The organism is Streptomyces sp. G45, assembly GCF_049542095.1.
Classification (GTDB): Bacteria; Actinomycetota; Actinomycetes; order Streptomycetales; family Streptomycetaceae; genus Streptomyces.
Genome location: NZ_JBMUZU010000001.1, coordinates 8983554 through 9041224, shown reverse-complemented (window position 1 = coordinate 9041224; position 57671 = coordinate 8983554). Strand labels below are relative to the sequence as shown.

Annotated in this window: 41 protein-coding genes and 3 pseudogenes (1 of these 44 only partly in view); 29 read left to right on the top strand and 15 right to left on the bottom strand. The window is 72.5% G+C overall.

Annotated elements, in window-relative coordinates; genetic code table 11:
* Positions 1-603, bottom strand: the 5' portion of a protein-coding gene (locus ACOBQU_RS38400) for an alpha/beta fold hydrolase (RefSeq protein ID WP_423634012.1). Its footprint begins 450 nt before the window's first position; 603 of the gene's 1053 nt are visible here — the first part of the coding sequence; it begins with the start codon at positions 601-603; the stop codon falls past the left edge of the window.
* Positions 604-857: 254 nt separating this feature from the next.
* Between ACOBQU_RS38400 and ACOBQU_RS38395 the strand changes: the two genes are divergently transcribed.
* Positions 858-1217 (top strand): hypothetical protein, encoded by a 360-nt coding sequence (locus ACOBQU_RS38395; RefSeq protein ID WP_423634010.1) that lies wholly within the window; start codon positions 858-860, stop codon positions 1215-1217.
* Positions 1218-1333: 116 nt separating this feature from the next.
* Here the strand turns inward: ACOBQU_RS38395 and ACOBQU_RS38390 are convergent, their stop codons facing one another.
* Positions 1334-2776 (bottom strand): aldehyde dehydrogenase, encoded by a 1443-nt coding sequence (locus ACOBQU_RS38390; protein WP_423634008.1) that lies wholly within the window; start codon positions 2774-2776, stop codon positions 1334-1336.
* Positions 2777-3066: 290 nt separating this feature from the next.
* Here ACOBQU_RS38390 and ACOBQU_RS38385 point away from each other — a divergent pair, with 290 nt between their 5' ends.
* The 3 genes and pseudogenes from ACOBQU_RS38385 (at position 3067) to ACOBQU_RS38375 (ending at position 7771) form a co-directional block, all read left to right on the top strand.
* Positions 3067-4134, top strand: a complete 1068-nt coding sequence (locus tag ACOBQU_RS38385; RefSeq protein ID WP_423634007.1) for an alpha/beta fold hydrolase — start codon at positions 3067-3069, stop codon at positions 4132-4134.
* Between the two features lie 242 nt (positions 4135-4376).
* Positions 4377-4880, top strand: a complete 504-nt coding sequence (locus tag ACOBQU_RS38380) for a TetR/AcrR family transcriptional regulator (protein WP_423634993.1) — start codon at positions 4377-4379, stop codon at positions 4878-4880.
* 124 nt (positions 4881-5004) lie between these two features.
* Positions 5005-7771: pseudogene (locus ACOBQU_RS38375) on the top strand (ATP-binding protein).
* Positions 7772-7784: 13 nt separating this feature from the next.
* Here the strand turns inward: ACOBQU_RS38375 and ACOBQU_RS38370 are convergent.
* The gene (locus ACOBQU_RS38370) at positions 7785-8588 is read right to left on the bottom strand and encodes an alpha/beta hydrolase (protein WP_423634005.1); all 804 of its coding nucleotides are present in this window, start codon (positions 8586-8588) and stop codon (positions 7785-7787) included.
* A gap of 311 nt (positions 8589-8899) precedes the next feature.
* On the opposite strand from ACOBQU_RS38370, the gene ACOBQU_RS38365 reads away from it, so the two are divergent.
* A complete protein-coding gene (locus ACOBQU_RS38365) occupies positions 8900-9376 on the top strand; it encodes an SsgA family sporulation/cell division regulator (protein ID WP_423634003.1) in 477 nt (158 codons plus the stop codon).
* A 61-nt stretch (positions 9377-9437) separates the two neighbouring features.
* Here the strand turns inward: ACOBQU_RS38365 and ACOBQU_RS38360 are convergent, their stop codons facing one another.
* Positions 9438-9902, bottom strand: coding sequence for a cupin domain-containing protein (locus ACOBQU_RS38360; protein ID WP_423634001.1), 465 nt, complete (start codon positions 9900-9902; stop codon positions 9438-9440).
* Between the two features lie 188 nt (positions 9903-10090).
* Between ACOBQU_RS38360 and ACOBQU_RS38355 the strand changes: the two are divergent.
* Positions 10091-10626 (top strand): annotated as a pseudogene (locus ACOBQU_RS38355) (SsgA family sporulation/cell division regulator).
* On the opposite strand, the gene ACOBQU_RS38350 reads toward ACOBQU_RS38355, so the two are convergent.
* Complete coding sequence (locus tag ACOBQU_RS38350; RefSeq protein ID WP_423633999.1) at positions 10530-12242, bottom strand: tannase/feruloyl esterase family alpha/beta hydrolase; 1713 nt, start codon at positions 12240-12242, stop codon at positions 10530-10532. The pseudogene ACOBQU_RS38355 and the gene ACOBQU_RS38350 overlap by 97 nt on opposite strands.
* 258 nt (positions 12243-12500) lie before the next feature.
* Positions 12501-16691 carry a GDSL-type esterase/lipase family protein gene (locus ACOBQU_RS38345; protein ID WP_423633997.1) on the bottom strand — a complete coding sequence of 1397 codons (4191 nt, stop codon included), beginning with the start codon at positions 16689-16691 and terminating at the stop codon, positions 12501-12503.
* A gap of 499 nt (positions 16692-17190) precedes the next feature.
* Here ACOBQU_RS38345 and ACOBQU_RS38340 point away from each other — a divergent pair, with 499 nt between their 5' ends.
* The 4 genes from ACOBQU_RS38340 to ACOBQU_RS38325 all read left to right on the top strand — a co-directional run bounded on the left by ACOBQU_RS38340 (position 17191) and on the right by ACOBQU_RS38325 (position 21790).
* Positions 17191-18885: an ABC-F family ATP-binding cassette domain-containing protein gene (locus ACOBQU_RS38340; RefSeq protein WP_423633995.1), complete on the top strand. Its 1695-nt coding sequence runs from the start codon at positions 17191-17193 to the stop codon at positions 18883-18885.
* Positions 18886-18970: 85 nt separating this feature from the next.
* Complete coding sequence (locus tag ACOBQU_RS38335) at positions 18971-19531, top strand: CGNR zinc finger domain-containing protein (protein WP_423633993.1); 561 nt, start codon at positions 18971-18973, stop codon at positions 19529-19531.
* Between the two features lie 135 nt (positions 19532-19666).
* Positions 19667-20218, top strand: coding sequence for a hypothetical protein (locus ACOBQU_RS38330; RefSeq protein ID WP_423633991.1), 552 nt, complete (start codon positions 19667-19669; stop codon positions 20216-20218).
* 147 nt (positions 20219-20365) lie between these two features.
* On the top strand, positions 20366-21790 hold the full coding sequence (locus ACOBQU_RS38325) for a DEAD/DEAH box helicase (protein WP_423633989.1): 1425 nt from the start codon (positions 20366-20368) through the stop codon (positions 21788-21790).
* 278 nt (positions 21791-22068) lie between these two features.
* Here the strand turns inward: ACOBQU_RS38325 and ACOBQU_RS38320 are convergent, their stop codons facing one another.
* Positions 22069-22641 (bottom strand): DUF4291 domain-containing protein, encoded by a 573-nt coding sequence (locus ACOBQU_RS38320; protein ID WP_423633987.1) that lies wholly within the window; start codon positions 22639-22641, stop codon positions 22069-22071.
* A gap of 323 nt (positions 22642-22964) precedes the next feature.
* Here ACOBQU_RS38320 and ACOBQU_RS38315 point away from each other — a divergent pair, with 323 nt between their 5' ends.
* Together ACOBQU_RS38315 and ACOBQU_RS38310 are read left to right on the top strand one after the other, a co-directional pair.
* Complete coding sequence (locus tag ACOBQU_RS38315) at positions 22965-23699, top strand: S1 family peptidase (protein WP_423633986.1); 735 nt, start codon at positions 22965-22967, stop codon at positions 23697-23699.
* Between the two features lie 120 nt (positions 23700-23819).
* A complete protein-coding gene (locus ACOBQU_RS38310) occupies positions 23820-24686 on the top strand; it encodes a phosphotransferase enzyme family protein (protein WP_423633984.1) in 867 nt (288 codons plus the stop codon).
* A 13-nt stretch (positions 24687-24699) separates the two neighbouring features.
* Here ACOBQU_RS38310 and ACOBQU_RS38305 read toward each other — a convergent pair whose 3' ends face one another.
* The 4 genes and pseudogenes from ACOBQU_RS38305 to ACOBQU_RS38290 all read right to left on the bottom strand — a co-directional run bounded on the left by ACOBQU_RS38305 (position 24700) and on the right by ACOBQU_RS38290 (position 28638).
* Positions 24700-26004 carry an FAD-dependent oxidoreductase gene (locus tag ACOBQU_RS38305; RefSeq protein ID WP_423633982.1) on the bottom strand — a complete coding sequence of 435 codons (1305 nt, stop codon included), beginning with the start codon at positions 26002-26004 and terminating at the stop codon, positions 24700-24702.
* Positions 26005-26016: 12 nt separating this feature from the next.
* On the bottom strand, positions 26017-26652 hold the full coding sequence (locus ACOBQU_RS38300) for a maleylpyruvate isomerase family mycothiol-dependent enzyme (protein ID WP_423633980.1): 636 nt from the start codon (positions 26650-26652) through the stop codon (positions 26017-26019).
* Positions 26649-27476 carry a fumarylacetoacetate hydrolase family protein gene (locus tag ACOBQU_RS38295; RefSeq protein WP_423633978.1) on the bottom strand — a complete coding sequence of 276 codons (828 nt, stop codon included), beginning with the start codon at positions 27474-27476 and terminating at the stop codon, positions 26649-26651. The genes ACOBQU_RS38300 and ACOBQU_RS38295 overlap by 4 nt, the downstream gene beginning before the upstream one ends.
* 2 nt (positions 27477-27478) lie before the next feature.
* Positions 27479-28638 (bottom strand): annotated as a pseudogene (locus ACOBQU_RS38290) (cupin domain-containing protein).
* 67 nt (positions 28639-28705) lie between these two features.
* Here ACOBQU_RS38290 and ACOBQU_RS38285 point away from each other — a divergent pair.
* Positions 28706-29482, top strand: a complete 777-nt coding sequence (locus ACOBQU_RS38285; protein WP_423633976.1) for an IclR family transcriptional regulator — start codon at positions 28706-28708, stop codon at positions 29480-29482.
* A 71-nt stretch (positions 29483-29553) separates the two neighbouring features.
* Here ACOBQU_RS38285 and ACOBQU_RS38280 read toward each other — a convergent pair whose 3' ends face one another.
* Positions 29554-30156: a TetR/AcrR family transcriptional regulator gene (locus ACOBQU_RS38280; protein WP_423634991.1), complete on the bottom strand. Its 603-nt coding sequence runs from the start codon at positions 30154-30156 to the stop codon at positions 29554-29556.
* Between the two features lie 241 nt (positions 30157-30397).
* On the opposite strand from ACOBQU_RS38280, the gene ACOBQU_RS38275 reads away from it, so the two are divergent.
* The 13 genes from ACOBQU_RS38275 (at position 30398) to ACOBQU_RS38215 (ending at position 49674) form a co-directional block, all read left to right on the top strand.
* Positions 30398-31942 carry an FAD-dependent monooxygenase gene (locus ACOBQU_RS38275; RefSeq protein ID WP_423633974.1) on the top strand — a complete coding sequence of 515 codons (1545 nt, stop codon included), beginning with the start codon at positions 30398-30400 and terminating at the stop codon, positions 31940-31942.
* A 104-nt stretch (positions 31943-32046) separates the two neighbouring features.
* Positions 32047-32607 carry a VOC family protein gene (locus ACOBQU_RS38270; RefSeq protein ID WP_423633972.1) on the top strand — a complete coding sequence of 187 codons (561 nt, stop codon included), beginning with the start codon at positions 32047-32049 and terminating at the stop codon, positions 32605-32607.
* On the top strand, positions 32604-32996 hold the full coding sequence (locus ACOBQU_RS38265) for a VOC family protein (RefSeq protein WP_423634989.1): 393 nt from the start codon (positions 32604-32606) through the stop codon (positions 32994-32996). Before ACOBQU_RS38270 ends, ACOBQU_RS38265 begins: the two co-directional genes overlap by 4 nt.
* The gene (locus ACOBQU_RS38260) at positions 32996-33874 is read left to right on the top strand and encodes an alpha/beta fold hydrolase (protein ID WP_423633971.1); all 879 of its coding nucleotides are present in this window, start codon (positions 32996-32998) and stop codon (positions 33872-33874) included. The genes ACOBQU_RS38265 and ACOBQU_RS38260 overlap by 1 nt, the downstream gene beginning before the upstream one ends.
* Positions 33867-34730: a 2-keto-4-pentenoate hydratase gene (locus ACOBQU_RS38255; protein WP_423633969.1), complete on the top strand. Its 864-nt coding sequence runs from the start codon at positions 33867-33869 to the stop codon at positions 34728-34730. Before ACOBQU_RS38260 ends, ACOBQU_RS38255 begins: the two co-directional genes overlap by 8 nt.
* Positions 34727-35710, top strand: coding sequence for an acetaldehyde dehydrogenase (acetylating) (locus tag ACOBQU_RS38250; protein WP_423633967.1), 984 nt, complete (start codon positions 34727-34729; stop codon positions 35708-35710). The genes ACOBQU_RS38255 and ACOBQU_RS38250 overlap by 4 nt, the downstream gene beginning before the upstream one ends.
* Positions 35707-36747 carry a 4-hydroxy-2-oxovalerate aldolase gene (gene dmpG, locus ACOBQU_RS38245; RefSeq protein WP_423633965.1) on the top strand — a complete coding sequence of 347 codons (1041 nt, stop codon included), beginning with the start codon at positions 35707-35709 and terminating at the stop codon, positions 36745-36747. The genes ACOBQU_RS38250 and dmpG overlap by 4 nt, the downstream gene beginning before the upstream one ends.
* Before the next feature lie 367 nt (positions 36748-37114).
* Positions 37115-39115 carry a hypothetical protein gene (locus tag ACOBQU_RS38240; RefSeq protein ID WP_423633963.1) on the top strand — a complete coding sequence of 667 codons (2001 nt, stop codon included), beginning with the start codon at positions 37115-37117 and terminating at the stop codon, positions 39113-39115.
* Complete coding sequence (locus ACOBQU_RS38235; protein WP_423633961.1) at positions 39112-41262, top strand: hypothetical protein; 2151 nt, start codon at positions 39112-39114, stop codon at positions 41260-41262. The genes ACOBQU_RS38240 and ACOBQU_RS38235 overlap by 4 nt, the downstream gene beginning before the upstream one ends.
* A gap of 10 nt (positions 41263-41272) precedes the next feature.
* Positions 41273-43447 carry a hypothetical protein gene (locus ACOBQU_RS38230; RefSeq protein ID WP_423633959.1) on the top strand — a complete coding sequence of 725 codons (2175 nt, stop codon included), beginning with the start codon at positions 41273-41275 and terminating at the stop codon, positions 43445-43447.
* A gap of 13 nt (positions 43448-43460) precedes the next feature.
* Positions 43461-45704 (top strand): hypothetical protein, encoded by a 2244-nt coding sequence (locus ACOBQU_RS38225; RefSeq protein WP_423633957.1) that lies wholly within the window; start codon positions 43461-43463, stop codon positions 45702-45704.
* A gap of 14 nt (positions 45705-45718) precedes the next feature.
* Entirely contained in the window at positions 45719-48628 is a 2910-nt protein-coding gene (locus tag ACOBQU_RS38220) for a hypothetical protein (protein WP_423633955.1), read from the top strand.
* On the top strand, positions 48625-49674 hold the full coding sequence (locus ACOBQU_RS38215) for a hypothetical protein (RefSeq protein ID WP_423633953.1): 1050 nt from the start codon (positions 48625-48627) through the stop codon (positions 49672-49674). Before ACOBQU_RS38220 ends, ACOBQU_RS38215 begins: the two co-directional genes overlap by 4 nt.
* A gap of 48 nt (positions 49675-49722) precedes the next feature.
* Here ACOBQU_RS38215 and ACOBQU_RS38210 read toward each other — a convergent pair whose 3' ends face one another.
* The 3 genes from ACOBQU_RS38210 to ACOBQU_RS38200 all read right to left on the bottom strand — a co-directional run bounded on the left by ACOBQU_RS38210 (position 49723) and on the right by ACOBQU_RS38200 (position 52864).
* Positions 49723-50433, bottom strand: a complete 711-nt coding sequence (locus tag ACOBQU_RS38210) for a hypothetical protein (RefSeq protein ID WP_423633951.1) — start codon at positions 50431-50433, stop codon at positions 49723-49725.
* A gap of 643 nt (positions 50434-51076) precedes the next feature.
* A complete protein-coding gene (locus tag ACOBQU_RS38205; protein ID WP_423633950.1) occupies positions 51077-51691 on the bottom strand; it encodes a GNAT family N-acetyltransferase in 615 nt (204 codons plus the stop codon).
* A gap of 57 nt (positions 51692-51748) precedes the next feature.
* Positions 51749-52864: a terpene synthase family protein gene (locus ACOBQU_RS38200; RefSeq protein ID WP_423633948.1), complete on the bottom strand. Its 1116-nt coding sequence runs from the start codon at positions 52862-52864 to the stop codon at positions 51749-51751.
* Between the two features lie 423 nt (positions 52865-53287).
* Between ACOBQU_RS38200 and ACOBQU_RS38195 the strand changes: the two genes are divergently transcribed.
* The 3 genes from ACOBQU_RS38195 to ACOBQU_RS38185 all read left to right on the top strand — a co-directional run bounded on the left by ACOBQU_RS38195 (position 53288) and on the right by ACOBQU_RS38185 (position 57570).
* The gene (locus tag ACOBQU_RS38195; protein WP_423633946.1) at positions 53288-55561 is read left to right on the top strand and encodes a beta-ketoacyl synthase N-terminal-like domain-containing protein; all 2274 of its coding nucleotides are present in this window, start codon (positions 53288-53290) and stop codon (positions 55559-55561) included.
* A 268-nt stretch (positions 55562-55829) separates the two neighbouring features.
* On the top strand, positions 55830-56501 hold the full coding sequence (locus ACOBQU_RS38190) for a cytochrome P450 (protein WP_423633944.1): 672 nt from the start codon (positions 55830-55832) through the stop codon (positions 56499-56501).
* Between the two features lie 43 nt (positions 56502-56544).
* Positions 56545-57570 (top strand): terpene synthase family protein, encoded by a 1026-nt coding sequence (locus ACOBQU_RS38185; protein ID WP_423633942.1) that lies wholly within the window; start codon positions 56545-56547, stop codon positions 57568-57570.
* Positions 57571-57671 lie beyond the last annotated feature (101 nt).

The window sequence follows — 57671 nt, the reverse complement described above, 5'->3', positions numbered from 1 at the left end:
GGAGCCCTCCTCCCGTGCGGGAGCCAGTGGTTCCTGGGCGGCGGCGATGTTCTGGATGAGGTAGCCGTTGACGGAGACGAGGCCGGTGCAGCGCTCGGGCCACAGCGCCGCGGCGACGTCCCCGGCCCTCCCGCCCCAGTCGTATCCGGCGAACACGGCCGGGGGGATCCGCAGGGCGTCCATGAAGGCGACCACGTCCGCGCCGAGCGCCGCCTGTTGTCCGGAGCGGAAGGTGCTGTCGCTGAGGAAGCGCGTCTGCCCGTGGCCGCGCAGGTAGGGGAGGTAGCAGCGGTAGCCGCGCTGGGCGAGCGCGGGCGCCACCTCGGCGTAGGAGCCGACGGGGCTGAACGGCCAGCCGTGCAGCAGGATCACCGGCCTGCCCCGGGCCGGTCCGACGTCGTGGTAGGCGATGTCCAGGATGTCGGTACGGGCCCGGCGCACCGGTCCCAGGCCGTGCGCCGCCCGCCCGGTCGGGGCCGCCGCGGGCGCGCCGGTCCCCGCGCTGTCGCCCGAGGCCGCCCACGCCTTGCCGTTCCCGGCAAGACCGGCGGCGCCCGCCGCTGCCGCCGTCATGGCCTGGGCCATCCCTCGCCTGCTGATCATGTCGCATCCTCGCGTTCGATCCGGGGGTACACGAGGTCCCTGCACCCTCACGTGCGTCACCACTCTAACCCGTAACGCATGTGTCGTCAGCCTCTCCCTGGCAACTCGTCGGCATGAGTCACGTATTGCCGCCTTCACCACACACGTGTGTCCAGATTTCACCTCTCCCCTACTTGGTTGAGCGTGCAAGGATTCCTCACCGGCCCGGTCACTCACGCGACGACGGGCTCGTCCCACACACGGAAGGTGTCGGCATGTTCACCCCCAGAGCGATACTCCACAGCACCGCCGTTGCCGCCTGCGCGGCGGTGGCCCTCACCGGCTTCGGTGCCGGGACCGCGAGCGCCACGGACTGGCCGCCGCTGCGGGAAGGCGCGTACCTCTACTCGGGCACCCACGGGACGGGGAAGGCGTCGGCCGTGGACCTCGATGACCTCAGCACGTGTCACACCCTGTCGGCACCGGCCCGCTCCGTGCAGATCGCCTCCGGCTCCGCGTCCCTCGTGCTGTACTCCGGCGCCGACTGCACCGGCATCCACCCCTGGGCCACCGGGTCGCTCCTGGAGTCCGACCTGCCCCGGGCGGCGCTGAGCTACCGCGTGGTCCCGGCGTAGCTCAGGGCTCGGGCACGCGGGCCACCGCCGCGGTCCGGCGAGGCGATCGCCCCTCCCCCGACCGGACCCGGTGGCGGCCCGCGGCCCCGCCTGCCGCCCACCCGCCGGACGACCGGTCATACGGTGATGGTCTTGTACTCGGTGTAGGTGCCGAGGCCCACCGCGCCGAACTCGCGTCCGATGCCGCTGGCCTTGAAGCCGCCGAAGGGGCCGTCGAAGCTGATGGAGGCGCCGTTGACCGTGACGGTGCCGGTGCGGATGCGGCGGGCGACCGCCAGGGCGTGCTCCTCGTCTCGGGACCAGACGCCGCCCGACAGGCCGTACGCGGAGTCGTTGGCGATGCGGACCGCGTCGTCCTCGTCGTCGTAGGCGATGACGACCAGGACCGGGCCGAAAATCTCCTCCTGGGCGACGCGCATGGCGTTGTCGACGTCGGCGAGGACAGTGGGGGTAACGTCGTTCCCCTGCTCCAGGCCCGCGGGCACCTGCGGGCCGCCGGTGACCAGGCGGGCGCCCTCCTCGACGCCGAGCCGGATGTGGTCGCGGACGCGCTGCTGCTGGTCGGGGCGGATCATGGGGCCGATGAACGTGTCGGGGTGGTCCGGGTCGCCGACCCCCAGCGACTCGACCATCTCCTTGAGCGCGGCCACCACCTCCGCGTACCGGCTGCGCGGAGCCAGGATCCTGCGCTGGGCCACGCACGACTGGCCGTTGTTGAGCAGGGAGGCGAACTTGACGCCCGCGACGGCCCGCTGGAGGTCGGCGTCCGGCAGGATGATCGCGGCGGACTTGCCGCCCAGCTCCAGGCTGACCCGCTTGAGGTGCTCGCCAGCGATCGAGGCGATGCGGCGCCCGGCCCGGGTCGAGCCGGTGAAGGCGATCTTGTCGACCTCCGCGTGTGACACCAGGTACTCGCTCGTCTCCCGGTCCGCGGGCAGGACGCTGATCACACCCTCGGGCAGGCCCGTCCGTTCGAGGAGTTCGGCCAGCAGGCCCATGCTCAGCGAGTTCGCCGGGGACACCTTGAGGACCACGGAGTTGCCCGCCGCCAGCGCGGGGAACAGCTTCGTCGTGGCGGAGGAGAACGGCGAGTTCCACGGGATGACGGCCGCGACGACGCCCACCGGCTCGCGGCGCACCACGCTGCGCGCCGGGGCGGCGGCATCGGACGGCGCGAGCGTCTCTTCCCAGCCGAACTCCTCGGCCGCCTTCAGATAGGCGTTCGCCTGCCGGGTCAGCCCCTGCTGTGCGGCGCGGGTGAACCATCCCGCCGAGCCCCTCTCCCGCGAGACCAGGCGTGCGATCTCCTCCGCCCTCTCCTCGCGCAGGACGTTCAACCGCCGTAGCAGGGCGATCCGTTCGGCCGGTGGCGTCAGACGCCAGACGCCCGCCTCGAAGGACTCCCGCGCCGCGGACACCGCCCGGTTGACGTCCGCCGGGTGCGCCTGGGCGGCGCGGCCGATCACCGACCTGTCGTGCGGCGACACGATGTCCAGCAGCTCCGCGTCGCTCGGCTCCACCCAGGAGCCCGCGATGAAGAGCCGATCGTATGTGATCACGTGTTTCCCCTGTCCTTCCGTCTTCCCACCCGGCCACGTGCCGGGCTTCCCCACCCGGCCACGTGCCGGGCGGCCAACCGCCCATGTGACCAAGGCCCTCAACCGGCCGTGACGCCTGGCCATCCGGCCTTCCGGGCCCTGCCATCGGATCCGGCCGCCACACATCATTTCGTACGTCACCGGTTTGACTGGTGACGCCATATATGCGAGTGTCACCGCGTCAACACCACCGCACACGTATGACCACCGAGCACACATGACCGCTGAGCACACATCACGGAGGGCTTCAGATGATCAACAGGCGTACCTTCAGCAAGGCCGTCGGCCTGGGCACCGGTGCGGCGGCCGTCTCCCTGTCCGGCCCGCAGACCCCGGCGTCAGCCGCGACCACCCCGCCCCGACCGAGCGGCGGCCACGGCCCCGCCGTACCCGCCGTCTCGCCCGGCGCCCACACCGGGTTCCCCCAGCTCAAGCACGTCAAGGCCGGTGCGCTGAACGTCGGTTACGCCGAGGCGGGGCCCGCCCACGGCCCGGTGGTGCTGTGCCTGCACGGCTGGCCCTACGACATCCACAGCTTCGTCGACGTCGCTCCCCTGCTCGCCGCTCAGGGCTACCGCGTCATCGTCCCCTACCTGCGCGGGCACGGCAGCACCCGCTTCCTGTCGAGCCGCACGCCCCGCACCGCCGAGCAGTCCGCCGTCGCCCTCGACGTCATCGCCCTGATGGACGCCCTCAAGATCCACCGGGCGGTCCTCGCGGGCTTCGACTGGGGCTCGCGCACCGCCGACATCATCGCCGCGCTGTGGCCCGACCGCGTCAAGGCCCTGGTCTCCACTGGCGGTTACCTCATCACCGACGTCAAGGCGCAGCGGGAGCCCGCCGCCGCGGCCGTGGAGCACACCTGGTGGTACCAGTGGTACTTCGCCACCGAGCGCGGCAGGAAGACCATGGAGGACGTGGAGGACCGCATCGCCCTGTGCCGCTACGTGTGGACCCTCGTCTCCCCCAACTGGCGCTTCGACGACGCCACGTTCGCACGCACCGCGCGGGCCTTCCGCAACCCCGACTACGCCGCCATCGTGCTGTACAACTACCGCTGGCGCATCGGCCTCATCGAAGGCGCCCCCCGCTACGACCGCTACGAGAAGCGGCTCGCCGCCCGGCCCCCCATTCACGTACCGACGATCACCCTCGACCCCGCGCTCGACCCGTTCACCCCGCCCGGAGACGGCTCGGCCTACCGCGATCACTTCACCGGGCCCTACGAACACCGCACCATCGCGGACATCGGACACAACCTGCCGCAGGAGGCACCCACGGCCTTCGCCCAGGCGGTCGTGGACGCCGACCGCCTCTGAGCGCCGGAGACGCACCCGCACGGTGCGGTAGTGCGCCCACTCCATGCGGTGGCGCCCCCGTAGTACCGGTGGTGCGCCCACGTACCGCGCTCAACCAGCCCCTCCACAGGTAAAGTTCACAGGTAAAGTTCACACCAATGTGGCGCTAGACGTCCCAGGCGCCACACTCCACGACTACACTCCACGGGGTGAGAGCAGACGCGGCGCGCAACCTGGAAGCCGTCCTGACCACGGGAGCGCGCATGCTCGCCGCCGACCCCGGCGCCAGCATCGCGAGCATCGCGGCCGAGGCGGGCGTGGACCGGCGTACGGTCTACCGGCGCTTCGCCTCGCGCGACGAGCTCCTGGCCGCCATCCACGACGCCCACCTCACCGCCGTCGAGCAGGCCATCGAGGACGCCCGGCTGCGCGAGGCGCCCGTCGCCGTCGCCTTGCACCGCTTCGTGGAGAACGCCATCACCGTCAACCGCACCTGGCCCGTCGACCCCGCCCGGCTGCTCACCGACGACGCCGTACGGCCTCGCCGGGACGCGGCCATCCGCGCGTTCGACGCCTTTCTGCGCCGGGCCGCCGACGACGGGCTGCTGCGCCGCGACACTCCCGAAGGGTGGGCGAACGTGCTGCTGCCCCAGCTCATGCTCCTGGCGACACAGCACATGCCCGACCGGAGCGCCGGTCAGGCGGCGGACATCGTTGTCGACACCCTGCTCCACGGGCTGGGTACGTCCGGACGCGCGCGGCCTTGACACACGTGGGGCCCGCGACGGTGGTCGCCCCAAGGGGCCTATGGACCAGCGGGTTCAGCGGCTCCAGCGGGTTCGGCGGGTTCGGCGGAGGAACACACCTGTGGGGTACGGAATGAGGGGGACGATGGAGTCGTTCGACGGCACGATGGTCGGCCGTGAGCGCGAGCGGAAGGCGCTGTCCGACTTCGTGACGGCCGCCGGGGGCCGGGCCCTCGTCCTGCGGGGTGACACCGGCGTCGGCAAGAGCGCCCTGCTCGACCACGTCGCCGAACTCGCCGCGGCCGACGGGCAGCAGGTGGTGCGGGCGGCCGGTGTCGAGGCGGAGTCGGCGCTGCCGTTCGCCGGTCTGCACCAGCTCCTGTACCCGCTGCTCCCTTCCGTGGACCGGCTCGACGAGGGGCACCGAGGGGTCTTCGACGTCGTCTTCGGCAGGAGTGGCGGCCCGCCGCCCTCGGTGATGACGCTCGGCATCGCCGTCCTCGACCTGCTCTCCCTCGCGGCGTCGCGGCAGCCGCTGCTGCTGGTGCTCGACGACGGCCAGTGGTTCGACACCTCCAGCACCGAGGTGTGCGGGTTCGTCGGGCGGCGGCTGACCGGCAGCTCCGTCAAGCTCGTCGTCGGCCTGCGCTCCGACGTGCCCTCCGGCTTCGACACGGCCGCGCTGCCCCAACTGCCCGTGCCCACCCTGCCCGAGCGGGCCGCCGAGCAGCTCCTGGACCTGCGCAGCCCCGGCCTCGACCATCGCGTGCGGCGACTGATCCTGGCCGAGGCCCAGGGCAACCCGCTGGCCCTGCTGGAGCTGCCGCCCCATGTGCTGCGCGACGGCCGGGCCGTGGGCGACCGGCGGGAGGCCCCCGGCTTCACCGGCATCCCCCTGCCGCTGCGCCTCCAGCACGTGTACGGCGCCCGCATCGCGGCCCTGAGCAACGCCGTGCGCGCGGAGCTGCTGCGCGGCGCCCTGGACGGCGTCGGGGCGGGCGCGGTCGCCGGGCCCGCCCGCGGCACGCGCTACCGCATGCTGGACGCCGACGAGGCGGCGGCCCGCGGGCTGCTGGACATCGATCCGCTCAGCGGCGACTTCGTCTTCCGGCACCCCCTGGTGCGCTCGACCGTCGTGCAGACCGCGACCCCCAACCAGCGGCGCGCCGCCCACGCGGCCCTCGCCCAGGTGCACCGCGAGGACCTCGAACGGCGCGCCATGCACCTGGCGGCCTGCACCGTCGACCCCGACGAGCGGGTCGCGGCCGTCCTGGAGGCCGCCGCCGACTCCGCGACCCTGCGCGGTGGTTCGCTGGCCGCCGTGTCCTGGCTGACCCGCGCCGCGGAGCTGAGCGAACGCCACGAGGAGCGCTCCCGCAGGCTGGGCGACGCGGCGTTCATCGCCGGTCAGGCCGGGCTCCTGGACCGCGCCCAGCAACTGCTCAGCTCCGACGCCGCGTCGGAGACGGGCGAGTCCCCTGCCTCCGTGCTCGCCTCGGCCTACAGCGCGCTGTACGAGGACGGAGACGTACAGGTCTCACCGCACCAGGTGGTGGCGGTGATCGAGACCATCCGCGACGGCGGCGTACGCGCGCCGGAAGAGGTGCTCACCCGGCTCGTCAACCTGCTGCTGGCCATCAGCCAGTACGCGAGCGACGCCCCGACGTGGGAGCGCACGCACGCGCTGCTCGACTCCCTCGGGGACCTGGTCACGCCGAACTCCCGCATCTACCAGGACGCTTGGGGCGACGTGGTGCTGCGCGGCGGCGGCGTGCACGAGCGGCTGGAGCGCGCCCTGGCCGACCCGCGCAGGCTCGAACCGTGGGAGGTCACCCGGCTGGGCGTCGCCGCGTACCACGTGGACACGCTCAGCCGGTACCGGCCGCACTTCCAGCGCACCGTGGACCGCGAGGTGGAGACCGGGGCCGCGGCGTCGGCCACGACCATGCTGCACCTGATCATGCTCGACCAGATCGCGGTCGGCGAGTGGGACGAGGCCGCCCGCACCGGTCAGCGCACCCTGGACCTGGCCAGCGCGCACCACAACGCGCTGTTCGCCCACCACACCCGGGCCTACCTCGGTCTGCTCGCCGCGCTGCGCGGCCACACCGAGCAGGCGCGGCAGCTCCAGGCCGCCGTCGACGCCTGGGCCCGCCCGCGCGGCGTCGGCTTCCTCACCCAGATCGCCGACGCCATCGGCACCACCGCCGCCCTCACCGACGGCGACTACGAATCCGCGTACCTGCACGCCATCGGCATCACACCCCCGGGACGTTCACTCCCTACGCCCACCAAGCCCCCCGTACGCTGCTCGACCTGGTCGAGGCGGCTCTGCACACTGGCCGCACCGAACAGGCCCGCCGCCACGCCCTGGCCGCGCGCGACGCCGGTCTGCCCGACGTGTCCCCCGCCTCGCCCTGGTCACCTACGGCGCCCTCGCCATGACGGCCGCCGACCCCGCCGAGGCCGACGCCCTGTACCGCCGCGCGGAGAGCCACCCCGGGGCGGCCGGTTTCCCCTTCGAGCTCGCCCGCCTCCGCCTGGCCCACGGTGTCCGCCTGCGGCACACTCAGGGGCGCAAGGCGGCGCGGGCCGCCCTCACCCTCGCCGCGGAGTCCTTCGAGCGCCTCGGCACGGCCCCGTGGGCCGAGCGGGCCCGCGCCGAGCTGAGGGCGGCCGGGGCGTCCGCCCCCGCGTCCACGGCGAGCCTCGCGGCGCTGACGTGGCAGGAGCGCCGGATCGCGGAACTGGCCGCCGGTGGCCTGACCAACAAGGAGATCGGGGCGCGCATGCACCTCTCGCCGCGCACCGTCAGCTCCCACCTGTACCGGGTGTTCCCCAAGCTCGGCATCACCTCCCGCGCCGCGCTCCGCGACGCCCTGGGCAAGGTGCCCGACGACCGGGACGCCTGACCCCCGATGCCGCTCAGCGCCGCGCGGGACGGGCGCGGACGCCCCGTTCGGTCAGCCAGGCCAGCACGTAGTCGGCGACGGAGCGCCAGCCGCTGTCGAAGACGAGCGAGTGGCCCCGGTCGGCGAACTGCTTCAGGTCGGTCACCGCCGTGCTGTCCCCGTACTGCTTGTACGCCGCCCGCGTGACCGAGTCCGGCACGAGCCGGTCCTCCTGGCCGGAGACCAGCAGCAGCGGGCCGCGCCCGGCGTTGCCGACGTCCGCCGTGGCGTGCGGGCCGCGGCGCTCCGCCCCGCACCCGAGGTCGGTGAGCAGCCGGTGCGGGGCGGGCATCGCGTAGCGCTCGTACAGCCGTCGGGCCTCCTCCGGGGCGACCGCGTTCGCCACCGTCCGCCGGAACCGCTCCGGCGACAGGGACACCGTCGCCCCGGCACCGCCCCGGGCCGACGGCAGGAGCCGGGCGTAGGAGGCGGGCAGCGGGATGTCGTTGATCGGGGCGGGGGCGATGGCCACCGCGGCACGGCCGACGTCGGCGGCGATGAGGTGCTGGGCGATGAGCCCGCCGACCGAGTGCCCGACGAGCACCGGCGCGGTGTCGAAGGACCGTACGATCGCGGCGTAGTGGTCGGTGAGCGCGTCGAGGCCGACGCGGCCGAGGATCCGCGGCGCGGCGCGCGTGTCCCGGGCGGTGGCCATCTCCCCCGGCCAGCCGGGCGCGGACGCGAGGAACCCCCGGCTCACGAAGCGTTCCACCCACGACTCCCAGGACAGCGCGTGCAGCCACACGCCATGGATGAACACGACGGGAGTACGTTTCACGGTGGGGTTCCTCCGAGCATGACGACCATCCGGCGCCGACGCGTCGGCGCCCGTTCCAGGATCGTTCAGACGCAGGTCAGCGACGACAGTCGAATGACTTAATGTTCCCGGCCTCTGGCACGCGGACCCGGGACGGTCGCATGAGGTTTCCGGGACCAAACACCCCAAGGCGGACAGCCGGACGGCCTTGCCGCCGCGCCCACTGCGTCACAGCGGGGAGAACCCGGCGGTCATCTTACGTAGGTGCGTTGTCCCCCGGGGGCCGAGAGTGGACCGGTCCGGCTTCCGCCGCAGGGAAGGAACTACGTGTGATGAGCCGCCTCCCACGAGGTGTCCGGCCCGACCGGGCGGCACGGCGCGAGCTTCCCGCGCTGGTCCTTGACGGCGAGCGGGTCCTTGGCGTGCACGCCCGCCAGACGGTCAGGGCCGAGTTCACCTTCGACGCGCGGGCCGCTCTGGCCGTGGGCGTGGAGCTCTCCGTCGAGGGCGGCCCGCACGCGCGGTGGCGCGTCGGCAGGGACCTGCTGTGGCGGGGCACGCGGTCCAGGAGCGGGCTCGGGGACGTGCAGATCTGGCCGTCGCGTCAGGAGGATCAGCACCAGTCGACCGTGTGGCTTCAGTTGGCCTCCGGTGACATGGCGGCGCTGTTCGCCCTCCCGGCACCGCCGCTCGCGGAGTGGCTCGCGCACACGTATCAGCTCGTTCCCGCCGGTCATGAGCTGTCCGACGTCGACTGGGACGCCACAACCGCGGGACTGCTGTCCGGGCCGCGAGCGCCGTCCGACTGACGGCGGACGGCGCTCACACCTGCTCGGTTCCGGTCAGGGGACGACCCTGCCCGCCGGGACCCTAGTACGTGGTGACCAGGGGTTTCGTCTCGTCGACGACGTACGTCGAGAGCATCATCGTCGTCACCTTGCCTATGTTGCGGGCGTTGTGGATGGCGCCTTCCGGGATGAAGAACGGGTCACCCGTGCGCAGGCGCAGGGGCGGCCGGTCGTCGAACTCCATCAGCACGTCACCGCGGATGATGTAGCCCACCTCCACTCCAGGGTGGCTGTGCCGTCCGGACTCCTTGTGCCGCGGGATCTGCACCAGCGTCTGTACGGCCTTCCAGCCCTTCGCGGGTGAGGGGTGGTCCTGGAGGAGGGTGCGGGTGACACCTTCGGTGGGGTCGGGGTCCCCGGAGGGGTGGGAGGCGTGGACGTGGGCGGGTTCCGCGGCCGAGGCGGTGGACGACAGGGCGGCGGCGCCCAGCACGCTGGCCGCGGCGGCACCGCTGGTCCGCAGGAGACGGCGTCGGTCGATCGTCATGTCCTACTCCGTTCGTGAGCTGTTGCTGACGTTCACGGGCGTCCGTGGCTGTTCAGGGACATCCGTGGCCCTGACGGTTGGTCATGGGCGTTCATAGGTGTCATGGGGGTTCATGGGAGTTCCAGGAAGAGCGAGGCGTGGTCGGCACTGCGGGGAGGTCCGGTGTGTGACTGGCCGTCAAGTGACTGATGTGCGGGTCACGTCCGGTGGCGAAGAGTGGGAGGCGCAGACTCCGCACCACGAAGGGGACCTCAGTCGTGCATCGTGATCGTTTACCTCCGGTGGCGGGTTCGGCGCCCGGGCACATGCCGCCGCTGCTCGTCGACGTCGACCTGATGCTCGACGAGTTCACCCGGCGGCCCATGCGGGCGGTGTTCCGCTTCGACCCGGCCGCGCCCGCGGTGATCGGCGTCGAGTTCCTCGCCGAACGCGGGCCGGAGCGCCGGTGGAGCATCGGCCGGGAACTCCTGCACGGCGGCCTGACGGCCATGAGCGGGCACGGCGAGGTGCGGATGTGGCCGACGCTGCCGGGGAACGGCCCTCGTCGTGGCTGCTCCTCGAATCGCCGGAGGTGGAGGCCCTGTTCGAGGTGCCCACGGCGCGCCTCGCGCGGTGGCTAGACGCCACCTACCGGGTCGTCCCGGCCGGGGCGGAACTGGACGGGCTCGACTGGGACGGTCTGCTGCGGGAGTTGCTGGACGGGCCGGGAGCGCCGTCCGCCTGAGCCGTCCCGCGCGGCTCACAGCGGAAGCTGGCGGCGGAATCCGGATCGCCGTACCCCTGGTACTGGGAGACGCGCGGGTAGGCGCACAGGTCGCGGGTGACGCTGCGTCCCTGGGCGTTGACGAGGGTGGCGGGCAGGACCTCGGGGGCCTGGCCGCGCTCGACCCAGGCCCGCAGCGCGCCGAGGTCGTCGGTGGAGCCGTTGCCCTTGTTGAGGCCGCAGTGCGTGGTGCCCGGGGCGAGGAAGAGGCGGTAGAAGCCGTCGACACGCTTGGCTCCGCCCATCGTCCGCTCCACCTGGCGGCGGTACTGGACCGTGCCCTGGGGCGGGATGAACTGGTCGGCCTGGCCGTGCCAGGTCAGGAGCTTGCCACCGGACGCGCGGAAGGCGGACAGGTCGGGGTCGCCGGTGCCGATGGCCTCGTCGTACTCGGCCTGGGACTGCCGGAACAGCCGGGCGAACCGGTCGTAGGTGATCGTCGCGACGTCGAACGACGGCTGCTTCTGGAGCCAGGTCGCGACCCAGTGCCGGGGCACGGGGAACGGCTCGCCCTTGACGTGGCCGTTCTCGTCGGGCTGGGTGACGGCCGCCAGGCCCGTCAGATCCGCTCCGACCGGAACTCCGGCCCACAGCTTCCGGCCCGAGGGGGTGCGCGGGCCGTCCCAGATCTTGCGGACCACGGCCGCGTCGGCCGCCGTGACGGTCAGTTCCCTGCCGTCGCACCGCACCTTGGTGCCGATCAGTCGGCGCGGGTCGAAGGCGCACCGGGCCGGGTCGTTGACCAGGCCGTCGGCGACGCCGTCGCGGGGGTCGCAGGCCTTGACGGCGGCGTCGGTGAAGGCCTTGAACGTGCAGGCGGCGGGGTAGGTCTTCGCGTTGTTCATGACCACCTGCGGCCACAGGGTGGCGACTTCGAACTCGTCCCAGTGGACGGCGGGCGCGTTGGCGAGGACGCCGTCGTAGTCTTCGGGATGGCGCTGGGCCTCCATGTAGCCCTGGCGTCCGCCGGTGGAACAGCCGTTGAAGTAGGAGTAGGCGGCGCGCCTGCCGTAGACCGCGGCGACGGACCGCTTGCCGATGACCGCCGCCTCGTGCTGGGAGCGGGAGGCGAAGTTCTCCAGCAGCTCGGTGTTGACCCGGCCGTCGTCGCGCAGCCCCCAGCCGACGTCGAGGACGTCTCCGACACCGGCGTCGGTGGTGGTGGCCGCGTAGCCGTTCTTGACGGCGGTGGCCAGGCCCACGCCGTTGTCCCCGGCCGCGTAGCCGCTGCCGCCGAGCGCCTGGAAGCGGCCGTTCCAGCCGTCCTCGGGCAGCCAGGTCCGTACCGTGGCGTGGTCGTCGGCGCCCGGGTGGGTGAGCACGGCCGTCACCTCGCAGTAGGCGGGGACGCCGGTGACCGTGCCGCCCAGGGCTCCGCCACCGTGGACGGTGCCGCCGGGTCGGCGCTGCGCCGTCACGGACTCCAGCCGCGTACCGGCCGGGGCCTTCAGCGCTGGCGCGACGCAGGCGGCCCGCGCGGGGCCGGAGGTGCCCTGGGCGGTGGCCGTCGCGGTCGGCAGGCACACCGACGCGGCGATCGGGGCACCGGCCGCGAGGGCGGTCAGGAGTCGTCTCATGGGTCTCCCCTTAGCGGAAGCGGGTGTGCGTGGGCGCGCCGACACGTGTGCGCGGAACTCCCTGACCGTATCACCGGTTAGAGCAGTGACGATAGAGGGAGAGTGTGCCCGTGCTACGCGAGAAGCCCGCCCCCGGCGGACCGAAGTCCGCCGGGAACGGGCACACACGTCCCTGAGTCGGGGCCCAGCCCTTGAGCCAGGGCCCGCCCCCCGTGTCAGGACCGGTCCTTTGTCAGGGCTCGGTCCCCGCGCCAGGGCTCAGGAGCGGTAGTCGCGCAGGAACAGCGAGGGGGCGGGGTCGGCCCGGGCGGCGTTGACGCCGTCGCCCCGGGTGTAGTCGTTGCCCTCGTTGTCCGCCCAGTCCTGGATGGGACCGCCCCCGGTCCGCAGGTGCTGGAAGGCGCTCGCGTCCCCGTCGGCGGAACCGAACTGGTACAGCCTGGAGGTGTCGGCGTAGGGCCAGTAGGGCGCGTAGGGGCCTCCCGCCGTACGCTGTTTGGCCAGGGTGTTGCGGAAGAAGACGTTCTGGGGACCGCTGGAGCCGGACCAGCCGATGCCCTTGCTCCCGGCGGCCCAGTAGACCGGCCACCAGGTGCCCTTGTCCCCCGCTCCGCCCTCGCCGCCGCAGTTGGTGTCGCACTCGCCCGAGGAGTGGTTGTACGGCACCCTCACGGTGTTGTTCTCGAACAGGTTGCGGCGCTCCCAGCCGCCGTGCAGGTTCAGGTCGGAGTCGAAGTCGTTACCGATGGCGACGTTGCCGGACGACGACCACTGGAAGGTGAAGTGCCGCAGGTTGCGGCTGGTGTTGAAGGCGTACAGGGAGTCCCAGACCCGCGAGCCGCGCAGGTAGCCGTTGCCGCCCTTGCCCTTGTTCCAGGCGCCGTCGAAGACGTTGCGCTCGACCTGGATGTTCCTGGCCACCTCGGTGACCACCGGGTGCGAGCCGACCATGTCCGCGCGCACGCCACGCACCCAGGAGTCGGTGGCCCACTTGAAGACGATGCCGTGCATGGCGTACTCGGGCGCCATGTTGCCGTAGTTGTGCACAGCCTGGGACGGGCTGTACTGGTAGGTGCCGCCGTGGAGCTTGGGCAGGCCGTTGATGTCCTGAGTGAAGGAGAAGCCCTCGAAGCCCACGTCGGTGATCGTCTTCAGCGCGGTGACCTTGCTGGCGTAGGGCTTGCCGCCCACCCCCAGCGGCGGGGAGCCGTCGGAGGTGGAGTCCACCGGGACGTCGTACTCCAGCGGCTTGTCGATCGTGACGGTGTGCTTGCCCGCGTCCACGGCGGTGATGGTGAACACCTGCTGGCGCATGTGCAGGTTCTCCAGGCGGCCGTCGTCCGGGGCGGCGCCCGCGACCTCCTGCGTCTGGTAGAACTTCAGGCTGTTCGCCGCGCCCACCCACAGGTCGCCGCCCGGCTTGAAGCCGTCCATCTTCGCCTTGGAGTTCAGCTGGATGACCCGGTCACCCTTGCGTGCGGCGTACGCGGCGTCGCCCTCGGCACCGGCCACGGTGACGCCCGACTCCCAGTGCTGGTTGACGGAACCTTCGAAGAGGTCACGGCGGTTCTCCGGGATCTTCGAGGGGTAGCCGCAGATCCTCAGGTACTTCTCCGCGACCTCCCGGGTCTGCACCCGGAACAGGCCGCGCCCGGGCCAGATCCAGCCGCCCGTGCCGACGTTGTTGCCCGTGGTGAACTCGCACTTGTGGGTCATCGCGCCCTGGTTCCAGCGCTCGTCCTTCTCCGTCAGGACGTCGTAGCGGGTGTTCTCGTCGGGGCGGAACACGATCCGCGAACCGCCGGACGGGTCCGACCCCTGCCCCCGGATCACCAGGTAGGAGGCGTCCACGGACAGCTGCTTGCTGACGTTGAGCACGCCCTTGGGCAGCTCGATCACCGACAGCTTGCGGGCGCTGGCACTGGGCGTGCACGACTCGCGGATCTGGTCGATGGCGCCCTGGAGCCCGGCGGTGTCGTCCTTCCCGTCGTCGGCCCGCACCGCGAACCGCTGTTCGAGGGCGGACGGGGTGAGGTGGCACGTGGGGTCGGCGGTGTACAGGGCGGCGCCGGGAAGGACCTCGCCGCCCCGGTACCCGGCCCGGCTCCAGTCCGGCAGCCCGGCCACGGGGGCGCGGCGGTTGCTCCTGCTCAGCACGGTGCTGGTGTCGACCGAGCCGTCGACGTCCCCGGGCGCGGTGGACGCCTTGCCCACGCAGGACGAGAACACCGGGGAGTCACCCAGCCTCTGCGCGATCTTCGTCAGGCAGGCGGACAGGGCGCGCTGGCCGTGGTAGTTCGGGTGGATGGCCTCCTGCTGGTTGCCCTGCGCCTGCCACGGCAGGTCCTTCAGGCCCTCCACCAGGTACGGCACCCAGCGCACCCACTCGGCGTGCTCGGCGCCAAGGGGCAACGACAGCGTGTGCTCCTTGTTCGCCTGCCGTGTCGTCCTGCTGCACAGCTCATGCCCCGCGAACGCGTCCTGGAGGTCCAGGAAGGACACCCCGGCCTCGTTCGCCGCGCCGCGCAGCATGGCGCTGATCCGGGGCACCACCGAGGTGTGCGCCCAGTCGCTGTCCGCGTCCAGGAAGGGGCAACCACCGCTCAGGTACCGGCTGTAGTTGGCCGGAGGGACGGGCGCGTTCTCCGGGTCGCGGTAGTCACGGCCCAGCGGCAGCGGGTTGGGGTAGGACTGGAGCACGATCTGGTACGTGCCGTCCTCCTGGCCCGCGTCGCGCAGCGCCGTACGGATCGCCTCGATGGACTTCACCACCTTGTCCCGCACCGGTCCGAGGCCCTCGGCGAACCCCTTCTCCTTGGCGCCGCGGCAGCCCTTGTTGAACAGGGACGGGTAGAAGTACGCCTTGACGCAGTCCTGGAGGATGTCGGCGAACTTCAGGTCGTTGCCGCCGACCGACAGCACGACCAGGCGCACGTCGTTGTCCCGCGCGATGTCACGCAGGTCGTCGACCTGGGGCCGCTGGCCCTTGAAGCCAGTCGTCGTCACGTTGTCCGTGGTGGCGCCGGAGCAGGCGATGTTGAACCGCCGCTCCAGCGGTACGCCCTCGTACTCCAGGCCCCTGATCTCGGCGGAGTCGGAGCGGTCGCAGGCGCTGCCGCCCTTGTCGTACGACGTGTCGCCGTAGACCGCCTTCAGGTCGTGGTCGCACACGCTCTCTTCGCCGTTGCAGTTCACCGCGGCCCGGTCGGTCCCCCACGCGGAGCCGGTCGCGGAGGCGGCGGCGTTGCCGGCCCACCGCCCGGCCTCACCGGAGATGTAGCTGTCGCCCATGGAGACCACCGCGGTCGGCGGGCCGCAGGCGTCCCCGGCGTCCTCGGCGGCGCGTGCGAGGCGCCGCGTGGGGTTGTACGTGGTCGCGTGGGCGAACTTCCACGCGGTGCGGCAGTTCACCGCGCCCACCTTGGCGAACCGCACCGGCCAGTGGTCGGATTCGCCCCGCTGCTCGCTCCGCGTCACGACGAGGTTCTCCAGCTGGTCACTGGCGATCATGTAGTCGAGCGCGTAGTGGGACTTCTGCGTCTCGACGGCCGTGCCGTCCGGCTTCCCGTCCTGCGCGGCGTAGAACGTGTTCGGGAACGTGGCACGGCTGGTGCCCGCGAGGCTGTTGAAGTCGCCGAGCGCCCGCCACGACGTGCCGCCCATCTGCCGCCTGATCGTGGCGATCAGGGCGCTGGTGTGCGGATTGGGCTTGTCGTTGGTGCGGATCGACGCGGCGTGGATGTTGAAGTACCAGGTGCCGTCGACCTCCACACCGAAGGCGGGGCGGGTGCGGATCCACTTGTTCTGCGCGTCCTCGGCGGGGAAGACCTTGACGCGGGACTTGAGGTCACCGAGCTCCTTGGGCACCTTGCGCAGCCAGATCGCCATGGACTTCTGGGTGTTGCGGTCCTTGACCGGCGTCGCCGGGTCCCCCTCCTCCTGCTCCTCCGGGTCGTCGGGGTCGGTGCCGGGCGTGCCGCCGGGAGCGGTCGTCGGGTCGGGACCCCAGGCGGCCCGGTCCAGGATCTTCAGGTACAGCAGGACGCCGTCCGGCTGGCGCGAGCCCTGCCCGCCCCACTTCTTCGCGTAGAGGCGGTACTTCAGGCTGGGATAGCCCTTCGGGGTCTTCGCGGTGTCGTCGAGGTTGTCGGCGATCAGCTCGGCGTTCTTCGTGAAGTCGCTGTCGGGTGCCGTCGTCGCCTCCTGGAGGGCCACGACGTCGGCGTTGGGGGTCAGCTTCGTCCTGACGTCGTACCACGACGTGCCGCCCTGCATGTTGAACGTGATGGCCGACTCACTGACGGCCTCGGCCGCCCGCGCCGGGGCGGGCGGCACGAACAGCGTGACCAGCGAGGCGAGCAGGGCCACACAGAGGGCCTGCGCCACGGCACCGGCCCGCCAGGGCGGGGGTCTGTGCCGGGACGTGCGTCCCGGCGTACGTATGGACAACGGTCCGTCTCTCTTTCCTCGGGCTGACAACGGTGTGTGAAGGATTCCGGTGGATCGCGCATGGGGTCACACGTCTACACACGTGTGAGCACCAGAATCGTAACCTGCTGAGCAGGTGACGATGATGGCGCGATGTCGTCAACCCGTCAACGGGCCCTCCAGGCAGGGCGGAACGCGCCAGTGCCGCTGGTTCACACCCGTGCGTACGGCACACATGTCGCGGGTCCCGCAGAGGCGGCGGCTGCTACGCTGTCCGCGGTGTGGACCGTTCGCATCGTGTGGTTCGTGTGATGCGAGTACGGTCCGTGTGGCCCAGGTGATCGAGGAGTCGCAGACGTGGTGGGTGAAGACGACATCTCCGGGTGAGACCCGGATCTGACCGGCCGTCGGACGGCGCCGTACGAGCGCCGACGCCACGGCCTCGTCGTCATGCCCCCTTTTCCCACCCTGCCCCGGGCAGAGGTCTGTCCGCCCTCAACTCCCCGCCGAGGTCGTCTCCATGCCCCGCACAAACCCCGCGCCCCCGTCGTCCCCCGCACCCCGGACCGCACCCCGGACCGCGCCCCAGCCCGCGCTGCTCGCCCGTGACCTCGTCCGCAGCCTCGGCGGCCGACGCGTCCTCGACGGCGTCTCCCTGACCGCGCCGCCCGGCCGCCGCATCGGTCTGATCGGCGAGAACGGCGTCGGCAAGTCCACCCTGCTGCGCCTCCTCGCCGGTGCCGACCAACCGGACGCCGGAAGCGTCTCGCGCCCGGCCGACCTCGGCTTCCTGCACCAGGAGACACCCTTCGACGCGCACACCACCGTCACCACCGTCCTCGACGAGGCCCTGCGCGAGGCGCGCGAGGACCTCGCGGAGCTCGAACGGCTCGGCGCGGACCTCGCCCGCCTCCCCGAGGACGACCCCGGCCACGGAGAAGTCCTCGCCGCCTACGGCCAGCGCCTCGAACAGGCCCAGGACCGCGAGTCCTGGGACGCCGACCGCCGCGCGGCCCTGGTCCTGGACGGCCTCGGCCTGGGCGGGCTCGGACACCAGCGGACGCTCGGGTCGCTGTCCGGCGGACAGCGTGGCCGCCTCACCCTGGCCGCCCTGCTCGTCCGGCGGCCCTCGGCCCTGCTGCTCGACGAGCCGACCAACCACCTCGACGACGACGCCGCCGCCTTCCTGGAGGAACAGCTCCGCGCACTGCCCGGAGCCGTGGTGACCGCCAGCCACGACCGGGCGTTCCTCGACGCCGTCTGCACCGACCTGATCGACCTCGACCCGGCGGTGTCGGGTCCCGTCCGCTTTGGCGGGACCTACAGCGCGTACGTACGCGAGAAGCGCGCCGAGCGGCAGCGCTGGGAACGGCGCTACGCCGAGGAACAGCAGGAGTTGGAGGAGCTGCGGCACGCGGCGGGTGTGAGCGCCCACCGCCTCGCGCCGGACCGGGGTCGGCGCGACCACGAGAAGATGGGCTACGGTCACCGGGCCGGGCGGGTGCAGAGCCAGATCTCCCGCCGGGTGCGCAACGCCGCGCGGCACCTCGACGAACTGGAGCGCGCCCAGGTCGCCGAGCCGCCGCCCCCGCTGCGGTTCGCGGGCGGGGCGCTGGCCGCCGCGGCGGCGGACGACTCCCGGCCCCTGATCGCGCTGCGGAAGGTGCGGGTGCCGGGCCGACTGGCGCTGGACGCCCTGGAGGTGTCCCCGACCGACCGGCTGCTGGTCACCGGCGGCAACGGGGCGGGCAAGTCGACGCTGCTGGCCGTGCTCGCCGGGTCCCTCGCCGCCGCCGAGGGCGAGGTGCGCAGGCGGCGGAACCTGTCGGTGGGGCTGCTCGCCCAGGACACCGTGTTCGACCGGCCCGACCGCACGGCCCGTACCGTCTACGAGCTGTCGCTGGGGCTGGCGCGGGCCGAGAAGGTGCCGCTCAGTTCGCTCGGCCTGCTGCACGAGCGCGACCTGGACACCCCCGTCGGCCGACTGTCCGTCGGGCAGCGGCGGCGGCTCGCCCTCGCCCTGCTGGTGGCCCGCCCGCCCCAGCTCCTCCTCCTGGACGAGCCCACCAACCACCTCTCCCCGCGCCTGTGCGACGAACTGGAGGACGCCCTCGCCAGCGGCCCGGGCGCCATCGTCCTCGCCAGTCACGACCGCTGGCTGCGGCGACGCTGGGAGGGCCGGACGATCCACCTGGAGAGGAGCGGCGGACGCTAAGCGGACGGTGAGCGGGTGGTGAGCGGGCTGTCCGGCACGATGACGATTCTTGCGCGCACGGACAGTCACCTGCCAGGATGGTGATGTGAATCTCGACCATGTTTTCGTATGCGGACACCCGGCCCTCGACTTCGCGGCCACGCTCCGTGCACGGCGCTCGACGCGGTTCGAGATGTTCGTGACGCCGGAGCGGCTCAACGCCTGGTACCTGGAGTCCGGGCTCGTCGACACGATCACGCCCGGCGACGACGAGGACGTCCGGGCGGCGATCACCGTCCGTGAGGCCCTCTACCGGCTGATCACCAACCGGCGCCTCGGCGAGGAGTTCGACCGCGAAGCGCTCGCCGTGCTCAACGGCGCGGCCCGCGAGGCGCCGGTGACGCCCCAGCTGTCCCTGACCGGGCGGCACAACGAGGCGACCCCCGCGCAGGCGCTCGCCACCGTCGCCCGCCAGGCCGTCGAGCTGCTCAGCGGCCCGGACGTCCCGCTCCTGAAGGAGTGCGGCAACCCGGAGTGCACCCGGGTCTACGTCGACCGCTCCCGCGGCATGCGCCGCCAGTGGTGCGGCATGGAGTCCTGCGGCAACAAGATCAAGGCCGCGGCCTACCGCGCGCGCAAGAAGACCACGCCGGCCGTGACCGTGTGACACCTCATGACCGTGTGACACCTTCGGATGACACCTCCGGCGCGGTCGCGGGGCATACGTGTGACCGCCGCCGACGCCGCCCCCTCGGCGTGGGTACGATGCGCAGCATCGTCCATATCGAGGGAGTGAACGGTTGTGAGCAGCCGATCCGCCGCCGAACTCCGAACGCGGTACGTGGAACAGGTCGCGTCGGACCTGGCGGAGAACCGCAGGCGCCAGGAAGAGCTGGCCAAGAAGATCGAGCTGTTGCAGCGGGAGGAGACCCTCCTCAAGGACATCCTCGCCCTCGCCGAGCGGTACGAGGGCTTCGCGGACGCCACGCGCCTGCCGGAGCAGGCGCAGGACGAGCCCGCGACCACCGGCACCAAGGCTCCCGGGGCCCCCGGAGCCCCCGCGCGGCGCCCGGCCCCGGCCCGGACGGCCCGCCCCAAGTCCCAGGCGAAGCGGCAGACGCCCCGTCAGCCGCTGCTCGGCGACCTGCTCCTGGAGCTGCTGTCCGGCCATGACGAGCCCCGCTCGGCGAAGGAGCTGCGGGACGAACTCCTGGAGAAGCACCCCGGCCGCACCCCGACCCCGCAGGTGGTGCGCAACACCCTCGAAGCCCTGGTCGCCAAGAGCCGCGTCGAGCGCCACAAGCAGCAGCGGTCGGTCCTGTACACCCCGGTGGCGGCGGGCGACACCGACTGACCCGTGCTAGCGTTCGCTATTTGCGCTGTCGCCGTGTCGGTGCTCCGCCCGGTGTTCGTCGCCGGTCATCATGGCCGGTGACCGCGTCCCCGCCGCGCCCTCCTCGGTTCGGTCCCTTGGTTCGGTCCCTTCGGAGGAAGGCCTCCTGTGAATGAGTCAGCACGTTCCGACGCCCGGCAGCAGGACGACGCGCCCGAGGCGGCGCGCACCGCTTCGCAGCCGCCCGCGGTGACGTCCTTCGCGGATCTGGGGCTGCCCGGCGCCGTCCTGCGGGTGCTCGACGAGCACGGTGTGACGGTGCCCTTCCCCATCCAGGCGGCGACGCTGCCGAACGCGCTCGCGGGACGGGACATCCTGGGGCGGGGCCGTACGGGGTCCGGCAAGACGCTCGCCTTCGGCCTGGCGATGCTCGCTCGGACGGCCGGGCGGCGGGCGCAGCCCAAGGAGCCGTTGGCGCTCGTCCTGGTTCCCACCAGGGAGCTGGCGCAACAGGTCGGTGCGGCGCTCGCTCCGTACGCCGATGCGCTGCGGCTGCGGCTCACGACGGTGGTGGGCGGGGTGTCCATCGGGCGGCAGGCCGCCGCGCTGCGGGACGGCGCCGAGATCGTCGTCGCCACGCCCGGTCGGCTGCACGACCTCGTCGCGCGCAACGGCTGCCGCCTCAGGCGGGTGCGCGTCGCGGTCCTGGACGAGGCGGACCAGATGTGTGACCTGGGGTTCCTGCCGCAGGTCACGGAGATCCTGGACCAGGTGCGTGCCGACGGGCAGCGGATGCTGTTCTCCGCCACCCTCGACCGTGACGTCGACCAATTGGTGCGGTCCTATCTGCGCGATCCCGCCGTCCACTCCGTGGACCCCTCCTCCAGCGCGGTCTCCTCGATCGAGCACCACGTGTTCGTCGTGCACGGTCCGGACCGGTACGCGGTGACCACGGAGATCGCAGCCCGGGACGGCCGCGTCCTGCTGTTCCTGGACACCAAGCACGGGGTCGACCAGCTCACACGGCACCTGCGGGCCAGCGGCGTGGCCGCCGCCGCCCTGCACAGCGGGAAGGCGCAGCCGCAGCGCACCCGCACCCTGGCCCAGTTCAAGGACGGGGCGGTCACCGCCCTCGTGGCGACGAACGTCGCCGCGCGCGGCCTGCACGTGGACGACCTGGACCTCGTGGTCAACGTCGACCCGGCCACCGACCCGAAGGACTATCTGCACCGCGCGGGCCGCACGGCGCGGGCAGGCCGCTCCGGCACCGTCGTGACGCTCGTCCTCTCGGGACAGCGCCGCGAGGCGAGCCAGGTCCTGGCGGACGCCGACGTCGTACCCAAGGTCACCAAGGTGCGGTCCGGCGAGGCGGAACTCAGCCGGATCACCGGCGCCAAGGCCCCCTCCGGGAAGCCCCTCGACGGCGGGCCGACCGGAGAGCGCCCCAAGAACCACAACGTTCCGTTCCGTGGCCTGGGCAGCACCAAGGACACCGCGAAGGGCGGCTCCGGTGGCCGCTCGTCCCGCAAGAGCGGTGAGGCCCGCAAGCTCGCCGAGGCCCGCAAGGCGGCGCGGGTGCGGCGCGGCGGCTGACCGGGGCCGGGGCTCTCCGGAGCGGCTGACGCCGTGTCCGCCCGCCCCACCGGATGGCACGCGGCACCGGGGACCGGCCGGGGCGTCGGACAGCGGTTCGCACAGGAGGCCCGTTCCTCAGGCGTGTTCGAGGTTGTCATCTCTCCTTGAGGATTTCGGGACGTTCCGGCGCCCCGAAATCACGGAACCACGGAATCACAGAATCTCGGAATCTCGGAATCACCATCAGGCCAGAACTGCCGAACCCCCTCAGAGAATCCCCACTGTTCGGCCGTCGCCTACCTGCGGAAAAGACGGCTTTCCAGTGGCCGTGGCAGCGGATACACCCGCTCCGCGGGGAGGAGTCGCTGCGCCTTGGCCGCGTTCCCGTTCTGCACCAGCGTCGCCGCCTTGCGGACCTGGGGGGTGAGGTCGGTGAGGCCGACGATCCAGTCGTCGGTGAACGTGCTGATCAGCTTGCGGCCGATGCCGACCTGGATGCTGTAGTGATTCAGCGCCGCTCCGCGCAACGAGCGTTCCGGATCCCACTGGACGTGCACGGTCGCCTGGGCCACCTCCGCGGGATCCGAGGTCGTGAGCACGGCCTGGGACAGAGCCTCCTCCCAGCCCTGCCGGGATATCCGCACGGCCAGAACGCGCTCCTGACCGGATTTGCGAGCCCAATTGCTGCGGTGCATCAACCACAGGAAGGAAGGCTTGATCCAGGTCATCCTGCGAAAGGAGAACGGTGCGACGAAACGACCCGCTCGCAGCGCCGCGTCCGCAATGGCGGGCGCGTATGCCTGGTAGACCACGATCGTGTCAGCGTCGTAATCCGCACGGATCTGATATTGAGGTGCCAAAGGTGCCATGGGCGGCACCCTGCCACCCGCTTCTGACCCGTCGCGAACCATTTTCCTGCCCCCCCAAGAACGCTGACGCAGCGGTTTCTTCGGTGCGCGGGGAGCCAACTGCTCGCTCGCCCCTGCTCGGCGCCCGCCCAGCCCAAGAAGCGCGGCGGTCTTCGACGGGCGCCCCGGCCGTTCCCACGACGGCGCGCAAGGGCGACCCTTCCGCATGGCCCCCAGGCCCTCAACCTCAGGCTCTGAAGTCGTGGCACTCACGCGGAACGGATTCCCTCAGCAACGTCTCTCACTAGCCGTACGGCTTACCCCCTTGAGAGGAGTTGTTCCGCATGGTGCGTCGCTTTCGTGTCCTGCTGGTGACCGCCCTGGCGCTGGTCGCGGGCTCGGTGATGTCGTCGCCTCCGGCCTTCGCCGTCATCGGCGGGTCGAAGAGCACGTACGGACCGTGGGCGGTTCGCATGTTCGTGGACGGCAAACCGGCGTGCACCGGGACCGCGGTCTCCCGTCAGTGGATCCTGACCGCCTCGCACTGCTTCTACGAGCAGGCCGAGCCGGTCGCCGACAGGCGGATCTCCTTCCGTGTCGGCAACCTCGACGTGCGCAGGGGCACCACGGTCCGCCCCATCCCCCGCAAGCGCGTGGGCAGCGCGCACGCCGACATGATGCTCGTCAAGGTCGACCCGATGAACGTCCGTACGGCACGCCTGTCCAAGGTCGGCGTCAAGCGCGGCCAGACCGTACGGCAGTACGGCTGGGGCGCCACCTGCACCACTGACGAAAGCGCCTGCCAGTCCCGCTACCTCAAGCAGTCCGATCTGAAGGTCGTCCGCGCGGACGACCCCCGGTGCGCGGGCCACACCGCGCCCGGCGGCCCCGACTTCTGCATGAAGAAGGTGACCGGGATTCCCGCCGGAGGCGACTCCGGAGGCCCGGTGATGACCATCGGCCCGCGCGGCACCGAAACCCTCATCGGCGTCTTCAACGGCTCCGACCGCGAGAAGAGCGCCCAGGCCGGGGAGGTGTCCCAGCAGCTCGACTGGATCCGCTCGGTCATCCGCCGCTAGCCGCAGCGCGGGCCGAGCCCAGAAGCCCGAGCCCAAGAGCCCGAGCTCAAGAGCCCGAGCCTCAAAGGCCGGGCCAGAAAATCACGGCAACGCCCTCGCTCACCGTGCGAGGATTCGAGCATGGAGACGACCGATGTCACGCGTGCGGTCGCGGCTGCGACGTCCGTCGCCGCGTCGCTCGACCTGCTGGCCCACGACGCGGTCGTCCTCCACAACTCGAACAAGCTGGCACTGCGGCTTGTGCCCTGCGACGTCTTCGCCCGGGTCGCCCCGGTGGGCCAGGAAGTCGCGCAGTTCGAAGTCGACCTCGCTCAGCAGCTCACCGACGCCGGATGCCCGGTGTGTCCCGTGGAGCCCCGGGCGGACCCGCGGGTGTACAGGCGCGACGGCTTCGCCGTGACCCTGTGGACCTACTACGAGCCCATGGCGTCGCCCCTCTCACCGGTCGAGTACGCCAAGGCGCTGGCGCGGCTGCACGTCGGCATGCGCACGGTCGACGTGCCAGGCCCGAGGTTCACCGACCGGATCACGGAGGCGGAGGGCGTCGTCGCCGACCCGGTGCGCTCGCCGGACCTCGCGGATACGGACCGCGCGTTCCTCGGCGGCAGGCTGGCGAGCCTGCGACGGGCGATCGACGACCGCGGCGCCGTGGAGCAGCTGCTCCACGGCGAGCCGCATCCGGGCAATGTGCTCAGCACGAGCGGCGGCCCGTTGTTCATCGACCTGGAGACATGCTGCCGCGGCCCCGTCGAGTTCGACCTCGCCCATGTGCCCGAGGCGGTCTGCGCGCACTACCCGGGCGTGGACCAGGGGCTGCTGGACGAGTGCCGACAGCTCGTCCTCGCGATGGTCGCCGCGTGGCGCTGGGAGCGCGGCGACCAGTTTCCCAACGGAAGGCGCTTCGGAGAGGAATTCCTGCGCGTGCTGCGCGAGGGTCCTCCGTGGCCGACGCTCGATGCGGTGACCAGGCGCCTGAACGGCCTCTAGAGCCGGGCATCCCTCATCCCGCGCCCTCAGCGCGCTCCTCCGCTCCCGCGACCGCCGCCTCCCCAACAGCCCCCGAAGACAGCGGGATCGGCGTGAACATCGCCGGTTCCTGATCCGGTGTCAGGGCCGTCGGGCCGTACAGCCAGTCGGTGAAGGAGTAGTCGTGGATGTCGCGGGCGCGCAGCAGCGCGTTGCGTCGTTCGCGGGCCACACCGTCGAGGTGCCACAGCTCGCCCCACTGGCGGGACGTGGTCAGTACGCGTCGGCAGTGCTCCGGGCGGACGGCTTCGTAGGCGGCGAACACCGCACTCCAGTCGACCGCGGCGCCCGCACCGTCCGTGGCGCCCGCCGTGCGGTTACGAGCGATGTGCTCGCCCAGCACCCAGCCGTCCTCGATGGCCATGATCGCGCCCTGCGCGATGTACTGCAGCGGCGGGTGCGCGGCGTCACCGAGCAGCGCGATCCTGCCGTGCACCCACGTCATGAGGGGGTCGCGGTCGAACATCCGCCACCACTTGTCGCGCCACATGAACGGCAGGCCGTCGCGCACGACGTCACAGGTACCGGCGAAGGCGGCGTCGAGTTCGTCGGGGGTACCCCAGTCGTCCCGGCCAGCCAGGGCCTTGGGTGACTCGAAGACGGCGACCTGGTTGAGCAGTTCGCCGCCGCGCAGCCCGTAGTGGACGAAGTGGCAGCGCGGGCCGACGTACACCACCACCTCGCTGAGGTCGACGGACCGCACCCGCGCCTGCTCGGCGGGCACGGTGCCGCGGTAGGCGACGTACGCCGAGGAGACGGGCTGGTCGTCGACGAACAGCTCGCGGGCGGCGGAGTGCAGGCCGTCGGCGGCGATCACGGCCCCGGCCTGATGGGTCTCACCGGTGGCGAGGGTCACGCGGGCGCCGTCCGCGGTGTTGTCGTACGACGTCACGTGCGCGTCGTTGATCAGCTCGACACCGGCGCGTTCGCAGGCGCCCAACAGCAGGCCGTGCAGGTCGCTGCGGTGGATGACCAAGTAGGGGTAGCCGTAGCGCTGTTCGAGGTCGCGCAGGTCGAGCCGGGTCAGCTCGTCGCCGTCGACGGCGTCGCGCATGACCATGGCGTCGGGGACGACGCCGAGGGACGTGGCCTCGCCCAGGAGGCCGTAGTCATCGAGGACGCGGGTGCAGTTGGGGGCGAGCTGGATGCCCGCGCCGACCTCGCCGAAGGCGGGGGCCCGCTCCAGGAGGCGGACGGCGAGGCCCTGGCGGGTCAGCGAGAACGCCGCGCCGAGGCCACCGATGCCGCCGCCGACGACGATCACATCAGGGTGGGACATGAGGCGCTCCTCTCAGAGCCACGGGTCGAGTGCGGGGGCGTCGGCGAGCGCGTGGGGGCGCCCGGCGAGCCAGGCGGCGACCTCCGGCAGCGGGCCTTCGGGAAGCCCGGCCAGTCCGCGCTTCGCCCTGATCTCGGCCACAAGCGCGGTCAGGAACCCCTTGGGCAGGTCAGCGAAGGTGACGGCACCGGTGCCGAGGTCGGCGGCGTGCACGCACACCTCGCGGGCCCGCATCCACGGCAGTTCGGTGGCGGGCACGGTACGGCCCTGCGCGGTGACGACCTCGTGCTGCCACTGCTCGTCGGTCAACCGGTCGAGTCCTGCCGCCAGCCGGTGTGCGGAGTCCGTCAGCCAGGTCCGCAGCGCGTCGCCCGACAGGGTGGGGCCCTTGGCGATGCCTGCGGCGCGTTCCTCGGCGGAGGCGTACATCGGTTTCTCCTCGCCGGTGGCAGCCCAGTGCACCAGGTTGCCGAGCGCGTCGGCGTTGGCGGCGACGTGGGCCACGAGGTGCCGACGCGTCCAGTGCGGGAGCGTGCTGGGGGCCGAGAAGGCGCTGTCGTCGAGGCCCGCGACGGCGTCGAGCATCAGCTCGGTGCCGGTGCGGGCCCAGGCGCGCGCGTCGGCCAGGGTCCGGGTGGGGGCGCTCATGCCTGAACCACCTTGTTGACGCAGGCGCCCAGGCCGGTGATCTCGGTGACCACGGTCTGGCCGGGGCGCAGGAACACCTTGGGGTCGCGGGCGTTGCCGACACCGGCCGGGGTGCCGGTGGCGATGATGTCGCCGGGGCGCAGGGTGATGACCGTGGAGACGTACCGCACCAGGAACACCGGGTCGAACAGGAGCGTGCCGGTGTCGTCCTGCTGCATGACCTCGCCGTCGACGGTCGTCCTGACCCTCAGCGCGGGGCGCACCCCGCCGACCTCGTCGGGGGTGACGACGTAGGGGCCGACGGGGGTGGTGGCCTCCCAGATCTTGCCCTGGGTCCACTCGACGGTGCGGAACTGCCAGTCGCGCACCGAGATGTCGTTCATGACGGTGAAGCCCGCGATGGCGTCGGCGGCCCGCTGTTCGTCGGCGCGGCGCACCCGTCGGCCGATGACGACGGCCAGTTCGACCTCCCAGTCCAGCGCGTCGGTCTCGGCCGGTTTGACGAGGTCGTCGTACGCGCCGAGGAGGGTGTCAGCGAACTTGGGGAAGAGGGTCGGATGGCTGGGCAGGTCCCGGCCCATCTCCTTGATGTGGTTGGTGTAGTTGTGGCCGACGCAGACGACCTTGGAGGGGTTCGGTACGACCGGTGCGAAGTCGGCGCCGTCGACGGGGTAGGTGGTGCCGGACGCGGCGGCGGCCTTGTCCTGCCAGCCGTCCTGGGCGAACAGCTCGCCCAGGTCGGCGCAGTCGAGGTCGACGAGGGTGTCGCCGTCGAGGCGGACGGCCCGGGTGCCGTGGGCGGTGCGGAGGGTGGCGAGCTTCATGGTCAGGTGTCCTTCTGGGTGCGGTCGAGCTTGAGCGCCTCAAAGACGGGCGCGTCGCAGAAGCGGAACAGGTCGAGGGCGCCGGAGTCGGAGTCGTCGGCACCGGCCTCGGAGCGGGCGGAGAACGGCTCCCACGACGGCACGACGAACAGGTCCCCGCGGTGGACGGTCCAGGACGTGGCACCGACGGTGACGGTGCCGGAGCCGTCGAAGACCTGGTAGACCGACGAACCGGTCTGGCGCACCGGCGCGGTCTCGGCGCCCCGGGCGAGGCGGTGGAACTCGGCGCGGATCGTCGGCAGCACGTCGGAGCCGTCGTGCGGGTTGGTGTAGCGCACGGCGGCGTGCCCCGGCTCGACGGTGCCGCCGAAGCCGGACCGCTCCAGCAGCAGTTGGTCGCGCAGGGCGGCGTCGGTGTGCTCCCACTTGTACGACAGCAGGGGGCTGCCCGGCGTCGTGGGGACGGCCGACAGCGGGCGAAGCCCGGGGTGGCCCCACAGCAGTTCGGAGCACGACCGCCCGGGAGTGGTCCGCTCGGCCCCGCTGATCTCGTCGCGCCCGAACTCGAAGAACTGCGCCCGGTGGCGTACTGCAAGGGGATGTCCAGGCCGTCGATCCAGGCCATGGGCTCGGCGGTGGCGTTGTGGTGGGCGTGCCAGTTCCAGCCCGCCTGCGGCAGGAAGTCACCGCGGTTCATGGGGACGGGGTCGCCGCCGACGACCGTCCACACGCCCGAGCCCTCGACGACGAACCGGAAGGCGTGCTGGGTGTGGCGGTGCTCGGGGGCGTCCTCGCCGGGCATGAGGTACTGGATGGCGGCCCACAGCGTCGGCGTGGCGAAGGGCCGCCCGCCGAGGGAGGGGTTGGCCAGCGCGATGGCGCGGCGCTCGCCGCCGCGGCCCACGGGGACCAGGTGCCCGGCCTTCGCGGCCAGGTCCCGCAGCCGCTCCCAGCGCCATAGGTGCGGCACGGCGCGCGAGCGCGGGTGGGTCGGCATCAGGTCGCCGATCTCGGTCCACAGCGGGACGAGCAGCTCGTTCTCGAAGCCCCGGTACAGCTCCACGAGCGCCGGGGTGACCTCGGGCTGCCCCTCCGCGGCCACGGCGTGCAGCCGCACCGGGGAGCCCGCGGCGATGTCTGGGGTGAGGGAGGACTCAGTCACGGGCTCAGCGTGCGGCGTGCCTGATGGTGGAACATGGGGATTCTGGAGAGCAGAATCAGAGGTCGCCATGGACAAGCCGCTCAAGACGCCGCCGCCCTATCCCATCGCCAGCGTGGACCACGCCCTGCGCGCGGCGGCCATCCTGCAGTTGGAGGGCGGGGCGACCGTGGCGCAGCTCGCGGAGCGCCTGAAGGTCGCCAGGTCGACGGCCCATCGGATCCTGGCGATGCTCGTGTACCGGGACTTCGCCGTGCGCGGCGAGGACCACGTCTACCGCGCGGGCCCGGTGCTGGAGCTGGCCGCCCACTCGCAGTCCCTCGTATCGCAGTTGCGCGTGGCGGGCCTTCCCCACCTGCGGCGTCTCGTGGACCTGCTCGACGAGACGGCGAACCTGATCGTGCGCACCGGGGACACGGTGCGGTTCGTCGCCAGCGTCGAGTCCCGGCAGGCGCTGCGCGTCGGCTCCCGGGAGGGCATGGTCTTCCCCGCCCACCGCACCACGGCGGGGCTCCTGCTCCTGAGCGACTTGACCGCCGAGGAACTGGAGGAGGTCTACGCCCCCGAGCGCTACCGCGACCGCCCCTCCGACCGCCCCGACCTCGCCCGGCTGCGGACGGAGCTGAGGCGCCTGCGCGGCAGCGGCTTCGCCGTCAACCGGGAGCGGTCCGAGCGCGGTCTCGTCGCCGTCGGCGTGCCGGTGCGCGGCCCGGACGGCGCCGCGCTGGCCGGTCTCTCCGTGTCCCTGCCCAGCGTGCGCTACGACCCGCACCGCCTGCGGTCCCTGGTCGCCACGCTGGAGGCGGCGGCGCACTCCGTCGAGCGGGAACTGGCCGCTCAGCCGTAGCCCTCGCGGCGGCTTCCCCTCAGCGGTCACCGCCGGGTCGGCTCGGCGGGCCTTGGCTGGGTGGCGCGCCCTCAGGAGCGGGGGCGCGCGGCGATGGACTCGCCCAGGGCCACGACCGCGTCGGTGAGCAGGTCAAGCGCCTCGGTCAGCGAGCGGGAGGGATCGGCCTGCCAGGCGACGAAGGCCCCGTCGAAGCCCGCGATGGCGAAGTAGTCGAGGCGGTCGGCCACACCCTGGGCGACCTCGGGGCCGTACGCGGCGAACGCGTCGGCGATCATGCGATTCATGTGCGCGCGGCCGTCGCGCCGTACGCGTTGGATGATCCGGTCGATCTCCGCGGCCTCGGCCGCCTCCCCCGCCTCGGCGTTCATCACCAGGATCAGGTGCAGGCGCAGGAAGTCCGGGTGGGCGAGGAAGGTCTCCCCGGTGCGCCGGAGGTACCAGCCCAGGCGCTCCCGTGTGCCGCCCTCGCGCGGGGGGCCGGACCCCGTCCCGGCCAGGTCCTCGAAGAACGCGTAGGCACCGCGCTCCATCACCGCGGAGAGCAGCCCGCCCTTGGAGCGGAAGTGGTGGTAGACCGCGCTCTTGGGCAGCCCCGACGCGCGGCTGAGCTCCGACAGCGTGGTGGCCGCGAATCCCCGCTCGGCCATCAGACGCGACGCGACGTCAAGGATCTCCTCGCGGGAGCGCCGCCCCTGCGGTTGCCGGTGTTGTCGCGCATGGGTTCCACGCGCCGCAGCTTACCCGCGCCCATTCGGCCAGAGCTTAGGCGGCCCGGGCCGACGCGGGCCCTGATTCTGCTGTGCGGAATCCGCCCGACTCCCCCTTGACCGGCTTTTTTCAGCCGTGTGACAGTCGCCACTATTGGACTGAACGACCGGTCCAAAACTTTGGACGACCGGCAAGGAGGCCGCCATGTCCCAGGACTACGACGCGGATGTCGCCGTCATCGGCTACGGCCCTACGGGCGTCGTCGGTGCTCTCACCCTCGCCCGGCAGGGCGCGCGGGTGATCGCCTTCGAGCGGGACGAGGAGATCTACCCCCGGGCGCGGGCGGTCACGGTCAACGACTGGACCATGCGGATCTTCCAGGGCCTGGGCATCGGCGAGCGCGTCCAGAAGGTCATCGACCCGCAGCGGGCGCTGCGCTGGGTGACGTACGACGGACAGGAGGTGATGCGCATCCAGCACCCGCCGTCGACGCTCGGGGCGAAGGCGCGCTTCTACAACATCTACCAGCCGGTCATGGAGGCCGAGCTGCGGGCGTGCGCGAGGGACAGCGGGGGCCTGATCTCGGTGCGCTACGGCGCCGAGGTCACCGACGTCGAGCAGGACGCCACCGGAGTCACCGTCACCACCCACACGGCCACCGGCGAGGTGCGCCGCTACCGGACCCGGTACGCGATCGCCGCGGACGGCGGCAGCAGCGGGACCCGGCAGCGGCTGGGCATCGACCTGCTCGGCGACACCAGCGAGGTCACCTGGGTGGTCATCGACTGCCGGGTCAAGCGCTGGTGGCCCGACCGCGACGTCCTCACCTTCTGGACGGACAAGGAGCGCCCGGTCGTGGACATCGCCCTGTCGGCGGGCAATCACCGCTGGGAGATCCCGCTCAAGCCGCACGAGTCCGAGGCCGACTTCCCCACGAGCGCCGCGGTGTGGCCCCTGCTCAGGGCGCTGGGGGTGAGCGAGGACGACGTGGAGATCCACCAGCACGCCTTCTACCGGCACCATGTGCGGATGGCACGGACCTGGCGCGCGGGCCGGGTCTTCCTGGCGGGCGACGCCGCGCACCTGATGCCGCCCTGGGCGGGCGCCGGGATGCAGACCGGGATGCGCGACGCGCACGACCTGGGCTGGAAACTCGGCCGGGTGCTGGCCGGACGGCTGCCCGAGTCCTGGCTCGACGCCTACGAGGCCGAGCGCCGCCCGAACGCCGCGTTCTACACCGATCTCGCGGTGCGGCTCGGCCGGGTGATCAGACAGGAGGTCTCCGACGAGGAGCGGGCCGCTCTGTCCGCGCCGCCGTCCGAGGGGCTCGTCTCCCCCTTCGAGCCACCGCTGATCGCGCCGCCGGTGCTGGCGGCCGGATGGCTGCGCGGCCCGCTCGGCGACGCCAGCATCGTCGGCCGAATGGTGCCGCAGCCCGTGGTCGGCGACACCGTCGGCCGGATGGCGCCGCTGGACGAACTGCTCGGCGACGCCTTCGTACTGCTGGGCGACGACGTCGACCCCTCGACGCTGTTGACCGAGGAGGAGCGTCGGCAGTGGGACGCGCTCGGCGCCCGCTACCGCGCGGTCCGCCCGCGCAGCGCCCACACCCAGGGGCCCGACGAACTCGTCGACCTGGACGGGGTGTTGCGCGCCTGGCTGCGCCGGTACGGCGTGCGCGCCGTCGCCCTGCGCCCCGACCGCTTCGTGGCCGCCGCCGACACCAGCGGCCTCGCCGTCCCCGCCTGACCGCCGGGCTCCCCGTCTTCGGGCCCCCTTCGCGCCTTCAAGCCTTCGAGCCCCCTTCGGGCCACTTCGAGCCACTTCGAGTCACCTTCGAGGAGAGACCTTCCATGAGCGGAGTCAAGGAACTCGCGTACGTCGTCTACGAGGTCGGCGATCTCGCCGACTGGGAGCGCTTCGCCGTCGAGCTGCTGGGCATGCGGCTCGGCGAGCGCGGCGAGGACCGCCTCACCCTGCGCCTGGACGACAAGGCGCACCGCTGGATCGTCACCCGGGGACCGGCCGATGACCTGGTCTGCAGCGGGTACGAGGTCGAGGGCGACGCCGAACTCGACGCGCTGGTCGCGCGGTTGCGGGCCGCGGGCCTCCAGGTCGAGGAGGGGGACGCGGCGCTCGCCGCGGACCGCCGGGTGGAGCGAGTCTTCGCCACCACCGACCCCATGGGCAACCGCGTCGAACTGGTCACCGGCCTGGCCGACGCCGCCACCCCGTTCGCCTCCGAGTCGCTGCTCGGCGCGTTCGTCACCGGGGCCGGGGGCGCCGGGCACCAGGTGCTGCTGGCCCACGGGACGAGCCGTGAGGAGTACCTCGGCTTCTACCGCGACCTGCTCGGCTTCAAGGTCAGCGACATCATCGTCGAGGAGCTGTCCCCGGCGTCGTCGCCGACCTGATCTTCCTGCACTGCAACGGCCGCCACCACAGCGTCGCCTTCGGCGACATGCCCTCCCCCAAGCGCACCCACCACTTCATGGTCGAGGTCACCGACATCCGGGACGTGGGCCGGGCCTACGACCGCTGCATGGACGCCAAGCAGCCCTTCGAGATGACGCTGGGGATGCACCCCAACGACGAGATGTTCAGCTTCTACGTCTTCACCCCCTCCGGCTTCTCCGTCGAGTACGGCTGGGGCGGGCTCGTCATCGACGACGCCACCTGGCAGGTGCGCACCCTGCGGCAGCTGCACAGCTGGGGCCACCGCCCGCCGGGCGCGGTCGCCGACCTGCTGGCCGCGGCGCCGTCCCCGCTGGAGACCCGGGCAGCCGAAGGAGGAGAGCGCTGATGGCACTCGACAAGGAGCGGATCGCGCGTACGGTCGACACCCGCAACTGGTCGCTGCGCTACTACGAGGCCGGATCCGGCCACCCGCTGGTGCTGCTGCACGGCAGCGGCCCGGGAGCGACCGGCTGGAGCAACTTCAGCGGCAACATCGAGGCCCTCGCCGAGCACTTCCACGTGTACGCCGTCGACATGCCCGGCTGGGGCGACTCCGACCCGGCCACGGTCGACCGGCTGGACCACGTCGACGCCGCGGTCCAGTTCCTCGACGCGCTGGACATCCCCCGGGCCGCGTTCGTGGGCAACTCCATGGGCGGCCAGACCTCGCTGCGCCTTGCCACCGAACACCCCGGCCGGATCAGCCACCTGGTCACCATGGGGCCGCCGGTGGGGCGGATGCCGAGCCTGTTCGGGGCCGGTGACGGGCCGTCGGAGGGGCTGAAGGTCCTCATCGAGGCCTACCGGGACCCGAGCCCGCGGAACATGCGCCGACTGGTCGAGATCATGTGCTACGACACGGCGCGCTTCGCGACGCCCGACCTGTGCGAGGCCCGTTCGCGGGCGGCCCTCGCCCGGCCCGAGCACCTGGCGAACTACGTGGCGGGGCTGCCGCACGGGGCGCCGCTGCCGCGCTGGGTGGACCCCGCAAGGCTGCGCGACATCGCGGTGCCCACCCTGCTCATCCACGGCCGCGACGACCGGGTGGTGTCCTTCGAGAGCTCCCTGTTCCTGCTGGCGCACATCCCCGACTCCCGCCTGGTCCTCCTCAACCGCTGCGGGCACTGGGCGATGATCGAGCACGCCGAGGAGTTCAACCGGCTGGTCATCGACTTCGTCCGGGGCAACCCCGACGCTCACCCGGGGAAGCCCGGCGATGAGTGACAGCGGGCGGGTGCGGCAGGCGGCCACCACCTCGGACGCGTCCCCGGCGGCCGACGCCCAGCGGGTGCCGCGGCAGGTCGCCGCCGCGGCCGACCGGCTGCTGGGGGCCGCCGCCACCCGCGTTCCGTGCGCGCCGGTGCGGGACCTGATCGGCACCACCGACACCCGGGCCGCGTACGCCGTGCAGCAGCGGGTCACGGCGGCGCGCCTGGCCCGCGGCGCCCGCGTCGTCGGCCGCAAGATCGGGCTGACCTCACCCGCCGTGCAGCGCCAACTCGGCGTGGAACAACCGGACTTCGGGGTGCTGCTGGACGACATGGGACACGCGGACGGCGCCACCGTGCCGTACGCCCGCGTGCTCCAGCCCCGCGTTGAGGCCGAGATCGCGTTCGTGCTCGGCGCGGACCTGGCCGAGGGCCCGCTGGACCTGCCCCGGGTGCGGGCGGCGGTCGATCACGCCGTGGCCGCCCTGGAGATCTGCGGCAGCCGGATCGCGGACTGGGACATCACGCTGTCCGACACGGTCGCCGACAACGCCTCCGCGGGCGCCTTCGTCCTCGGCCGGGAACACCGCACCCTCGCCGCGTTCGAACCGCGGACGGCCGCGATGGAGATGTCCGTCGACGGCCGGAGGGTGTCCGAGGGCACCGGCGCGGACTGCCTGGGCGACCCGCTCGCCGCGGTGCTCTGGCTGGCCCGCACCGCACGCGACACGGGCGATCCGCTGCGGGCCGGGCAGGTGGTGCTGTCCGGCGCGCTCGGGCCGATGCACCCGCTCACACCAGGCTCACGGGTCACCGCGGTGATCAGCGGCCTGGGCACGGTCACCACCGCCATCGGAGAGGGAACGGCATGACAACGCGCGCAGACGGTGCGCCCCGCACCAAGGTCGCCATCATCGGCTCGGGCAACATCGGCACCGACCTCATGGTCAAGGTGCTGCGCACCGCGGAACACCTGGAGATGGGCGCCCTGGTCGGCATCGATCCCGCGTCCGACGGCCTGGCCCGCGCCGGGCGCCTGGGCGTGACCACCACGCACGAGGGCGTGGACGGACTGATCGCCCTGCCCGGCTTCGACGAGATCGGCATCGTCTTCGACGCCACCTCGGCCGGGGCCCACCGGGCCAGCGCGGCGAAGCTGACACCGCTGGGCAAGCGGCTGATCGACCTGACCCCGGCGGCGATCGGCCCGTACGTCGTCCCGGCGGTCAACCTGGAGGAGCACCTGGAAGCGCCGAACGTGAACATGGTCACCTGCGGCGGCCAGGCCACCATCCCGGTGGTGGCCGCGATCTCCCGGGTGGTCCCGGTCCGCTACGCGGAGATCGTCGCGTCGATCGCCTCCAAGTCGGCGGGCCCGGGCACCCGCGCCAACATCGACGAGTTCACCGAGACCACGTCCCGTGCGCTGGTCGACGTGGGCGGTGCGGACCGCGGCAAGGCGATCATCGTCCTCAACCCGGCGGAGCCACCGCTGATCATGCGGGACACCGTGCTCTGCCTGGTGACGGCCCCCGACCCCGCCCGGCACGCCGAGATCCACGAGAGCGTCGCCGCGATGGTGGCCGAGGTCGCGGCCTACGTCCCCGGCTACCGGCTCAAGCAGCGGGTCCAGATCGCCCCGGTCCCCGATGACCAGCCGGTGCGGACCCTGCTGCCCGAGGCCACGGCCGACCGGCCGACCCACCAGGTGTCCGTGTTCCTGGAGGTCGAGGGCGCGGCCCACTACCTGCCCGCCTACGCGGGCAACCTCGACATCATGACCTCGGCCGCGCTCAGAGTGGCCGAGCGGATCGCGGCCCGCGCGGCCGGTACCTGTGAGGTGACGGCATGAGCGGCGATATCTTCGTGCAGGACGTGACCCTGCGGGACGGGATGCACGCCGTCCGGCACCGCATCACCCCGGCGGACGTGCGGCGGATCGTACGGGCGCTGGACGCCGCCGGTGTCGATGCCATCGAGGTCGCCCACGGCGACGGCCTCGCGGGCGGCTCGCTCACCTACGGCCCCGGCTCCCACACCGACTGGGCGTGGATCGAGGCGGCGGCCTCCGTGCTCGAACGGGCGCGGCTGACCACTCTGCTGCTGCCGGGCGTGGGCACTATCGGCGACCTGCGGACCGCCTACGACCTGGGGGTGCGCTCGGTCCGGGTGGCCACGCACTGCACCGAGGCGGACATCTCCGCGCAGCACATCGCCGCGGCCCGCGAACTGGGCATGGACGTGTCCGGCTTCCTGATGCTCTCCCACCGCGCCGAACCGGCCCAACTCGCCGAGCAGGCACGACTGATGGAGTCCTACGGCGCGCACTGCGTCTACGTCACCGACTCCGGGGGCCGACTGACCATGAACGGCGTCGCCGACCGGGTCCGGGCCTACCGCGACGTCCTGGACGACGCCACCGAGATCGGCATCCACGCCCACGAGAACCTGTCGCTGGCGGTGGCCAACAGCGTCGTCGCCGTGGAGCACGGGGTGCGCCGCGTCGACGCGTCCCTCGCGGGCCACGGCGCGGGCGCGGGCAACTGCCCCCTGGAGGCGTTCATCGCGGTGGCGGACCTCTCGGGCTTCCAGCACGGTTGCGACCTCTTCCAGTTGCAGGACGCCGCCGACGACCTGATCCGCCCGCTCCAGGACCGCCCGGTGCGCGTGGACCGCGAAACCCTCACGCTGGGCTACGCCGGGGTCTACTCCTCCTTCCTGCGCCACGCGGAGATCGCCTCCGACCGCTACGGCGTCGACGTCCGCGCCCTCCTGGTGGAGTGCGGCCGACGGGGCCTGGTCGGCGGCCAGGAGGACATGATCGTCGACGTGGCCCTCACGCTGGCCGAGGGCCACGCGGCCACACCGCCTCCCGCCGCCTCCGCCTGAACTCGCCCACCAGGCATACGCGGACGGGGCCGACGGCATCCCGCCCCTCGGGCAGCTCTCGGCCCCGTCAGCGCCTGCCGCCCCCCTCGGCACCCTCGTACGGCACCGGGCCCCGGTGCGCGCCGTCCGTCTCCGCCGAGAGGGCCAGTTCACCTATCAGGGTCTTCCTCACCGCGACGCCAGGCACCCCACACCAGAGCCATGTATGTTGATAGATGGCTTCAAACCTCCGCAAGTCGGACTTCCTCTGATCTTCCGTACGTCGGACTTCCTCGAACCGGCGCAGCAGATCCCCTCGCGGGCAGATCCCCTCGCGCGCTGACCTCTTCGCGCGCGGATCTCCCCGTGGGACGAAGGTGTGGTGGACGTGAGCGACGAGTTCGTGGGCCCGCCGGGCGGGTCGCGGTTCCGTGATGTCTTCCGGACCCGCCTGCGCCGCCCCGAGCCCCCACTGGTGCCGCCGCGCCCGCTGATCGTGCCGAGGAACCCGCTCCCCATCTGGGCCGGACCCAGGATCAAGAGAGGGGACTGGGATCCGGACCTCCAGTTCGAACCGTTCCCGTATGTGCGCCGGGCCGACCTGACGGTGCCGGTCGCGCCGAACGCGAACCCCACCGACACCGACATCTTCGAGAGCGCCGACGCCTCGACCAGGTGGGCCCTGCCCCGCTACATGCTCGTCTACGACCGCGTCGGCGGGGTCGAGGAGCCCCGGATCACCATCACCGACCGCGACGGCGTGGACACCCTGCTGGTGACGCTGATGACCACGCCTTCGCCCGTCGCGGGACCCGGCGTCGGCGCGCTGCCGCACTCCATCGTCGTCGCCTTCACCTACCGCCTGCCGGTGACCGGGGGCGGCGGCGAGATGACGCACGAGCTGGAGTTCACCAAGGTCACCTGGGACGGCCCGGCCGTGGTCGCCGAGATGCCCCTCAGCGCGCCGGGGCTGCGCGAACAGCTCCTGGCCGCCATGTCGTCGCGGCAGTCCAACGTGAACCTGGTGGTCATCCGCAGGATCGCCGTCGGCGTGCCCACCGACTACCGGGACGAGCACGCCGCCGAGTACTACTACCTGGAGCAGGTCCTGCGGCTCGACTGGACCTCGCCGCCGATCCCCCTGGTGCTCTCCGCCGCCCAGTTGGAGCGGCTCGGCGGCGCGGCGGGCCCGGTCTCCCCGATGCGGCGGCTGCGGATCTCCTTCAACGGCCGCGGACACCCGTACTGGCAGGACCCGGTCCGCCCCGAGCAGTTCTTCTTCGTGCCCGACCGCTTCCTGCTGGCCCGGACCCCCACCGGGCCCGCCCTGCGGGTGCGGGCCGCCGACGCCGAGAGCGAGGCGGACATCCGGATCACGGCGGAGTTCTTCGCCCGCGCCGTGACCGACCCGCGTCGGCTGGAACAGGCACGACCGGCCCTGGAGGAACGCGCCAGGACCGACGGGGCGACCGCGCCGGTCCGGCTGGAGGTGCTGTCGGAGGCACAGCCGGTCCTCCGGCTCGCCCTGCCCGAAGGCGGCGCCGCGCCCTCGGCGCTCACCTACCGGCCCGGAGCGCTGATCGACCTGGAACTCGGCGTGACGCACGCCGAGACGCTGAAGTACGACGACTTCCGGCTCGTCTACGAAGCGCTGCTCGGCTCCTCGCTCAGTCTGCTGCGCGGCGAGGTGCGCATCGGCGCGGGCGGCGACCAGCCCGAGGACATTCCCCTGGAGCTGCGTCTGGAGACGATGGTCGGCGACGCCCTCACCCTCACCCTGGGTGACGTGCGGCCGGACCGCATCACCGGCACCCTCGCCAACGGCACCGAGAGCCCGGCCCGGATCGACCGGCTCAGCGCGAGCGCCGTCATCGGTGAGCGAGAAGTCCCGCTGCGTATCGACGGGTTGGCGGGCGGGCGCAGGCTCGCCCCCGGCGAGCAGGCGGAGATCGCGCTGGTGCCCGGCGAGACGCTGCCCGCGGGCGGCCCCGACCGGCTCGTCCTCGACCAGAGCGGCGTGGTGACCGAACCCGACCGGCAGGCCGTGTGGGACCGGGTCTTCGACCGCACCGCCGACCCGCAGCTCACCCGCAGGATTCAAGTGGAGGCGGTGGCGTCGATGTTCACCGCCGCGGACCGGCCCGCGGACCGGGTGACCGCGTTCGTGGTGATCGTGGAGAACGGCGGCACGGTTCGGCTGACCGAGTCGGAGCTGTCCGCGGCGACCACCGTGCGCACGCCGATCCAACCGCTGCTGACCGGCGTGCCGGTGCCCCCGCTGCGCTACCGCACCGAGACCTGGTGGCAGAGCGGCGGCATCGGAGAGAGCCCCTGGCGGCAGACGTCGGCGACCATCCTCGTCCCCGTGCGGTCGGTGCCGACGCCATGACCGCCCTCACCGATCTGCCGGACCTCGGACGGCCGCTCGACGTCCTGCCGGGCGCCGCCTTCCAGGCACGAGACCGGCTCGGCCTCGGCGTGGTCCTGCCCCGCGCCCTCACCCTGGAGCCGCTGCCGGAGGGCGGTGTCGCCCTGCTGGTCACCCTCCTGCGCGAGGGCCCCGCGGTCGGCGGCCGGATCGAAGCCGGGTTCGCCGTCGAGGCCCCCCTGACCGAAGCCGGTGAGGCCGCCGCCACGAGCGCGACGCCCCTGCTGCTGTCAGCGGCCGAGCCGCTGCGCGGCGTCCTGGAGGTGACCGCCAGGTTCGGCTCCCCCGGCGCTGCGCTCGCCCCGCCCGTCACCCTGGGCCCGGACAGCCTGACCACGACGCGTGTCGTCGCCGAACTCCCCGCCGACTCCGCGGTGTTGGCCGCGCGCCTGGTGCGTGCGGGCACGGTGCCGGTGGACGCGGTGCTGCGGCTCACCTTCCGGGCCGTGGCGCCGACGCTGCCGCTGCGGGCCACCGTCGATCCGCGGGCACTGCTTGCCACGCTGGCACGGCGCTTCGGCCCGGCCGCCGCGGTCCCCTTCGACGCGCTCGCCACCGCCCTCGACGAGGCCGCGTTCGGTACCCCCTCGCAGCCGGACCGGGCCACCGCGCTCGCCCTGCGGCTGCGGCCCGCCGTGTCGCGGCCCGAGCCGGTCGCCGCGCCCCTGCACCGCCTCCTGGACCAGGTCCCGGCGGCGACGCTCACCGTGGACCTGGCCGAGCCCGCGGCGGTCGACGTGGACCGGGTCCTCGCCCTCGACCTGGACGCGGCGGCCCGCGCGCTGGCCGCCGGCGACGCCGGGCGGCACGTCCGCGAGGTCGACGCACCCCCGCTGCCCACCGGCCGGACCACGGTGACCCTCGCCGCCAACCTGCCCGCCCCGGTGGCGGGACTCGCCCTGCTCCTCGCCGACCTCCGGGTCCCGCCGACCGCAGCGCGACCGCAGGAGGTCACCGCGAGCGTGCCGCTGACCGCGCCCGGCGGCGTGGCGTCCACACGGATCACCCTCGCGCCCGGGGAGCGGCTCAGGGGTGAGGTGCGCCTGCGGGCCGTCCTCGACGGCACCGGCGAACTGGAGGGCCCCTGGCGGCCCGCGGACACCACCCTGCTGACGCTTACCCCCGACGCGTTCCCCGTCCCGCTGGCCGTGGTCCGCGCCACCCGCGCGCTCACCGCGCTGGCCGTCGCCGAGGTGCGCACGGCCGCTGGCGTCACCCTCGGGCGGGTGGACGCGGCGACCCCGGCGCTCGCCGTCCCGGTCACCGAAGCCGACCCCCCGGCGACGATCGCGGTCCGGCCGCTCGGCCCCGGCCTGCCGGTCGAGGTGCCGGTGGACCGGCGGCGGATCGAGCTGGACCCGGCCGCGCTCCCCGGCTTCGGCACCCATCTGGCCCGGCTGCGGCACGCGCCGGTGAGCGGCCCGCTGACCGTCCAGTGGCGACCGGAGGGCGACGAGGAGGCCGAGCCGCGGACCGTGCGCCTCGACGCCGACCGGCCCCAGGCGGACATCCGCTGGGTGGCGACCTCGCCGTTCCAGCCGGGCGTGGTCTGGCGGACCGGCTCCGGGGACTGGTCCGCCCCGGTGGCTCCCCGGGACTTCCTCGTCATCGACGTCGACCCGCCGGTCGTCGTGGACGGCGTCGAGCTGCGGCCCGACCCCGAGCGGCCGGGCAGCTGGACCTACGTACCGCCCGGGCCGTTCCTGGACAGCCCGGACGCCGTCAGTCTCCTCGACGCGGGCCCGGTGGCCTTCCTTCAGCTCACCAGCCGCATCGACCTGCCGGACGGGCGGCGGGACGCGGTCCGGCGCGGCCTCGGGCCCGGCGCCGACATCCACCCGGCCCAGGTGCGGGTCACCCGGGTCGCCGTCGAGACGAAGTCACCGGACGGCGTCTGGGTGGCCGTCGCCGAAGGCACCAGCTCGGGCGTCCCGCCCTGGACCACCGCCCTGTCCGCGTCGCTCGACGGCGACCGCCGGGACGCGGCACGGGCCGCCCTGGGCGGGACGGCGGGGTGGATGGCGCTCGTCGCCGAACTGACCGTCGCCGGGCGGCCCGTGCGGCGGACCCGTGACATCGCCGAACTCATCGACACCCCCCACAGCTGAGGAGATCGACATGCTGCAGTTCCTCGGAGCCCTTGACCTCCCCGAGGCCACCGTCTACCTCGACGACACCGACGACACGCTGGGCTACGTCCTGCCGAAGAACGTGGTGCTGCGCAAGGACACGGGCGGCAAGGCGGTGTTCAAGTTCCTCAAGTACCGCACCACGAGACCGATGCCAGGCGGCGACGTCGGCGCCGGACTGGTCTTCATGGACGTCGAGCTGTCCCTCACGCCGGAGCAGACCCAGGCCGTCCGGGTGCGGTTCGCCCAGCACGTCACCGCGCGGCGCGGACCCGGCGCCCCACCGGTCCCGCCCGACCAGGTCACGCTCTCCAAACCCGCGGTGACCAAGGCGGACGTCGTGGTGGAGATCCTGGCGGGCAGCGGGGCGCTCGTACAGAAGGTCAACCACGCGGGGACGCCGTCGATGTACGGCAACAACGTCGTGGCGATCTCCGCCGAGCTGAGCCAGCTGGGTGTGCCCGTCTTCGAGGCGGCGATGAGCGGCCAGGGCGCCGGAGGCGTCCGCGTCGTGTACCACCTGCACTTCGCCGGGCGGATGCCGCCGATCACGGTGACCGGCACCTGGACCGCCCAGAAGTTCTACAGCTTCGTCCAGGACGTGGACTTCGAGGAGAACTTCTGGTCCGAGGACGACTTCAGCGAGACGGTGTCCGAGCTGTTCGTGAACTCCGAGTCCCGTCTCGTGCGCACCGACCCCGGCGCGCTGGAGACCAGCGACCCGGAGGTCGCCAAGATGGTGACCGCGCTGGAGGCCTCGGTCGGTCAGCAGCTCGACGACGCGGTGAAGCGGAACCTGCTGGAGACGATCCCGCCGGAGAACCGGGACTTCTCCAAGATCCGCGACGAGGACTTCGAGAACATCCACCGCTCGGTCACCACCAACAAGATCGCCGACGTGCGGATCGTGGTCAGCCGGAACCAGGTGTTCGGCATCGACGTGTATCCGCAGGGCAATATGCAGTCGCTGCCCAGCCAGGGCTACGACTGGTCGCAGTACCGGCAGGAGGTGGACACCGACGACCCGTTCTTCCGCCAGCTCAACCTGAACATCCTGGTCAACGCCGACTTCGCGGAGCTGCCGATCTTCAGCGTCGACGTGAAGATCGACTACCCGCCGCACACCGCGCGGCACGGCGTCCAGACGTTCACGTTCCGGAGCCCCGAGGACGTGGGCAAGTTCACGGCGTTCATCGACGGCGGATCGTCCGAGTTCCGGTACCAGTACGTGGTCAACTACGTCGGCGAGAGCCGCACGTTCACCTCCCCCTGGATCACCGACACCACCACCGACCTGATCATCAACATCGACGAACTGGGGCTCTGGCTGGTCGACGTCGAACTCGGCGACATGAACTTCGACCAGGTCAAGCGGGCCGTACTGACCCTGGAGCACCCGGCGGTGAACGGCACGCCGCTGGTCCAGCGGTTCCAGATCGACGCGCAGACGACCAAGCTCGCCGTCAAGGAGGTGCTGCTCGAACCCGTCCAGCCGTACGGCGGATCGGTGAAGTACTTCATGCAGGACGGCCGCGAGTTCGTCAGGACCCTCAGCGGCCTGACCGGCCAGCGCTTCTACGTGGACGACCCGTTCTCCGCCAACCGGACCGTCCAGGTGCGCACCCGCGGCGACTTCGAGCGGTCGGTGGACACCATCTTCCTCGACCTGTCCTACGACGACGAGGTCAACGGCTACCGGCAGACCGAGTCGGTCGCGCTGTCCAAGGACAAGCGGTTCCTGGACTGGCGGTTCCCGGTGATCGACGAGCGGGGCGGGAAGGTCACCTGGCGGACCGTCACCACGTTCCGCGACGGCAGCGACAAGGACTCCGGCGAGCAGACCCTCACCGGTTCCCTGCTGCTCGTGGGCCCCGCGTCGGACACCCTGACGGTCACCGTGGTGCCCGACCTCGTCGACTGGACGGCCGTCAAGTTGGCGAAGGTGACGCTCCACTACACGGACCCCGCCAACCAGATCGACGACACGCAGACCTTCGTCTTCCGCAAAGGCGACGCGGAGAGGACGTATGAACGGGTCGTCCTGGACCGGACGCGGAAGCAGTACGACTGGCAGGCCGACCTCTTCCCGCTCGACGGCGGCGCCCCGCACCACAGCCAGGGCACCGGTACCGACGAGGTCCTCATCCTCGAGAACCCCACGTGAGAGGGCCGCGGCCATGCTCCAGGAGAAGCCCCCGTACTACCGGATCGACGACACACTGATCCTCGGTGACCACGCCGACCCCCGGCAGTTCTACTGCATGCCGCTGGCGCCGCGCTTCGTGACCCGCGTGGACGGCGCCGTCGAGGTGCCGTCGTTCCAGCTGGTCAAGTTCCGCTCGGAGACCTTCAGCGGCGGCTTCGCCGACTTCGATGTGCATCTGGGCCTGACCCCGGCCGAACTGGCCGACGTGACGGCCGCGTTGAAGAGCCTCGCCGGTCTGTCGGCGACCCCGCTGGTGTCACCGCTGCCGGTCATCGACGGATCGGTGTCGCTGATGCTGTTCGGCCACGACGACGCGGGCGGCGGCGAGGCGGACGGCGACCCGGTCTTCGTACGCACCGCCCGGCACGCCGCCAAGCCCTCGCTGTACGGGGACAACAGGGCGGCGTTCTCCGTCGAGCTGGACGAGCGCGGCACCACCGTCCTGGACCGGGCCATGCGCGGTGAGCTGTCCCCCATCGGGGTCGTGTACAGCCTCGACTACCTGGCGCTGCGCCCGGCCTACCACGTCAAGCTCGCCATCGACTGGGACCGGGTGCAGGACATCCTGGACACGTCGTTCGGTCACGAGGGCCTGTTCGACTCCGTGCGGATCCAGGACGTGATGGAGCGCCTGGAGGAGGAGCGCGCGATCGTCTACGAGGTCGACACGTTCGTACCGGAGGACGACGAGACCGGCACGTTCGCGCAGCGCCGCGACGCGGCCGCCGCCCGCGCCCGCGACATGATCACCGACGCGTTCTTCGAGAGTTCGCTCGCGCCGCTGCGCGAGGAGCCCGACGGGTGGGACCGGGCCCGCGAGGTGGTCGGCGCGTTCGCCCCGAGCAGGAGCACTCCGTCGGGCGCGTTCACCTACCGGCGCACGCACTACAGCCGAGTGGACCGCAAACGGCTCGACGTGGACCTGTCGGAGCGGACGACGGTGCGCCGCACCATCTATCCGCAGGGCCATCTCAGTGGTCTGTTCCGGGAGTTCGGCGCGGGGCTCGACCCGGACCGGCTGATCATCAGCGTCGACGCCGACGACCCCTGGTTCAAGCGGCGCCGCCTGAAGGTCGTCTCCCAGGCCGACTTCGTCCACGACCCCGTACGCTCCCTGACCGCGTCCGCGACGTACGGCGGCACCGTCAAGACGGTGCGCCTGGACGCCCAGCACACCGAGGGTGAGATGAGCTGGCCCTCCGCGCTGTCCGGCGGGGCGATGGTCCAGCCGGTGGACCTCACGTTCACCGTGGACCTGGTGCCCTCGGACGACGGGGAGCGGCCCGGCAGGCTGTCGTCGCAGCCGGTCCGGGTCCTTGGCGACACGGTGGCCATCGAGCCGCGGGACCTGTTCGCCCAGGAGCCCATCCCCCTGCTGACCCGGCCCGGCTTCCCCTTCGACCGGTACCCGTACGTCGACGTGCGGCTGCGCTACGACGACCCGGAGCACCGGATCCGGCAGGACGACGTGGTGCGGCTGAGCGCGCAGCGCCCGGACGCCACCTGGCACAGGTTCCTCGTGGGCGCGCCCGCGGGCCCGGTGCTCGCCGAGGTCACCTACCGGGGCGCGGACCAGCGTGACCACGTCCTGCCGTCGGCGCCGCTGGCCGCGCCCCAGCTGGACGTCGCCGACCCGTTCCCGGCGCGGCTGAGGGTGACGGTCGTGTCGGCCCTGGACTTCACCCAGGTGGAGCGGGCGTGGGTGGACTTCGCCTACGACGACGCGGCGCACGGCGTCCACGCCGAGGACACCGTGGAGATCGACGCGGACACCCCGGTCATCCGGCCGTTCGTCGTGGACCGGGTCGATCCGCGGGCCGCCCTGGTCCGGTACCGGATGACGCTGCTGATGCGTGACTCCACCGTGTTCGAGGGGCCGTGGTCGACGACGCTGCGGCCGCGCGTCTTCGTCCGTGCGGACCTGCGCGGCCATCGCGCGGTGACCCTGCGCTCGCCGGGCGACTTCGCCGCCAAGGGGCTGGAGCGCATCCGCGTCGAGGCGCGGGCGCAGGACCCGGTCGCCGGTCTCTCGTTCGCCGACGCCTTCGACTTCACCGGCCCCGGCTCCACCGGCGTGTTCGAGTTCGACTTCGTCGACCCGGCGCGGGACTCCTACGACCTGAAGGTCCGCAGGTTCTTCCGCAACGGTCTCTCCGAAGAGCAGGACTGGTCCCGTTTCGACGACGACGCGGTGACCGTCCCCGCGACCACCTGACCCGGGAGGCCCCCGTGCTGCAACTCGGCTCCGACACGTTCGAGGAGGACGGCGTCCAGGTTCTGCGGGACTCCGCCGACCCCGCCCAGTTCTGGTATCTGCCCTCCAGGGTCTCCCTGGGCACCCGGCCGGACGGTTCGCCCGCGTTCACGTTCATCCGCTATCGGCCCGCCGTGGGCGACGCCGGGATCACCGGCGGCGGGTTCCTGATGTTCCAGTCGGTGGTGACGCTGCCCGCCGCCACCCGGGCGCGGATCCTCGCGCGGGCGGCCGGTCTGATCCGCGGCGCCGAGCCGAAGCTGGCCCCGGCTCCCGTGGACACCGGTACCGTGCGCTGCGTCGCGCTCAACCTCTCCGGACCCGGCGGGACCACCGCCGAGCCCCCGCCCGGCGCCTTCGTCCCCGTCACGACGATCCTCGGGGCGACCAAGCCGTCCCTGGTGGGTGACCAGACGGCGATGTTCTCCCTTGCGCTGTCCGAGCAGGGCGCCACCGTCCTCAAGCAGGCCTTCGAGAAGGGCACCACCCCGGTCGGCGTGATCTACGAGCTCCAGTACTCGGCGCTCACCCCCGACCTGCACGTGGAGATCACCGCCGACTTCGAGCGCGTGTACACGCAGTTCTCCGCCGGTCTCGAGGCGCAGATCTACTGGCTGCGGGCCGGTATCGACGCCGGGTTCGAGAAGCTCGTACAGGACGGCGCCATCAAGATCAACGTGATCGACTACGACAGCGCGCAGGACCGCCAGGAGAAGGAGAAGTGGGCCCTGGACTTCTTCAAGAGCGAGCTGCTCTCGAAGTGGTTCGAGCCGTCGCTGGACCTGGGCAAGCTCAAGGGCGCCGATCCGCCGGAGGGGCTGGGCGCGGTCCTGGAGCGGCTGAAGAAGCTCCGGGGCGGTACGCCCAGCGGCGGGGCGGGCACGGGGACCGGGGGCGGGACCGGCACGGGGACCGGGGGCGGGACCGGCGCGGGCACCGGGACCCCGGCGGGCGGCGGCACGCCCGGCCCCCTGCCCGCCGCCAAGCTGGTCACCACCACGACCAGCCCCACTCCCCTGCCTCCCGGCCACGGACTGACCCACACCCCGGCGGCCACCGGGACCACCGAGACACTGCGTGTGCAGGGCCCGGCGGGCGCGGTGGTGACCGTCGACGGCCAGCCGCGCGGCGCCGACGCCAACGGGAACGTCACCGTGGACGTGCAGCCGGGCACCACGCATCCCGTCACCGTCCGCTGGCCTGCCCCGGCCCCGGTGACCGAGACGTTCAGGCTGCACTTCACCTTCGACCAGCCGCACGAGCAGGGCTTCTCCCCCTCCCCCTCGAACCCCGTCTACTCCTCGTACCTGCTCAACTCGCCGCTCCCGCCCGACCCCGGGTTCAGTCAGAGCGCCGCGCCCGGTCACACCCCTCCGCCGGGCGGAGCGGCCGCCCTGCGCGCCTGGCTCGACCGGCTGTCCGGGGCGAAGGAGGTGACGGTCAGCGCGTACGCCAGCTACGAAGGGAACGACGCGCCGAACGTCGTCGCGCTCAACCAGCGGCTGTCCGAACGCCGTCTGGCCGTCGCCAAGGGCATCATCGCCAACCGGGCGGCGATCACGGCGGCGCAGGCCGCGGGCTTCAGCCGGGCGCGGGCCGAAGGCCGGGTCAAGCCGGAGGAGGAGCGGGTCCAGGACCGGGTCGCCGAGATCACGGGCCTGGTGGCCGCGCCGGGCCAGGCCGTCTCCCTTGAGGCCACGCTCTCCCGCGAGCCCCGCCCGACCACCCCACCGACCGAGCCCACCACGCCCACGAATCCGACGACGCCGCCCACCAACCCGACCACACCCACCGACCCGCAGAGCGGTGCCACTCCGGCGCTGGTGTCGTTCCGGCTGCGGTTCGTCCGCCAGGAGGAGCGCAAGACGCTCAAGCTGGTCTACGACCGGAAGAAGGCCGTGCAGCGCACCTACGCGCCGCAGGGGTTCATCGGCCTGCTGCTCGACCAACTGCCCGACAAGAGCAGCCACGTCATCGACGTTGACCTGGACGACCCGTTCTTCCGCAAGCTGTCCGTCGACGTCGTCTCGCTGGCCGACTTCGAGCGCGTCGGACTGTCCTCCGCGGAGGTGTCCCTCGACTACGGCGATCCCGCCGACGCGGCTCACCACCGGCACGAGGAGTTCCGCCTGACCGCGCACGACCGGGGTCCGAAACGGTTCGAGACGTTCCTCGACGCCTCCTACGAACTCGGCTTCCGGGTCGGCGTGCAGTACCACTTCGACGCGGGCTCGGGCTGGGTCGGCGAGAAGCTGGCCTACGAGCTGCCGCCACGGGCCAGCCTGGACCGGACGCTGACCGTGGACCCGGGCGACGACCTGGGGTTCCTGACGCTGCGGGTGTTCCCGGGCCGGATCGACGCCGGGATCGTGGAGGCCATCGACGTACGACTGGACTACGACGACGGGGCGTCCTTCGCCCGCACCGACACCCTGCGGGTGGTCCCGGGCGGAGAGACGCAGCTGTGGCGGCTGCGGCTGAGCGACCCGGCGAAGCGCGCCTGGACCGCGCGGTTCACCCACCACCTCAGGAACGGCACCTCCCGCACCAGCGCCCCGTTCACCGGCGAGGCCTCGTTCCTGCCCGTGGACGACCCCTTCACCGACGCGCTGGACATCCGGGCCGTGCCGCTCTTCGGGCCGGGCGAGGTCCGGGAGGCCTTCCTCGACGTCGAGTACCACGACCCGGCCCATTCCTACGACCGGACGGAGCGGATCGACATCCCGGGCACCGCGACCACCCCGGTGACCCTGCGCCTGGCGCTGCTCGACCCGGCCCGCCGCACCTTCCGGCACCGGGTCACCGTCGTCACCGCCGACGGCCGCCTCGTCCAGCACGCGCCGGTGGACGGCGAGGAGACCATCATCGGGATCGGCGTGGCATGACCCCGCCCGACGTCGGCGCCCCGGGCATCCGTGCCGCCGTACGGTCGCTGGTCGCCCCGCTGGTGGGCGCCGGGACCAGCACGTCCCGCCCGGCACGGCTGCCGGTGCACCGGCTGCCCCCGGCGCTGGACGAGGCGGTGGCCCGCCTGGAGGCGAGCGCATGGCCGCAGGTGGCCGCTGTCTGGAGCCGCCTCACCCCGTCGGGCTTCCCCGTGGAGGTGACCGTACGGCCCGACCGCACATGGCAGTGGGCCGCCGAGGTGGCGGGCCCTGAACTACCGGAGTCCGCCCGGCTCGACCGGGCGCTGCGCCTGCTCGACAGCGCCGGGTCCCCGCTCCCGCCCGCCACCCGGCAGGCGCTCGTCGCCCACCAGGCCGGGCGGGCCCTGCGGTTCGGCGCCTGGATCGCGGGCCGCGGCGACCGCCTCAAGGCGTACGCGGAACTCACCGCCGAGCGCACGGCTCCCGCTGCGGCCGCCCCCTGGGGCGACGGTCCCTCCCCACGGCCGTCCGGCGCCTCACCGGCCGCGGTCACCGGCCACCCCGGCGGTCCTCTGCCGGGACTGCCGCCCGGCCTGCCGCTGCCGGGGCGGGTCGCGTCCGGGCTGGCACGGCTGCCGTACGGCACGGTCCCCCGGATGCTCGGTGTGGAACCCGCCCGGCAGCGCACCGAGTTGTATCTGCGGCTGCCCGCCACGGGACTCGATGACCTGCTTCCCTTCCTCCATGTGACCGGTCACGCCGAGGCGCTGCGCGGGCTGGAGACGGGCCTGCCCGACGGGGTGCGGCGGCTGGCGGGGCGCCGCCTCGGCCTCAGCGTGGCCTGGACCGCCGAGGGCCCCCTGGAACTGGCGCTGTTCGTGACCGCCCGCACCCTGTTCCCCGGCCACCCGCGGGGGCTGCTGAAGCTGGCCCCGTACCTCACCGGCCTGACGGCCCGCCCGTGCCTCGTCACCCTGCTCCTCGATCCGGCGGGCCGGACGGTGTCGACGCGCGCGAGTGTGTGCCCGTGGCCCGTCGGTGCGCGCTCTCGCGTGGGGGCGTGAGCCCCGGGGGCCCGTCCTCCCGCCAGGCTTCAGGACCGGTGGCCCTGGTCAGGCCGTCGAGCCCCGGCCGGGTCCTGCGGCGAGGGCCCGTGCCGTGCGGCCGGGGATGGACAGCAGATGCCCGTGCCACCGGGCACGACAGCCGGGGCAGAGGTCCACGCCGCCGAACTCCTCGGCGCCCTCGGCCCCGTAGGACGTCCGGCGGCGGCAGTCCGGGCACTTGTCCCGCTCGGGGCGGTTGAGCAGCTCGGCCATCCCGGGGAACAGGACACGGTCCGCCTGCCGCAGGACGGCCGCGTAGCGCTCCTTCTCCACCGGCGCAGGGGTGTCCGCGTCGATGCGGTACCACAGCTTGGTGTTCCTGCGTACCTGCGCGATCAGGTCGGCGGTCTCCGGAGTGCCGACCGTGAGGCCGTCCTCCACGAAGCGGTACCGGCGCATCATCAGATGGATCGGCCCACCCACCACCCGGGCGAAGCTGAGCGCGCACCGACAAGCCGTGGAGCGGGCCCAGTGGGTGTCCAGCGCCCACAGCGCCTCGCGGTAGGCGCGGTAGGCGCGGATCCGCACCTCCCGTCCGGCGTAGGCGTAGGTGTTGTGGATCTCGCCCTCAGCGCGGTGCTTGTGGAAGGCGACGGCGTCGTACAGGGCGTCGCTGATCTCGGCGATCAGGCGGTTCTCGTCCTCGGTGAGCCAGGCGTCGTCGTCGTTGCAGGCGATTGGCGATGGTGGCGGCGATGTAGAACCGGAACATCCCATCGCAATCGCGCAGCCGGAACCAGTCCTGGGGCGCGTGCGCCAGGGCGTCGGCGTAGCGCCGCATGAGTTCGGTGTCACGGCGTCCGGACGCCTTCTCCGTCGAGATGAGCAGGGAGGCCCGGTACTCCCGGCCCATGTCCTCGCGTACGGCGCTGTCGCCGAAGACGACGTCGAGGAGGCCGTCGACGTCGTAGCCGAGGACGGGCCCGTCGCCGAGCACGTCCACCAGTTCCCCGAACACCTCGGCCACGACCGCGATGCCGCACAGCCGGGCCAGGGCGATGTAGCGGTCCCAGTTGGTGAACTGCGGGACGATGCAACGGTTGTACTCCCACGCCTGCCCGAGCGTCTCGGCCCGCCGGTCGGGAGGGAGGGGCGAGGCAAGCAGGTCGCCTTCGAGAGCGGCGGGGTAGAACCACGTGTCTCTTGGCATGAGGGCTCCGGGATGGCCGCTGGTCCGCTGGAACGCTCCGGCCCGTCCGGGCTGTCGGGCCGCCCGGGCTGTCTGCGCCGTCCGGGCGTCCGCAGGCCCTTCGCGGTCCTGTCGGCGGGCTGGAGCGTTGGTCCAGCGGGTGCCCTGGAAGGTCGCGTGACTATCCTTCGATCAGGCATGTGGTCGGGAGCCCGTCTGCCGGGAGCGTGGTCATCGCACAGGACTGTCCACCTCGCGGCCAGAGCGGCCAGCTTGGCCGGGGCTGCCTGCTTCCCACTGCTCCTTGGTGATCTCGTACCGCACGCCGCCGTGCTCGGAGCCCTCGATCGCCTCCATGTCGGCGGGGAGGGGCACGGTGTCCGTGAGTGTCATCCGGAGCTTCTCCATGATGGTGCGCGAACCGTGGTTCACGGACATCGTCTGGGCCCAGACCAGGCGCACCCCCAGCTCAGTGAACGCCTTCGCCAGCAGGGCTCGCGAACCCTCGGTCGCATAGCCCCTGCCCCATGCGGCCTGTCGCAGTCGGTAGCCCAGCTCGACTTCGTCCAGCGGGCCCTCCGGCTCTGGGCGGCAGTGGAACCAGCCGATGAACGCACCGCCGTCCTTCTCGTGCGCGGCGAAGAGCCCCAGTACGCCGTCCCACCGCTCGTAGCCAGCGAGGATGCGCGGCAGCTGCTGCTCCCGGACGACCTGCGGCGCGGTCGGCCGACCGCCGGTGAGGTAGCGCATCACCGCCGGGTCGCTGTCCAGCTCGATCAGCAGGTCGGCGTCATCGGCGGTGAAGCGCCGCAGGACCAGGCGCTCGGTCTCCAGATAGGCATCCACTCGTAGATCATGACGGGAGCGAACCGCACAGCCCAACGGATTTCCTCGCCGCTCAGATCAGCGGTCAGCGGTCAGCAGTAGTCGCAGGGCTCCAGGGGGCCAGGGGCCCGCCCCCGCCAGTTCCGTGTGGTCCGGATGCATGGTCCAGGTGCTCCCCGTCGCGGGTGAGCAGCGGAAGCCGGGGCCGTGGTAGCGGATGGTGGTGAACTGCCAGTGGGTGGCGCCGGAGATGAGGTGTCCCAGCGCGTCGAGATAGGCGCGCACGTCGGGGGCGCCGTCGCAGGGGCCGGTCAGAACGGCGTTCCGCAGGGCGACGAAGTCGCGTTCGGCCTGGGCGGCATGCCCGGCGACCAGGTCGAAGGCCTCCTGCAACGACGCGCCGGTCGACAGCATCAGGCAGATGAGGTTGCCGTGGTCCTCGGCGAAGTGCTCCGCGCGGAACGAGCACAGCTCGTTGACATAGAGCGTCTGGAGTCCGGCGAGGCGGGCGGTCTGCCGCAGCAGCGGCTGCCGGGCCAGGGCGAGGGTCAGGTCGACCCCGGTGACGTACTCGGTCCAGGGCAGGTAGCAGGTGGATCCCACGGCACGGAGGCGGATCTCCCGTGCCGTGTCCCAGTCGAGTGGGGCGTCGGCGTCGGGGCGGGTGCGGGCGACCTGGTCATCGAAGCCCGCGAGCATGGTGGCCATGCCGTCCAGCGTCCGCGTGCGCAGACCGGGTGGCATGCCGTCGGTCAGGTCGCGTACGAGGCCGAGGAGGAACCGGTCCGTCGAGGTGGCGGGTTCCGCCTGGCCGCGCAGTTGCCCGGCCAGCTTCCGGCAGTGCTCGGCTGCCGTCCGGGCTCCCGCCGTGCCCGTCATGCAGGCGTCGTCGAAGAGGAAGTACACCTGGTCGAGTTTCCACAGCCGCAGCAGCCGCTCGCCGCTGGCGGTGGGATAGCACGGTATGAGCCAACTCGGCGACCGGCGCCGCAGGGCGGCCTCGATGTCGGCGTCGAAGACACGGCCGAGGCTGCGCCGCGCCCAGGCCCGCGTCTCCTCCTCGATCTGGAGTGCCGCGGGATGGTGCGCGAGCGGGAGCAGGCAGGGCAGCGGCCTGACCTCAACGTCCGCCCCGGCGAGGCCCGTTCGGCAACGCGAAGGGGCGGACCGGGAATCGGTGTGCGCGGAACTCATGGGCGGCTCCCCTTCGCTGAGGCGCCAGACGGCCCCGCCCTCGATGATGCCAAGCCCCGGCGGGCTACGGGGTACCGGCGGGGCCGCGGGCGACGAAAGCGGGGGGCGCGGCTCGGAGACGTGGGGCATGCCCTTGTCATGTTCACTGCCTCGCGGCGCTCCACGCGCCCCCGCTCCAGGGGAGTGGCGGCCCCGGCAGGGGGACTGGGAGGTGAAGGGTGCTTCAGCCGCCTCGACGCCGCTGTACACGTGGCACTCCCCGGCACGGACTCGCACGCGCCTGCCGAGGCGGGCGAAGCGGGGCGCCCGCACGCGGCGGAGTTCTCGTTCAGGACCGTCGGGCCAGTCGGTGCCGTCAGGGTCGTGTGCTGGGCCGTGCCCTTCGCTGGTTCGGTGCACTTGTGAGCTTGGGAGGCGGCTTCGATGCGGTCTGTGTCGTCGGGTGCGGTGGCGTTGGTGGGGGTGGGTCTGCGGCTGCCCGGGGGGATCTCGTCACTGGACGGTCTGTGGGCCGCGCTGATCGAGGGCCGGGACCTGGTGTCGGACACGCCGCCGGACCGGTTCGACCGGGGCGCGTTCGGTGATCCGGGCGGGCGAGCGGGCAGGACGTACACGACGGCGGGCGCCTTCCTTGAGGACGTCGCGTCCTTCGACGCGGCGTTCTTCGGGATGTCACCGAAGGAAACGTCGAGGGTGGACCCGCAGCACCGGCTGGTGCTGGAGTGCGCGGTCGAGGCCCTGGGGGACGCGGCGATCGCCCCCGAGGCGCTGGCGGGCTCCGACGCGGGCGTGTTCGTCGGGATCTCCACGCACGACTACGGCGATCTCCAGATGCGGCGGCCGAAGGAGTACAACGCCTACACCATGGCGGGCGCGGCCCTGTGCAACGTCGCCAACCGGATCTCGTACTTCCTCGACCTCCACGGGCCGTCCCTCGCGATCGACACCGCGTGCTCGTCGACGCTGACGGCGGTGCACGAGGCGTGTGAGGCGGTGCGCTCGGGACGCAGCGCGGTGGCGCTGGCCGGTGGGGTGAACGTCATCCTCAGCCCGTACGGCTACCTGGGCGGGTCGGCGGCGTCGATGCTGTCGCCGACCGGGCGGTGCCACCCGTTCTCGGCGCTCGCGGACGGGTTCGTGCGCGCGGAGGGCGCGGGCGTGTTCGTACTGAAGCCGCTCGCGGCGGCGCTCGCGGACGGCGACCGCGTCCACGCGGTGATCGCGGGCTCGGCGGCGAACTCCGACGGGCGGACGGCGGGCCTGTCGATGCCCTCTCCGCGGGCGCAACGGCAGCTGCTGGAGCGGGTGTACGCGGCATCAGGAGTGAACCCTCGTGACGTGTCGTACGTGGAGGCGCACGGGACGGGGACGCGGGCGGGGGATCCCGTGGAGTGCGCGGCGCTGGGCGCGGTCCTGGGCCGGGGGCGGTCCCTGCCGTTGCCGGTGGGGTCGGTGAAGTCGAACGTCGGGCACCTGGAGGCGGGGGCCGGGGTCGCGGGCCTGGCGAAAGCGCTGCTGGTGCTGCGCGAGGGCACGGTGCCGAGGACGCTGCACAGTCAGCCGCTGAGCGAGGAGATCGACTTCGCGGGTCTGGGGCTCGCGCCGGTCGTGGAGCCGGTGAGGCTGGAGGGCCCTCGGGTGGTGGGGGTGAACTCGTTCGGGTTCGGTGGGGCGAACGCCCACGTCGTGGTCACCGCGCCGGAGCCCGTGGAGGCCGCAGACACCGGGGCCGGGGCCGACGGGTCGGCCGCGGTGCCGGTGGTGGTGTGGGGGCGCGGCGAGGCGGCGGTGGCGCGGGCCGCCGACGAGTTGGCGGACTTCCTGTCCGGGCCTGAGGCGCCGCGGTGGGCGGATGTGGCGTACAGCTCGGTGCGGCGGGCCGGTCGGGGGCACCGGTGTGTGGTGTTCGCCGACGGCCCGGGGGTGGCCGCCGCGCGGCTGCGGGCGCTCGCCGCGGGCCTGGAGACGGCCGCGACGGGCGCGACGGCCTCGGCGACCGCAGCGGCCTCAGCGGCCGGAAAGACAGTGCCCACCGGCCGGACCGGCTTCGTGTTCTCGGGCAACGGATCGGTGTGGGAGGGCATGGGCACCGCCCTCGCTCGATGTGCCCCGCTTCCGCATCACCGTTCCCCGGCCCCACTTGGTCGGCTGACAGCACAACACCTGGTTTGGGAGGGCGACTTGGTGGACGCGAGCGTGAGGGCCAGGCCGAGGTGCGCCACCGCGACAGGGGTGGCGCCGTGCGTAAGAGTGCATAACAGGAAGGAAACAGGTATGGGTGGAACCGCGTCAGTTCCTCTGGCCCCAGGGGCCGTGCCGCTGCTCGGGCATGTGCCCGCTCTGCTCCGCGATCCCCTGCGCTTCGTGGCCTCCCTGCCCGCGTGCGGCGACCTGGTGCGGCTCCAGCTCGGTACGCGGCCGTTGGTGATGGTGTGCGATCCCGGTCTGACACGGCGGATGCTCCTCGACGACCGCGTCTTCGACAAGGGCGGGCCGCTGTACGAGCGACTTCGTGACGTGCTCGGGAACGGGCTCGGCACCTGCCCCACCGCCTGCACCGGCGGCAGCGGCGCCTGTGCCAGCCCGCCTTCCGCCCGGAGCGGTTGTCCGCCTACGCGGCTGCGATGGCGGCGCACGCCCAGGCCACGGTGGAGTCCTGGCGCGACGGCCATGTCATCGACGTACCAAGGGAGATGATGGCGCTGACGGCCCGGAGCGCGGTGGACACGATGTTCACCTCCGCGCTGCCGCCCAAGAGCGTGGCGAGGGTGGTGGATGACCTCACCACCGTGCTCGACGGAGTCATCCGGCACGTCATCAGCCCACCGCTGCTTCTGCGGGCACCCACCTCGGCCAATCGGCGCCACCGCCAGGCGCGCACGCGCGCCTTCGGGCCACGGTCGGCGCGCTGGTCGCCGCCCGCAGGGCCGACGGACGCGACCACGGCGACCTGCTCTCGGCCCTCGTGGCCGCCACCGACTGCGACGGCGCCTCCGATACGGGGCTGAGTGATGAGGAACTGGTCGATCAGGTCCTCACGTTCTTCGTCGCCGGTACCGAACCGACGGCGAGCACCGTGGCCTTCGCCGCGCGGTTGCTCTCCGGACACGGTGAGACGGAGCGGGCCCTCCACGAGGAGGCGGACCGGGTGCTGGCCGGGGACGCGGTCGCCGCCGAGCACCTGCCGCGGCTGGACGTGGCCCGCCGTGTGGTCGCCGAGACCCTGCGGCTGTATCCGCCGGGGTGGCTGTTCACGCGGGCCGTGGTGGGCGATGCCGACCTGGGCGGCGTCCGGCTCCCGGCCGGGACCACGCTCGCCTACAGCCCGTACCTCATCCACCGGCGCCCCGACCTGTACGACGAACCCGACCGCTTCGATCCCCAACGGTGGCGGGGCGCCCCACCTGAGCGCGACGCCTACCTGCCGTTCGGCTCCGGCGCACGCAAGTGCGTCGGGGAGCGCTTCGCCCTCACCGAGGCCGTGCTGGTCCTCGCCGCCATCGCCGCCCGGTGGCGGCTCGTCCCCCTTCCCGGACGGCCACCCGCCCGCACCACCACGTTGACGACCACGCTGAGCCCCACGGGACTGCGGATGCGCCTGGTCGCCCGCCACCCCGCCCGCCGAGCGATCTCGTGACAGCGCCACACCAGGACGTACAGAAGAGAACGGAGGGACCCTCGTGCCGCAGGATCTGATGGTCGCGCTGCCCTGGCCGCTGCGGAGCAACCCGCGTGTCCCCCGCGCGCGGGAACGCTCCTTGCTGTGGCTTGAGGAGTACGGGCTCTTGGACGCGCGGGGCTTCACCGCCGACGAGTTCACCGACTGGCGCCTGGCCGAGCTGGCTGGCTTCTTCTTCCCCGAGGCCGATGAGGAGGGGCTCCAGCTGGCCTCGGACCTGATGGGCTGGTACTTCGCCCCGTTCGACGACCAGTTCGACGGTCCACTCGGCCACGACCCGCGCAGGGCGGCGACGATCTGCGACGGGCTGCTCGCCGCCCTGGCCCGCCCGGCCCCTGCGCGTCCGGCCTCGTGGTCACCAGGCGCACGGGCGCTCGCGGACCTCTGGCGCCGCAGCCGCCTCGGCACGAGCCCGGCGTGGCAGGCGCGGGCGCTGCTGAGCTGGAAGGGATACCTGGCCGCCCAGGTGGCCGAGTCGGTCGACCGGCACCACGGCCGGACCCCGGACGCGCGCGACTGCCTGCGGCGACGCCAGGCGACCTCCGCCCACGTGGTCATCGACCTGATCGAGCGCACGGGCGGCTTCGAGGTGCCGGACCTGGCCTGGCACCACCCGGTCCTGACGGAGCTGCGGCAGCTGACCTCCGAGCTGATCGGGCTGACCAACGACCTGTGCTCCCTGGAGAAGGAGGAAGCCTGCGGCGACCGGGCCAACAACGTCGTCCTCGTCCTGGAGGACGAGCGGAGCCTCAGCCGGGCCGAGGCGATCGCGGAGGTGACCCGGCTCGCCCAGCGGCGCGTCACGCGCTTCCTCGACGTGCAGGACCGGGCCGCTGACCTCCACTGCGTCCTCTCCCCCTCCGGGCGCACGGCGGTGGAGCGGTTCCTGCGGGGCCTCCAGACGCTGGTGCGTGGCGACAGCGAATGGGAACGCTCCTCCGGGCGGTACGCGCCACACCATGTGGCCGCCGCCGCTCAGCGGGCGGCGGACCTGCCGACGTCACGGTGGCGACCGCTCGACGGCTGAGCCCCCCCCGCCGCAGCAGCAGAGCCGTCCGCGACTGAGCCGTCCCGCAGCAGAGCCGTCCGCGCGCGTTCCCCCGTGTGCACCGGCGAACTCACCCCAGC

Coding starts and splice junctions, on each gene's coding strand:
- ACOBQU_RS38225 (WP_423633957.1), top strand. CDS start 43,461: ATGCTCCAGGAGAAGCCCCCGTACTACCGGATCGACGACACACTGATC.
- ACOBQU_RS38340 (WP_423633995.1), top strand. CDS start 17,191: ATGCCCCGCACAAACCCCGCGCCCCCGTCGTCCCCCGCACCCCGGACC.
- dmpG (WP_423633965.1), top strand. CDS start 35,707: ATGAGCGGCGATATCTTCGTGCAGGACGTGACCCTGCGGGACGGGATG.
- ACOBQU_RS38385 (WP_423634007.1), top strand. CDS start 3,067: ATGATCAACAGGCGTACCTTCAGCAAGGCCGTCGGCCTGGGCACCGGT.
- ACOBQU_RS38210 (WP_423633951.1), bottom strand. CDS start 50,433: ATGGGATGTTCCGGTTCTACATCGCCGCCACCATCGCCAATCGCCTGC.
- ACOBQU_RS38275 (WP_423633974.1), top strand. CDS start 30,398: ATGTCCCAGGACTACGACGCGGATGTCGCCGTCATCGGCTACGGCCCT.
- ACOBQU_RS38300 (WP_423633980.1), bottom strand. CDS start 26,652: ATGAGCGCCCCCACCCGGACCCTGGCCGACGCGCGCGCCTGGGCCCGC.
- ACOBQU_RS38310 (WP_423633984.1), top strand. CDS start 23,820: ATGGAGACGACCGATGTCACGCGTGCGGTCGCGGCTGCGACGTCCGTC.
- ACOBQU_RS38315 (WP_423633986.1), top strand. CDS start 22,965: ATGGTGCGTCGCTTTCGTGTCCTGCTGGTGACCGCCCTGGCGCTGGTC.
- ACOBQU_RS38250 (WP_423633967.1), top strand. CDS start 34,727: ATGACAACGCGCGCAGACGGTGCGCCCCGCACCAAGGTCGCCATCATC.
- ACOBQU_RS38255 (WP_423633969.1), top strand. CDS start 33,867: ATGAGTGACAGCGGGCGGGTGCGGCAGGCGGCCACCACCTCGGACGCG.
- ACOBQU_RS38285 (WP_423633976.1), top strand. CDS start 28,706: ATGGACAAGCCGCTCAAGACGCCGCCGCCCTATCCCATCGCCAGCGTG.
- ACOBQU_RS38365 (WP_423634003.1), top strand. CDS start 8,900: ATGAGCCGCCTCCCACGAGGTGTCCGGCCCGACCGGGCGGCACGGCGC.
- ACOBQU_RS38295 (WP_423633978.1), bottom strand. CDS start 27,476: ATGAAGCTCGCCACCCTCCGCACCGCCCACGGCACCCGGGCCGTCCGC.
- ACOBQU_RS38350 (WP_423633999.1), bottom strand. CDS start 12,242: ATGAGACGACTCCTGACCGCCCTCGCGGCCGGTGCCCCGATCGCCGCG.
- ACOBQU_RS38215 (WP_423633953.1), top strand. CDS start 48,625: ATGACCCCGCCCGACGTCGGCGCCCCGGGCATCCGTGCCGCCGTACGG.
- ACOBQU_RS38200 (WP_423633948.1), bottom strand. CDS start 52,864: ATGAGTTCCGCGCACACCGATTCCCGGTCCGCCCCTTCGCGTTGCCGA.
- ACOBQU_RS38195 (WP_423633946.1), top strand. CDS start 53,288: ATGCGGTCTGTGTCGTCGGGTGCGGTGGCGTTGGTGGGGGTGGGTCTG.
- ACOBQU_RS38305 (WP_423633982.1), bottom strand. CDS start 26,004: ATGTCCCACCCTGATGTGATCGTCGTCGGCGGCGGCATCGGTGGCCTC.
- ACOBQU_RS38320 (WP_423633987.1), bottom strand. CDS start 22,641: ATGGCACCTTTGGCACCTCAATATCAGATCCGTGCGGATTACGACGCT.
- ACOBQU_RS38230 (WP_423633959.1), top strand. CDS start 41,273: ATGCTGCAGTTCCTCGGAGCCCTTGACCTCCCCGAGGCCACCGTCTAC.
- ACOBQU_RS38395 (WP_423634010.1), top strand. CDS start 858: ATGTTCACCCCCAGAGCGATACTCCACAGCACCGCCGTTGCCGCCTGC.
- ACOBQU_RS38380 (WP_423634993.1), top strand. CDS start 4,377: ATGCTCGCCGCCGACCCCGGCGCCAGCATCGCGAGCATCGCGGCCGAG.
- ACOBQU_RS38260 (WP_423633971.1), top strand. CDS start 32,996: ATGGCACTCGACAAGGAGCGGATCGCGCGTACGGTCGACACCCGCAAC.
- ACOBQU_RS38360 (WP_423634001.1), bottom strand. CDS start 9,902: ATGACGATCGACCGACGCCGTCTCCTGCGGACCAGCGGTGCCGCCGCG.
- ACOBQU_RS38270 (WP_423633972.1), top strand. CDS start 32,047: ATGAGCGGAGTCAAGGAACTCGCGTACGTCGTCTACGAGGTCGGCGAT.
- ACOBQU_RS38235 (WP_423633961.1), top strand. CDS start 39,112: ATGACCGCCCTCACCGATCTGCCGGACCTCGGACGGCCGCTCGACGTC.